Origin of the sequence: Clostridium paraputrificum AGR2156 (assembly GCF_000424025.1) — a bacterium.
Lineage (GTDB): Bacteria > Bacillota > Clostridia > Clostridiales > Clostridiaceae > Clostridium > Clostridium paraputrificum.
In genome coordinates this window covers 57,672-115,342 of record NZ_AUJC01000001.1, presented here as the reverse complement: position 1 = coordinate 115,342, position 57,671 = coordinate 57,672, and the positions used below count along the sequence as shown (strand labels likewise).

The following is a 57,671-nucleotide window of genomic DNA, read 5'->3' as shown; positions in this document are numbered from 1 at the left end:
AAAAGAAAACCTAAAGCAAGGGAAATCATACTTATATCTTCACTATCAGCAATTGGAGTTGCAGGGAGAATGATATTCTTTATGACACCACATTTTAAGCCTGTAATGGCAATAGTAATTATTACTGGAGTTGCTCTAGGACGTGAGGCAGGATTCTTAACAGGTGCAATTACTGCATTTGTATCTAATTTTTTCTTTGGACAAGGACCTTGGACACCATGGCAAATGTTTTCTTTTGGGTTAGTGGGATTTTTGAGTGGAGTGATATTCAGTAAAGAAATAATAAAGCCAAAGAGAATAATATTATGTATTTTTGGTGGATTATCAACTTTTTTTATATATGGTTTTATAATGAATACAAGTTCTGTATTTATGATGAACAGCCATATTTCATTTGCTACATTAACTGCTTTTATACTATCAGGTGTTCCGGTTGATGCAATTCATGCGTTATCAACAGTTATTTTTTTATATCTTATTTCAGAGCCTATGATAGAAAAATTAAGTAGAATAAAGGTTAAACATGGATTACTAGATAATATAGAGAGTAGAGTTATAAGTTAAATAATTTAAACTTATGTAACAGTCTCCTCCTACTTTACATATAATATAAGTGTAAAAGGGGGTGCTACTATATGGATTTATCCCGTTTTAAAAACTATGGATTATGGGTTTCAATATTTGCGTTAATTCCTTTAGTTTTACAAGGTTTTGGGGTTAATATACTACCAGGTAATTACGAAGAAATAGTTGTTGCCTTACTGGGTGTATTGGTTATGGCTGGAATATTAAATAACCCTACTTCTGAAAATACAGGTTATTTAGATGATAAAACAAAAGAAGAAATACCAGAAAAAACAAATGATAAGACAGAAGAATAGCTATTAAAATAAAGCTGATTAAAATTAATAAGGGGAGAGAAATTGCCAAGCAATTTCTCTTTTTTCCTAGAAGTTAAATGGGGAATTAGATTTTTATAATTTCTTTACCTTTAGTACAAAGGAAATAAATATCCACTCTACCTTTTTAAAAATTTTTTGTTATTTAATTGATTCTAGCCATTGCTCATGATATTTATTAAATAATTCATTTATAGCTTCACCAATTTTGCTATATTGTTCATCCTTTAAATTAGCTAAGGATACACGAATTGACCACTTTGGACCATCAAATCCTTCACCATTCAATAGTATAATATGATATTTTTCAGCAAGGTCAAATAGAAATTCTAATGGATTTCTTTCTTCCTTAAGATAATTAGCAAAGTCCATTCCATATCTTAAATTTGCCCACACTAATAAATCATATTCATTATAATAACAAGCACTATGGATATCACTTTTTTTCATTGGTAAATCAATTAAATGATCATAAACTAGTTTTTTACGTTTTGTACAAATATCTATGGTTTGCTTTTTGTAGGTATCATCTTTGTCCAATAAAGCAAATAAACAAAATAGTGCCATTTGAACTTGTTGAGGAGTAGAAAGACCAGCAGTATGATTTAAAGCAACTTGTCTGCTATCAGCAACAATTCTATCAATAAAGGATATTGACTCAGGCTTTGGAGTTAATGAACTATATCTATTTTTTAAATCATCTTTATCTTCCTGAGGTAGTTCATGAATTAGCTTATTAAATACATTTTCTTTTGCAAGAGCAATAACACCCAGTCTCCAACCTGTAACTCCAAAGTATTTAGAGAAGGAGTAAACACCTAAGGTATTATAAGGTAATGTAATCATAAATGATTTAAAATTTTCAACAAAAGTACCATATACGTCATCTGTAACAATCATTAAATTAGAATTCTTTTCTTTTACTATATTTTGAATGTATTTCATAGATTTTTCATCAATTGCTACAGAAGGAGGGTTACTAGGATTAACTACACATAAAAGTTTTATATTAGGATCAGCTAGTTTATCTAATTCTGAAGAAGGGTATTGCCATGTATGACGGCCTTCTTCATTTAACTCACATGCATGAATTTCTGTAACATTAAAGTCATATCTAGAGAGATGAGGGATTTCTAGATATGGAGTGAAAATAGGAACCATTAAAGCAATATTATCATGTTTTTTTAAAAGGTGATTTGCCATAAGTGAATCGAATATATAGCACATAGCAGCAGTGCCACCTTCAACAGCAAAAAGATCATGACTAGCTTTATCAGGAATATTTCCTCCCATTTCTTTAATTAGGTAATTGTGGACTACTTTCTCTACTCTTAAGAGCATTCTATCTGGAACAGGATAGTTATCTCCAATAATTCCATCTACTAATTCAAATACCCAAGAGTCAGAATCAAATCCATATTCTCTTATTCCATAATCCACAGCTTCTTCTAATAGCTCAATACCAGGAGCATTTGTATTAGAGTTACAAAAGGCTTTAAAACGTTTATAAATATTAGGTTTTTCAGGCATTCCTGCTAGGTCCCCATCACACCAGGTTTTTCGTGTTTCTTCAACGCTAAAATATCCTAAGGTAAAAAAAGCATCTCTAGGAGTAGAAGCAGTCCAATTAGGATTTCCTCTACCAGCATTAAGGAAAATTTTAACTCCTTTTTTTTCATTAGAATTAGCAAGGTTTATTAGTTTATTCTTTAATTCAAAAGGACTTAGGTTTTTAACTTCTTCAAGTAATTTTTTATCCAAGGTGTTCACCCCTTATTTAATTTACATAGTATGCATTTAGGTTAAAATAATATTTAGATAATTTCTTTATAGGTTATATAATATATATATTTCTAGTTTATCTATAAATTGAAGGAAATATAAAAGGAAAAAGGAGGGGACTATAAGCTAAATATAAAATAAAAAAACCCTGCTAAAAGCAGAGTCTCTTTATTTTAAGTTATTATAGCTGTCTAAAAATTTTTGCAGTAAATTTTCTTTTATGTTCATAGCTCCTATGTCACCATGTCTTTCATCTCCCTCAACATTACCGTGACAGTCTGAGCCAGCACTAACTAAAAGGTTATGTTTATTTGCAAAATTTAAAAAGTATTTTTCTTCATCAGAGGTGTTTTGAAAGTATATAGCTTCCATCCCGTCAAAACCCATATTTAAAAAATCTTCTAAAGGAGAGTTATGTATTAGTTTTGGATGAGCTAAGAATACTAAAGCATTATACTTTTTTAGAAGTTTAACCCCTTCTTCAGTGGTAAGCTTTGTAGTTGGAACAAATGCAGGACAATCTTTACCTATAAAGTTTTGAAAGATATATTCAAATTCATATGGATAGCCTGCTGCTATAATTTCTTGTGCAATATGAGGTCTTGCAACAACATCTTTTCCACGCTTTAATACATTATCTAAGTTAATTTCTATATTAAAAACTTCTTTTAATTTTTGAACCATTTTTTCAGCTCTTATTTTACGCTTATTTTTTAAAGTCTGTAAGTAATTAATAAATTCATCATTTTTATAACTTTCATCCTTAAAGAATCCTAATATATGTATACTTTCTTTGTTATGAGTGGTAGAAAGTTCAATACCAGGTATAAATGAAAGGTTGATTTCTTTAGCAGTTTTTATTGCACTATCAAGTCCAGATATTGTGTCATGATCTGTTAAAGCTAAGTATTTTACTCCATTTTGATAAGCTCTTTCAACAACTTCTTTTGGTGACATTAAACCATCAGATGAGTTTGAATGTGTATGGAAATCTATCTTTATCATAGCAAAAATCCTTTCTCACTAAAGTTACTAAAATTTTAGCATAGTTTTAGTAGAGGAGCAAATTTTAAGAAAAATAAGTATCACTGTGACAAAGTGTGACAGTTTGAGAGAGAGCATTCTAATAGAATAGTTTTTATATTATACTTAAAGTGTAAATAAAGGATAATTTAGAATTTTATCTTCTATAGATTTGTTTTACAGACATAGAGTAATACTTTTGATTCTCCCAGGTGTAAAAGTTTATTCTCACTGAAATACTTTCGACTTTTTATATAAATATATAGAATATGTTTGAATTATCCTAAATGAGAGTGCTCCATTTAGAGGTGTATACTCTTACAAGTGGAGTTAATATTTATTTTGATGGTATGTAACAGGAAAAACAAATATTAACTCCACTTTCTTATAAGCTTTTTAAAAACTCTGATACTATCTTTTTATTTTTTAAAGTATCTGGTGTTTGTAAATATTTTTGGTTAAGTAAGTATGAAATAGAATTTATGAAATGAACATCGTTACACATTCTAACATTTGATAAATTATTATCAAAGAGAAATAAAAATTCATTTTTTTTACACCAATAACTTGCGTTAAGATTAGGAGAGGTTATTAAATCTGTACTTAAACAAATATTAAAGTTTTTAGTTTTTATAAGATAATCGGCTAATTCACTCATATGCTTTTTGAAAAGGTTTTTTGTGAGTTTTAAAGTTGGAGTGAGTTTAGTTTGATTATACGAATATATTACTTCATCTTGCTTAGAAAGCTTAACTAAGTAATCAATTGAATAAAAATTAATTTTATCTACATGAGTTAGTTCGAATGGTATATTATTTTTAAACTCTTTAAAAATATTCATATATTTCTCTATAACCTCATTAGATTCTAGAGAATTCTTAAGTATTTCATAGTATAAATCATCACTCATAAAATTAATTATAGGATAAGGACTAAAAAAATAACAGGTATTATTTTTTTTGATAACCTCTGGATATTCAGTGTAATTATTTAAATACATATTCTTTATACAAATATCTATCATATCGGTAATATCTATTAAGGAAAGTGTAGGGTAAGATTTTTCTAATATATTATTAGCGATACCTGTATAAAAATTTATAGTTATTGGATCTAAAAACATAGCTCCATATATCTCTGAGTTATTATTGTTTTGGTTGCGCATAGATAAATACATTCTTTTCTTTTCAAATATAAAAATTGAATATATATATGGACTTTCAAAAGTGTCTATAAAAGAAGAAGTAGTAGTATTTTTATGTGAAATTATATCGTAACAGTATAAAAATATTTTAGAACTATTCATATTTGAATGAACAAAATCTAGGGTGCATCCAATGTCTAACAAAGTTAGAATTTTTTCAATAAAAATAGGTCTATAAGTATTTGATTCTATAAGAGGATCAAATGATTTTGAAAGAATAAAAATAAGTTTTTGTTTAACTCCTTCCGCAAGTGCTAAATCTAACATATCTAATAAGGCTAATATTTCATTTTTTTCATCATTATATACGTGCATAGTTGATGTATATGTAGAGTATTCTGGTTTGATTGAGTTGCTAAAGTTTAGACTAGGATTATAATTTTCGTTAGTTAATATGAAGTTATTTATACATTTTCTCAAATAGTCGTCATTATTTGTTTTATTATTTTCATTTGGATATATACTTAAGAATAAATTTTCAAGTATATTAGAATTTAATTCAGCATTTCTTTGGATTAAAAATTCTATTACGTTCTCTATATAGCTGCTATTAGTAGATAAATGTCTGGAACCATTTTTCCATTTACTTACTAAGGTTCTATCAATATTTAAAAAATTTCCCATTTTAGTTGGTGAAACCCCTAATAAGTTTAACAAATAGCTTAATCCATTTTTAGTCATAAAGTCCTCCATTAAAGCGTCAAAATTACTAAAATCATGTGAAAGTTTATTATAATAATAGTAACTTGTCAACATTTATAAATTAAAGAATGTATGATTAATATTTATTACATTTTCACTTGACTTGGAGTTAACTCAAGATATTAAACTGTCTATAGAAGATATATTTGAAATATTGTAAAATAATAGGTGAATATTCAATAATCTTCTATTCGGCGAGAAAGGGATGAAGTTTAGTGAAGATAATCAATCAAGAGTTGCTAATGGGAGAGAGAGCATTATTTAAAAGCAGGGATTTAGAGGTTGTTAACTCTGTTTTTTGTGATGGTGAATCTCCTTTAAAGGAAAGTAGAAATATAAAAATTAGAGATTCTATTTTTAAGTGGAAGTATCCATTATGGTACTGTAAAGATATAAATGTAGATAATAGTACTTTGGTAGAAACTGCAAGGTCAGGAATTTGGTATACTCATAATATTAATATAAATAACAGTACTATTGAGTCACCAAAAACATTTAGGCGCTGTAAGAATATTGATTTAACAAATGTAAATATTCCTATAGCTACAGAAACACTTTGGAATTGTCAAGATATAATCCTTAATAATGTAAATGCAAAGGGCGATTATTTTGGAATGAATAGTGAAAATATAGTTATTAAAAATTTTAACCTTTCAGGAAATTATGCATTTGATGGGGCAAAGAATGTTGAAGTCTATAATTCTAGACTACTTTCTAAGGATGCTTTTTGGAATTGTGAAAATGTAACTGTTAATAATTCAGTAATTATTGGAGAGTATTTAGGGTGGAATTCTAAGAATTTAACTTTTATTGATTGTTTCATAGAAAGTAATCAAGGATTATGCTATGTAGAAAACCTTGTAATAAGGAATTCAAAAGTTATTAATACAGACTTGGCATTTGAGTATTCAACAGTTGATGCTGATATTACTACAAGGGTTGATAGTCTTAAAAATCCTATGGGGGGAAGAATTCATGCAAAGGGTATTGATGATTTAATAATGGATGATAAAGAGATATCTTCAATTAATACAAAAATTTTAGTTGATGAAGGAGGAGAAGAGAATGAAGTATAATTTTTCAAAGTTAACAAATAGATTTAATACTAATTCATTAAAGTGGGATGTTAATGATAATGAACTTCCAATGTGGGTAGCTGATATGGATTTTGAGACAGCACCTGAAATAAGAGAAGCTATTAGGAAAAAAGTTGATTTTGGTATATATGGATATACTATTATTCCAGATGAATACTATTTATCGATAAGTAATTGGTGGGAGAGAAGACACAATTTTAAAATAGAGAAGGAGTGGATTCTTTTTTGTACAGGAGTAGTTGCTGCTATATCCTCTATTGTAAGAAAGATGACTAGAGAAGGGGACAATGTACTTGTACAAGCACCTGTATATAATATTTTTTATAATTCCATTGTGAATAATAATAGAAAAGTGCTTTCAAGTGATTTATGTTTTGATGGAAAAGAGTATTCAATTGATTTTGAGGATTTAGAAAGAAAACTATCAGACCCAGCAACAACTTTAATGATTCTTTGTAACCCTCATAACCCAATTGGAAAGGTATGGTCAAAGGAAACATTGAAAAAGATAGGAGAGCTTTGTATAAAGTATAGTGTAATTGTAGTTTCAGATGAAATTCATTGTGATTTGACTTATGGTAATTCTTATATACCATTTGCATCTATTTCACCTGAAATAGCTCAAAATAGTATAACCTGTATTGCTCCAACTAAGACATTTAATTTAGCAGGAGTACAAGCTTCAAATATTATTGTTCTTAATGATGAAATTAGAAAAATGGTTAACAGGGGAATAAATACAGATGAAGTTGCAGAACCAAATGCTTTTGCAATAGAGGCTACAATTGCTGCATTTACAAAGGGAGAACCATGGTTAAATGAATTAATTGAATATTTAGCTGAAAATAAGAGAGTTGTACAAGAATTTATTTATAATGAGTTACCTAGTCTTAATATTATACATTCAGATGCAACTTATTTATTATGGATTGATTGTAGTAGTATAACAAAAGATAGTCTAGACTTTTGCAAGTTTATAAGAAAAGAAACAGGTCTTTATGTATCTAGTGGACACGTATATGGAAGTAATGGTGGGCATTTTATTAGAATGAATATTGCAAGTCAAAGAGAAAGAGTAGAAGATGGCTTAAGTAGACTTAAAGTTGGGGTTGATAAGTATATTGATAGGAATATAATGGGAAATTTATAGTAGTAAAAATCTATTAATGAGAGGAAGCAAAAGAAAATGAATTTAACTATGATACATCATATAGCTATTATTGTTAGTAATTACGAGAAATCAAAAGATTTCTATGTTAATAAGTTGGGTTTTCAAATATTACGTGAAAATTATAGGGAAGATAGAGGGGATTATAAGTTAGACCTTAAATTAGGAGAATGTGAATTAGAGATTTTTTCGGGAAAGAATAATCCTAAGAGACCATCATATCCAGAAGCTTGTGGATTAAGACATTTAGCCTTTAAGGTAGATGACATAGAAAAAGAAGTGGAAGAGTTGAAGTCTTTAGGTGTTGAAGTTGAACCTATAAGATTAGATGAGATTACTAATAAGAGGATGACATTTTTTCAAGACCCAGATGGGTTGCCACTAGAATTACATGAGTAGTATAAAGAGAAGGTTTCTAGGCAACTAAATAGGAGGGACAATATGTTAAGTTTAAATGTGGATTTATTAAAGGGAAGGATTTTAAGGTCTTTAATTATTTTTGCTATTCCACTTTTAATATCAAGTGTATTCCAGCAATTATATAATACAGTTGATGTTATGATTGTTGGAAATTACTTAGGGGATACATCATTAGCAGCTATAGGGGCTAGTGCAGCTGTATATGAACTTTTAGTAGGATTTTCCCTAGGTGTAGGGAATGGATTAAGTATTGTTACAGCAAGAAGCTTTGGATCAAATAATGAAGAGGAAGTTAAAAAATCAGTAGCGGGTTCATTAGTAATAGGTGTAGGGATAACAGTTTTAATAATGATAATAGCACAATTATTTTTATATCCTTTATTAGAGTTGTTGAATACTCCTTCAAATATTATAGAGGAATCATATTCTTATATTTATACTGTAACCATGTTTGTAGCTGTTATGTTTTTATATAACTTATGTTCAGGATTTTTAAGAGCAATAGGAAATAGCGTTATGCCTTTAGTGTTTCTTATTATTTCTTCTGTGTTAAATATAGGTTTAGATATTTTATTTATTACTCAGTTCAATATGGGGATAAAAGGAGCAGCAGTTGCAACTGTTATTGCACAAGGAATTTCAGGAGTGTTATGTATTATATATATTTTCTTAAAGTGTCCAATCCTTATTCCAAAGAAAGAACATTTTAAGTTTGATAAGGAACTATATAAGGAATTATTGGGACAAGGGTTATCCATGGGAATTATGCTTATGATAGTTTCTGCAGGAACAGTTATATTACAAACTGCTATTAATAATTTAGGATACTTAATAATTGCAGGACATACAGCGGCCCGTAAGTTAAATAGTTTTTGCATGATACCTGTATCATCACTAGCAATGAGTTTATCAACTTTTGTATCCCAAAATAAAGGGGCTAATCAAGGTAAGAGAATAAGAGAAGCTGTAAGATATGCAAATATAATATCAATTGGGTGGGGAATATTTATTACAATAGTTTTATTTTTTATTGCACCAACTTTAATGAGAGTTTTATCAGGCTCAACCGAAGCAGTAGTTATAGATAATGGGGTAAAATACTTATTGTGGAATTCACCATTCTATACCGTTTTAGGTATATTATTAAATCTAAGAAATTCACTACAGGGAATTGGAGAAAAAGTACTTCCACTTGTATCTAGTGTTATAGAGTTTTTAGGTAAGATAGTATTTGTTATTTTATTAATTCCAACCCTAGAGTATTTTGGAGTAATTCTATGTGAGCCGATAATTTGGTGTTGTATGTGTGCACAACTTGTATATTCATTCTATAGGAATCCATATATAAGAGAATTTAAAATAAATTGATTTTAAGTGGAATCCATAATACTCCAATTTTTAATATATATTGACTTAGAGTTAACTCTAAGTGATATAATTCAGTTATTGGGAGGTGGTTGGGGATGACAATTACAGAAGTAAGTAAAAAGTATGATCTTTCACAGGATACGTTACGCTATTATGAACGTATTGGATTGATTCCAACAGTTAATCGTAATAAGAGTGGAATAAGAGATTATACAGATGAGGATTGTAAGTGGGTAGAGTTTATTAAATGTATGAGAGGGGCGGGACTTCCAATTGAAGTATTAATTGAGTATGTGGCATTATTTCAAGAGGGAGAGTCGACTATCCAAGCACGAAAAGAAATATTAATTGACCAAAGAGAAAAGCTTCTTGCAAGAATGGAAGAGATGCAAAAGACTCTTGAACGTCTTAATTTTAAGATATCTAGATATGAAAATTCAGTTGTTAAAAAATAAAAATAAACCTCCAATTGATTAATCATATGGAGGTTTATTCTTTGTTTATAAATTATTATTTTATTTTTCTCTTTTTAGAGCTTAAGACAAGGGAACCACCAGCTAAAGCTAATATTCCAGCTAAAGTAGAAATATTAGAAGGATCTGAAGTTTTTGTTGGATTACTAGTTGATGGTTTGCTTGTATCATTTGGCTTATTTGGCTTAGGAGCATTTGGATTTGTTGGTTCAGGATTTGGAGTAGGTTCTTTAAGTTTTTCAAATTTTGGTATCAATTTTATATTTTCATTTACTATAAATGTGTAAGTTGTTTTATCACTTAAAAGATTACCGTTTTCATCGAACCATCCAACAAATTTATAACCTCCATTAGCAGTAGCAACTAAAGTGGCTTCATCGCCTTTAGTATAAGTACCTGCTCCTGATACAGAACCGCCTTCTACAGTCTCTATAATTACATCATGTTTTGGTAGTACATAGTTTATTGTATATATATTTTCACTACCATCCTCAGCTTTAACTATTATAACTGATTTGTTACCACTAATAGGTAATACAGTAACTGAAGAGTTATCATCAGAATTAGCTATAGCTTCAACCCTTTCAGGTAAAGCTTCTAAATCAATAGTGTATTCATTAGTTTCAGGATTAAATCCTTCTAATTTTTGTCCATCAAGTAAAATTGAAGAAAGTTTATTTCCAGTTTTTAAGATTTCTTGAGGTACATATTCATATACATTTACCTCAGTAAGACCAATGCACTTACCCACTTCAGGTTGTTGCATATAAATACGAATACTATCAGTATTTATTACTTCATCAAGTCTATATGTTGTTTCACCAACAGAATAAGAAACTTCAGTTGTATTAGTATGATTTACAATTTTGTAGTTACCATCTTCATCCCTATAGCTAATTTCAACTTTACTTGGAATTCGTGAAAATGCATTGTCAGTAAATAGCCACATATCTAGACGATCTATTTTGTATTTATTTTTCCAGTCAAATTGTATATATGCACCTTTTGGTTCGCCATTTTCCTCAGTCAAATTACGTTCATTCCAGTTAGTCCAACGTTCAGCTTCAAGAGAACCATTATTAGTAGTTCCATTATTAATAGAATTTAAATTATCAGAAACTGATTTGCAGCTTTGAGAAAGTTTTGGAACATCATTATTTTCTGAGTTATTTATAGCTAAGTTTCGAGCTGCCTTTAAAGCCGGAACTATACGAACACTAGCTGTTACAGGATAAGTTTTACCAAGTAACTCTACAGTACCATTTACTTTTACAATTGTATTTTCTTTAGTAAAATCAACACCATCTAAATCCCAATTTACAGCAAGTTCTTCAGATTTAGAACCATTTGCATAATATCCATAAACTGTTTTTGGAAGTGATGGGGCAGTACCAGCGTATGTGAAGGTAGATAGATTAGCTATAGAAGCTATTTCTCCAATAACATGTACATTAACAACTACTGCAACATCAGTTCCTTCTAAAGTTCCAGTGACTTTAAAAATTTGTGGGGTATTTAATTGGTTCTCATCATAGTTATTCCAAATAATATTGAATGTAGAAGTAGTTCCATCACTAAAACGACCATTTACTGTTTTAGGTAGAGTTGGGGTTTCTCCTACATTTACATAGTAGTTCTTTACTATATCATAAGATTCTAAATATTTATCATCTGAAGCTTGGTTTTCTGTTGTAATACTTATAGATTGTTCTTGTAGCCCTTCACCAGAAACAGTAAGATTCATTGAACCGGTATCTTTTGTAGATTGAACTATAACTAAAGCTTTTCCACTAAATGCTTTTCTTGTAGCTGTTGAATCAGTGGTAGGCTTATAGGAAGTAGTATCAACAGGATTACCATTATCAATACCAACTATTTTACCATTACCTTCAAGTTTGAAGTTTAATGTGTTAGAAGCACCAGAAGCAAAATTACCATTTTCATCAACTAAATCAACAGTGATATAAGATAAATCATATTCATTAGAAGCAATTGTTGTTTTATCTGCGCTTAATTTTGTTGTAGTAGGAGTACTGTAGGTAGTAACTGTATTTCTACCTTTTGTATCAGTAATTAAATTACCTTGCTTATCATATGCCTTTGCAGTTAGAGTACCAGGAGCATAAGCAACGTTAAATGATGGATACAATGAACCATTATCAAATGTTTGATATTTATATCCAGCAGGTGTTACATGTTCAGTTGCAGTGGCCTCTCCAACCTTATTACCATTTAAGTATAATTCAACTTTATAAGCATCAGTAAATACATCAACTTGTACATTTCCATTTTCAATTACGATATCTTCTTTATTCCATGTAGGTAAAACATGAAGAGTATTAACATCCTTATTCCATTGACTTTGATATAAATAGTAGATATCTTTTTCAAAACCAGCAGTGTCAACTATACCAAAGTAACTGGATTTAGGTGCAGGACCTTTACCTCCATTTACTTGTCCAGGATTAACACCATTCCATGGAGTAGGTTCTCCAATATAGTCAAAGCCAGTCCAAACAAATTCACCAGCATTGTAATCATTTTTTATTGTATATTTCCAAGCATTACTTGCGGAATGTCCCCAACCTACTTTTGTACTATCATTATCATATTCTGATATTTGATTATTAGCATGGTCTATTCCTTTAGTTTTGTAGTATCCTCTGCTATGAACGGCACTACTTGTTTCTGAGCCATAAAGAATCCAGTCAGGATGGTTATTTCTTTGAGTGTTAAATTGATTTTCGTTTGCATAGTTAAAGCCAACAATACCATCATTTTTATTTACTACTTCTGAGATAGCGTTAGCATTACTATCACCATTCTTGGTTCTATTATCACCAATTGTAACAGGTCTAGTTGAGTCTTCAGATTTAATCCAAGTGATAATATCTTGTGCAATATCAGTATAATCAGAAGAATTTCCACCTATACCTTCTAAAACTTCATTACCAATTGACCACATGATTACAGATGGACTATTCTTTGAACTTTTAACCATTGTTCTGGCTTCAAATTCTCCCCATGTCATGTTAGAGTTACCATTTATAATTTTATTATCTTCATCAATGCTTTCTCTGAAGTATTTAGAAAAGTCATTTACATTACCATTCTTAGGATTTGTCCAAGTATCAAATGCTTCATTTATAACTAAAAGTCCTAATTTATCACATATTTCAAGTAGCATTTCACTGGCAGGATTATGAGATACACGTATTGCATTTGCACCCATTTCTTTCATAATGCGCATTTGACGTTCAACAGCATAATAGTTTGAGGCTGCTCCAAGAGCACCTTGGTCATGATGCATGCAAACACCTTGAAGTTTCATATTTTCACCATTTAGTGAGAAGCCTGTGTCTCTATCAAATGCATAATATCTAAATCCAAAATCAGTTAATGTAGTGTCTACAACTTTATTTTCAACTATAACTTCAGTTTTTACTTTATACATAGTAGGATTATCTACAGACCATAGAGTAGGCTTGTTCACTATAACAGTTTGTTCAAAATCAACACTTGCATTAACTTGAACAACTTTTTTATCACTTACAGGGATGCTGACTTCTTTTCCATCCTTATTAATAATAGTAGTTTTAAGAGTTACCTCTGAATCAGAAAGAGACTCATTTTCTATAGTTGTTTTAACGTTTACATCAACGCTGCCAGACTTTTGATTTTCAAGCTTTGGAGTTGTAACAGTTGTACCTAAGTACCCAACATGAATTGGATCAGTTACACTTAAAGTTACATCACGATAAATACCGCTACCTGAATACCATCTACTACTAGGAGTAGGGTTTGATACTTTTACAGATATAACGTTTTCGGTGATGCCATCACAAATTAATTCATCAGTTATATCAAAAGCAAAGGCTGTATATCCATAATTATGAGAACCTAGTTTTTTACCATTTACATAAACTTCTGCATTCATGTAAATACCGTCAAAATTTAAGGTAAAGTCTTTTCCGTTAAATTTTTCGGGAACTACGAAATGTTTACGATACCATCCAGTACCTCCAAGTAAGAATCCGCTTTCTGCCTCCCCTTGTACTGTAAATTCATCTTCAATGCTCCAATCATGAGGAAGATTTAAAACTCTCCAAGACGAATCATTAAAATTAGTTTCACTTGCACCTGAGGGGTTACCCTTAAAGAATTTCCAATTTTGATTGAATAGGGTTGAACGTTCTCCATCTTTGATGAAGCCTACAGATACAGTTTCAGCTTCTTGGGTCTGTTTTGTTTGTGCAAATGCAGTTGTGGGAGATAATGAGAAAAGCATTCCTAAAGCAAGCACAAAAGAACATCTTTTTTTTGTACATGGTTTCATTTTAGAACCTCCTTATAGAAAAATAAAATATATAGATATTGCTTTTATTTCTAAGAAATAAGTAGCAATATACAAAACAAAATACAAATTTTATAAGTGGGTTTAGTGTTGTTATAAATGTAGAGATAAGTTTTATCAGTAAGTAGTGCATATGTTTGTGGATATATATTGAATTTATATTTATAAAAATATTTTTAGATTAAAATTAAGATTAAAATTAATAGATGCTTAAATTATAAAATTTAAATTATATAAAGTACATACAAAATTCTTTGATGTTAAAAAAGTAAATCGAAGAATTTTAATAGTTTTACAAAATAGGGGATAAAAACAAAAAGTGTAAAAGGTAAACTAATTTGTCCATTTGAAAGGAAAAGAAGATGTGATATAAATTATATCAAGAGGTATGGAAAAATATCCCTTGAATTTATTTGAAAGACAAGCTATAAGCTTTGTACTTAAAAAGGAGGTATATATGCATAAAATACAACAAATTATAAGTAATTACAAGAATGGAATACATGATGGGATAGTATCTGTATGTTGCTCAAATAAATTTGTAATTGAAGCAGCTATGGATAAGTTAAGAGATAAGGATATAGCACTACTAGTTGAAGCAACTGCAAATCAAGTAGATCAATTTGGTGGATATACAGGAATGAAACCATCAGAATATAGAAGATTTATTTTAGAACTTTGTAAGAAAAATAATTTTCCAGAAGATAGGGTAGTATTAGGGGGAGATCACTTAGGTCCATTAACTTGGAGAGATATAGATCCAGAGCAAGCTATGGAAAATGCTAAGGAGTTAATAAGACAATATGTAATGGCTGGATTTACTAAAATTCATATAGATACAAGTATGAAGATAAAGGGTGATTCAGAAAATAATGATTTTGGTGATGAAATAATAGCTGATAGGGCAGGTATATTATGTAGTGTGGCAGAAAGTGCTTATAAAGAATTGATTAAAGAAAATAAGGATGCCATTCATCCTATTTATGTAATAGGAAGTGAAGTTCCAATACCTGGCGGTGCAGAAGGGGAAGAAGAGGGAATAAGTGTTACAAAGGTTGAAAACTTCAAAACAACTATTGAAACATTTAAGGAAGCTTTTAAGAGGCATAATGTTGAGAGTGCATTTGATTATGTTGTGGCAGTAGTGGTACAACCTGGGGTTGAGTTTAGTTCGGAAACTGTATGTGAATATGATAGGGAAAAAGCAAAAAAGTTATCTGAAGCTATTAAGGAATATGATTCTATATTATTTGAAGCACATTCTACTGATTACCAAACTAAGTATGCTTTAAGAGAAATGGTTGAGGATGGATTTGTAATACTTAAAGTTGGTCCAGAATTAACATTTGGTTTTAGAGAAGGAGCTTTTGCATTAAATTGTATTGAAGAAGAGCTATTACAGTATAATGATAAATTCGAATTATCAAGATTTAGAGAAATACTAGATTTTGAAATGGTTAAAGATTCAAGGCAATGGGAAAAGCATTATGTTGGATCTGGTAGGAAAGTAAAGTTAGAAAGAAAGTATAGTTTGTCGGATAGATGTAGGTATTATATGCCAAATGAAGAAGTTGATTTTGCTTTAAATAAGATGCTTGATAATCTATCAAAAGTGGACATTCCATTACCATTAATAAGTCAGTATCTTCCTAATCAATATAGGTTAATTAGAGAGGGCAAATTGGAGAATACTCCTATAGAGCTATTAAAAAGCAAAATAGGAGAATACATTGATGATTATTTATATGCAATCAGGAAGTAGAAAGAAGACTTTTTGATAGGAGCTTATGTCTAAAACATATATAATACTAATCTTTTAAAGCTAGTATTATATATGTTTAAAATACATGAAATTAAGGGGGGAGGCTTAGGTATTAGAATATAAAATTAAGGAGGAGGTTTATGTGTTAAAAAGAAAAAATAAGTATGACTTTTTAAAGAGACTTGCAGGATTATGTTTACCAATATGTATGGCTGTAACACTTGTTCCACCAAGTATCGTATCTGCTGCTAGTAATAGTGAAACAATTGCGTTATTAGAATCAGAAATATCACGATTGGGGCTAGAGTCTATAGGAAAAGTTACTGAAATTAAAAAGGACAAGGATGTAGTAAACATTAGATTGTCTACAGGAGAGTCTATAAGAATTAACTTCTTAGAGGATAATGTATTTAGATTATACATGGATCCAAAAGGGGAATTCCAAGAGTATCCAACGCCTAATGCAGAAGACCATACTACAAAAATAATTGATAAAGAGTTAGATGAGTATAAGTCTGAATATGGAGTTATTGATGTAAATGTTGATGATTCTGATAGTAAGGTTTATAAAATATCTACAAATTCAATTGAATTAAGAATAGATAAAGAAACATCTATTATGGAACTATATGATAAGGTAAATGATAAAGTTGTTTGGTCAGAAGCAAAACCACTTATGTATTCTGATAAAAAAACAGTACAAACATTAAAAACTAAGAATGAGGAGTATTTCTATGGTGGAGGACAACAAAATGGTTATTTCTCTCATAAGAATACTTCAATAAATATTGCAATTGGAGGAGGATGGGATGCAGGTGCAGCATCAAGTCCATCACCATTTTATATAAGTACTGAAGGGTATGGAGTAATGCGTAATACTTTTAAGCCTGGAAAGTATGATTTTTTTGAAGAAGCAACTTTATCGCATGATGAAGGAAGATTTGATGCATACTATTTTGTAGGGGGGAATGTACCAAATGTAATTGAAAGTTATACAGAGCTTACAGGAAGACCAGCAATGATGCCTGAGTATGGATTTTATTTAGGACATGCAGATTGTTTTAATGGTAAGCATAATGGACTTGGAGATAACAGAGAACTTTTAGGTAAAGGATTAGATACACTTAAGAGTTATGGTACAAACGATATGCCTCTTGGATGGTTCTTACCAAATGATGGCTATGGCTGTGGCTATGGTGGCTTAGATAATTTAGAAAAGTTTGTGAATGCTGCTAAAGAGGAAAACGTTAACGTAGGATTATGGACTCAAAGTAATTTATATCCAGATGAAAGCTTACCAGAAGATAGTCCATTACGTCGTGACTTAGATGGTGAAGTAAAAGCTGGTATTAGAGCAATAAAAACAGATGTTGCATGGGTTGGCCATGGTTATTCAATGGCTTTAAATGCAACAAGGCAAGCAGCTGAAGGTATTGAGAAAGAAGAGAATTCAGGTGGAGCACGTCCATTTGTAATTTCATTAGATGGATGGGCAGGAACTCAAAGATATGCAGGATTATGGTCTGGAGACCAGTATGGAGGAAATTGGGAATACATTAGAATGCACATTCCAACTTATATTGGTGCTGGATTATCAGGAAACCCTAACGTAGGATCAGATATGGATGGAATATTTGGAGGAGCACCAGTAATTCAAACACGTGATTTCCAATGGAAAGCGTTTACGCCTATACAAATTGATATGGATGGATGGGCAGGAACTAGTAACAAGAAGACTCCTTGGAACTATGGAGAACCATATGCATCAATTAATAGAATGTATTTAAAATTAAAGGCAGAAATGATGCCATATATTTATACAAATGCAGCTGAATCATCAAAAACTGGATTACCTATGGTAAGAGCTATGATGTTAGAATATCCAGATGATCCATATACTTACGGTACTCAAACACAATACCAATACATGTGGGGACCCAATTTATTAGTTGCTCCTGTATATAACGAAGAAGATAACAATAATAATGTAAGAAATGGAATATATCTTCCTGATGAAGATCAAATTTGGATTGATTATTTTACTGGAGAACAATACAAAGGTGGACAAGTAATTAATAATTTTGATGCTCCACTATGGAAAGCACCTGTATTTGTTAAGAACGGTGCAATAATTCCTATGGCTCCAGAAAACAATTCAATTAATGAACTTGATGGTTCTGAAAATAGAATATTTGATGTGTATCCATCAGGATCTACAGAATTTACTATGTATGAAGATGATGGAGAAACAATTGATTATAAGGAAGGGAAGAACACAACAACAAAAGTTACCTCAGAAGTTGCAGGAAACTCAGTAAAGGTTATTGTAAATAGAGCAGAGGGCCAAGGATATGAAGGAATGGTTGCTAATAGAGGTACAGAAGTAATAATAAATACTCGTAAGGCACCAGAAAAAGTTACTGTAAAAGTTGGAGGGAAAAATGTAGAATTAACTCCAGTTACATCTGAAGAAGCTTATAATAATGGAGAAAATGTATACTTCTATAATGAAAAACCAAACTTAAATAAATATTCAACAGAAGGTTCAGAATTTGCTAAACAAGAAATTATAACTTCTCCGAAGTTGTATGTTAAAGTTGGTAAAACAGATATAACTAAGAATTCAGTGGAAGTAAATGTAGATGGGTTTGATAATACTCAAATAAAAGAAGAAGTTGATTCAGAAATACCATCAGTACCAACTAATTTAGTGGCTCAAGATGAAAATATTACTGATACTGCTATAACATTAAATTGGAATAAAGTTAATGGAGAAAATGTTTCATATGACTTAATGATAGATGGAACTATTTATAGTAATATTTTTAGCAATACTAATGGCGAAGAACCTTTCTTTACACATAAGGATTTAACTCAAGATACAGCCCATACTTATAGAGTAAGAGCTACAAATACTAAGGGTTCATCTGAGTGGAGTAAAGAATTAACAGTAAAAACAAAGCTAGATAGGTATAGAAATGTTCCTAAAAATATGACTGCAACTGCAGATAGTTATCAGCCAGGAAGTGGTCCTGAAAATGCTGTTGATGGAAAGGATAATACTCAATGGCATACAGAATGGGGAACTGGAAATGTCTTACCTCATACATTTACTATTGATATGAAGTTAGCATATCAATTAGATAAATTTGAGTATACACCAAGACAAGATTCAGGTAATGGAACTATTACAAAGTATGATTTAGATGTAAGTTTAGATGGAAAAACTTATGTAAATATAGTTAAAGATGGCAAGTGGGATAGAAGTGCAGATGTGAAAACAGTTGATTTTGGTAAGAATGTGTATGCTAGATATATAAAACTAACTATAAAAGAAGCTGTAGGTGGTTTTGGTAGTGCTCAAGAATTTAGACCTTACATGGTAGATGGAACAAAAGGTCAAGTTGTTGGCGAAAATATACCAAATGGCGTAATTGATGATGATGACTTAACCTTTTTTGCAAGTTATATGGGTGTTAATAAGGAGGATACAGCATGGGATCAAGTATCTAAGGTTGATATAAACTACAATGGTGTAATAGATGCTTATGACCTAGCTTATGTAGCAGGACAACTTGGAGAGTCTCCATTAGTACCAACAGGTATTGAAATGAAGGGAGTATTAAATATAAAACCAAGTAAAAAGGAATTAAAATCAGGGGAAGAGTTTACTATAGAAGTAATAGGACAAGGATTACAAGATATTAATGCATTTAACTTGGAAATGATTTTAGATCCTCATAAGTATGAAGTTGTAAAAGAATGTAATGCAGACGGAACTTGTGGAACAACTGTTGTTAGTCCAACAGAAGCAACAGATAATATGCTTAATTACTCAATACTTGCAGGAGTAGGAAAGCCACAACAACGTATATTTGCAGCCTTCTCAAATAAAGGAAATGGAAAAACTTTAAATGGAAGTAATGTATTAGCTAAGATTAAGTTAAAAGCTAAACAAGATATTACTTTTGATATGGAAATTTCAGACTCCTTATTGGTAGACACAAGCTTTAATGTTATCACTAAGAAAGGAATTGTATTAGATCCAGATACTGAGATTCCAGAAGAAAAGCCAGAATATATAAAATTGACTAATGAAGATATGACTGTTTCTGGTGATGGAAGTATGATGCAAGGTGGAGATGCTGCATTTGAAAAGCTTATTGATGGAGTAGTTAGTGAAGACTCTTTAGCAGAACTTATATGGAACAATACAGAAGAGAGTGGTAAGAAACTACCTTTATCAGTAGATTTTAAATTTAATAAGCCACAATCAATTAGTAATATTACAGTATTTAATAGACCACAGTATACAAATGGTAAAATTAAAAAGTTATCTATAAAAGGATTTGGTATTGATGGAACTGAATATGATTTAGGAACAAAGACAGTAGAGCCAAATGAAGCTTATGTTAAATTCGATATAGATCCAATAAATGAATTAAGCAAGGTTCAAGTAGTATTTGAAGAATCCCATAGTGGTCCATTAATGCTATCTGTAGCAGAAGTTGAATTTATTGCTAAGACAAATAATGAACCAGAAAAACCAAGTGTTGATAAAACAGCTCTTGAAAATAAGATAAAAGAAGCAGAAGCTATAGACTTAAGTAAATATACAGATGAAACTGTAAATGTATTTAAGGAAAAATTGAATGATGCAAAAGCTGTAAGAGATAATGCTACTGCAACACAAGAAGCTGTAAATAATGCATTAAAAGCATTAAATGATTCAATATCAGGTCTTAAAGAAAGACCAGTAGAACCAAGTGTTGATAAAACAGCTCTTGAAAATAAGATAAAAGAAGCAGAAGCTATAGACTTAAGTAAATATACAGATGAAACTGTAAATGAATTTAGTGAAAAGTTATCAATAGCAAAAGAGGTTTTAGCCAATGTGGCTTCAACTCAAGATGAAGTTAACAAAGCTTTAGAGGATTTAAATAAAGCAATTGATAATTTAGAGGTTAAAGAAGAGTCAGCTAAGCCTTCAAATCCATCAAAACCTTCAAATCCATCAGGGGATAATAGTGATGGTGAAACTGTTAAGACTGGTGATACACAAGGAAGTAAAATACTTTTATTTGGATCATTAGCTGTAATTGCAGGAATAGCTGGTGTATATTTTAGAAAGAAAAAGATAGTGGAATAGGAAAACTTCTTTAAATAAATGATCCTTGAATAAGAAGTTATAGAAAAGAGCTTCCTTATAATAAAAGAATTATAAGGAGGTTCTTTTTATTAAGAGAAGGTATATGATTTTATAGTATTGAATATTTGTCCAAAATAAAAAGTATAAAATTTTAACTTATTTATGCAATGTAAAAAAATCCCATGTATGATATAAATTTTATTATAGGTATTATACAAATAAACTATGCCTAAATACTTAACAAATACTACTTCTTAAAGATAGTATTGTCTAAGAGTAAAATATATAGGAATAAGGAGGTGTTGATTTTAAGAAGAAAAAACAATGTTAAAGTAAGAGTCTTACTCTATGATACAAGTACAATCAGGTATTGAGATTAAAGTAAACCCATAAAAATAAAAAGAAAGGAGAAGAGTGGTATGATAAGAAAATCAAAAAGATATTTATCTGCAATGATTATAGGTGTTATGGTGATATCTAATATGCTAGGTGCAATAAGTGTATCAGCTGAAACTAGTGATATAAAAGTAACAGCTATTGAAAAGGTTAATACTGACTATGAGATATATCCTTCACCACAGAGTGTAGAATATGAAGAAGGAAGTTTTAATTTTGGTAGTGATGTAAACGTTGTTTATGAGAAAGGGATAGATAATTATACTAAGTCTAGACTTGAAGATGAGATACTAAAAGCTCATAGCATTTCTTATGAAGTTTCAGATTCAAACCAAATTATAAATGGAAAAACTAATATTTTAGTAGGGGTTTATGGTTCTGGTGAAGCTGTTGATAGGTATGCAGAGAAATATACTTTATTAACAGAAAATCTTTTTAGTAAAACAGATTCTTATTTTTTAGTATCTGATAATAATGTTATTACTGTTCTTGGAAAAGATACAGATTCTGCATTTTATGGATTAACAACTTTATATCATATATTTAATCAAGTAACTGATAATGAAATAAGAAACTTTAAAATAGAAGATTATGCAAATGTAGTAACTCGTGGGTTTATAGAAGGTTACTATGGAAATCCTTGGTCAGTTCAAGATAGAGCAGATCTTATGACTTATGGTGGATATTATAAGTTAAATGCTTATTTTTATGCGCCAAAGGATGATCCAAAACATAGAGTTCAATGGCGTTCGCTATATACTGAAGATGAGCTTAAGTGGATCAAACAATTAGCAGATGCAGGTAATGCTTCTAAATGTAGATTTGTTTATGGAATTCATCCATTTCCAGGAAATGATGCTTTTGGAATAGGAAAAGATGAAGCTGGATATCAGAAGGATTTAGTGGATTTAAAATCTAAACTTAAGCAAGTTATTGATCAAGGGGTTAGACAAGTTGCCATATTGGCAGATGATTTTGCTAATCCAGGTGGAGAACTAGGTCTTAGATTAGTAAATGATATAACTAATTGGTTAGAAAATGAAGTAAAGCTTGAATATCCTGATATGAAAACTACATTACCATATGTTCCTTATGATTATATGGGGAATGGATCAGGTGCTGAGTTTACATCTTTAAAAGAAGCACCAGAAAATGTACAACTTGTACAAACAGGCGGAAGGATATGGGGAGAAGTAACTCAAAATTTCTCTCAAACATTTAAGAATAACACAGGTAGATCCCCATATTATTGGATTAATTGGCCATGTTCTGATAATTCAAAGAGCCATTTAATAATGGGAGGTAATGATACATTCTTACATCCAGGTGTTGATCCAACACTTATAGAAGGAATAATGTTAAACCCAATGCAGCAATCAGAAGCAAATAAATCAGCTCTATTTGCAGTTGCAGATTATTCATGGAATATATGGAAGACAAAGGAGCAAGCAGATAAGAACTGGAATGATTCTTTTAAATATATGGATCATAATACAGCAATAGAGACAGAAGCTTCAGCTGCTTTGCGTGAAATAAGTAAACACATGATAAATCAAAATATGGACAATCGTGTTACAGCATTACAAGAATCTATTGAATTAGCTCCAAAATTAAAGGCTTTTAAGGAAAAGTGTGATTCTGGAGTTAATGTTAAAGAGGATGCATTATTATTAATAGAGGAATTTACAAAAATTAAAGATGCAGCTAATTATTATAAGAGTAATCCAGGAAATAGAAAAACAAGAGACCAAATTATTTATTGGTTAAATTGTTGGGAAGATACAACAACTGCAGCAATTGAATACTTAAAAGCTATTATTGCAAATGAAGAGGGTAATAGAAGTGAATTATGGTCTCATTATTCAGAAGCTCAATCGTCACTGGAGAAATCAAAAACTTATGGATTTAATTATGTAGACCATACAGAATATGCAGAAGTAGGTGTTCAACATATTGTACCTTTTATAAACAATATGCAATCTTTTTTATCTCCAATAGTTTCTGGTATAGTTGATCCATCTAAGGTTATCACTACAGTTATAACTAATAGAACTGATACTCCAACAGGAGATTTAAATAATATTTTGGATAATAATCCTTCTACAGAAATTGTTTACAAGAATCCGAATACAATATCAGAAGGAACTTACATTGGAGTTAAATATAATAAAGTAATTAATATTAAAGATATAGAATTCTCCTTAGGAGCTATTTCAAATCCAAATGATACAATGCAAGAAGCTAAGATTCAATACACATTAGACGGGAAAAGTTGGTTAGATTTAGAACAAGGCAAACTCTATTCTATGCCACAAAAAATTGTTATAGATGGATTAAACTTAGATGCAATGGGAATTCGTGTTACTGCAACTAAATCTAGAGTCAATACTTGGTTTGGAATTAAAGATATTACAGTTAATAAAGAGAATATTGTAGAGCAACCAGATATTAATCCAACTGTAATAAGAACTTCAACTTGGAAAGGAATTTATTCAGGTAGTGAGTCTAATTTATTTGATGGTGATGATTCTACAGATGTTTGGTATAAAACTAATGATGGAGATATGACTTATGCTGGAGATTTCGTTGGAGTTGATTTGGGAAGAGTAATTCCAATTGGAAAGGTTAGATTTGTACTTGGAAGAAGTGGTTCATCTGATAAATGGAGTAATTATAAACTAGAGTATTCAACAGATAATTTAAATTGGACAAAGTTTAAAGAATATAGTGGTAAAGATTCTGGACAAGATGTTATTGAGGAAAACTTTGATGGAAAAGAAGCTAGATATATTAGATTAACTAATGAAGTAGACCTTCATAAGTGGATAATATTATCAGAAATCAGTGTTGAAAAGCATGGCGCAGATGCATCAACAAAAAATGTTTATACTAATACTAATTTAGAACTTTTATCAACTTTTGAAAATGAGGGATTAACTAAATTAAATCCGAAAGAGAATATAATATTACATGCAAAGGAATATATAGGAGTTAAATTAAATAGGATTAAAGATTTAAGTGAAATTTTAGTAGAGGTATCAAATGAAGATGGCTTAAGTTTACAAACATCTATGAATGGAGTAGAGTGGACCAATATAACAATGAATGATAATAGTAAATTACAGGATGCTAGATATGTAAGATTATTAGCTAGTAAGGATGTAATATTTAATTTAAATAAATTTGAAGTTAAATCTAACGAAATATATGAACCATCTTTAGAATCAACATTTACTAAAATTAATGGTAAAGTTAGAAGTATATTTGATAAAAACTTTAGTACTTCAGTATCATTTGATGCATCCCCAATAAAAGATGGAAGTATAGTATTTGATTTGGGTCAAACAATTGATGTGAAGAACCTTACTTATGCTGTGCTAGATACAGAAAAAGATTATTTAAGAGATGCTAAATTCCAAATATCTAATGATGGTGAAAGTTGGACAGATGTAATTACTATTGGTGATGGAAAAGAGAATGATAATAGTGATATAAACTCTAAACCAGTTGAAGCTGGATATTCTCATGGAGATAGCACAACAATAGTACCAATTTCCCATGCTTTTGTAAGGGGAGAGTTGGATACAAGTAAAGAAGCTAGGTATTTAAGAATATTGTTTACTGCAGATTATAAGTATAGATGGGTTAAAATAAGTGAAATTTTAATAAATGATGGCGAATATATTTCAACTATTAATGACCCAACTTATATATCAAATCCAATAGAGTTAGAAGGATTTTCACCAAGAAATATAAATGATGGAGATTTAACTACAGCATATAAGCCAAATACAAATAGTGATAAAATAAAATCAGGAAGTTTAACTTATCGTTTATCTGAAAAGACTGATGTTAAGAAGATAAATATTGTTCAAGGTGGAAATTCTATATCAAATGCAAAGGTTATGGTTAGAACAGGATATAATGAATATGGAGAAGCTATTTGGAATGAGCTTGGAATTTTAAATAAAAGCTTAACTGAACTTGTAAATACTAAGTATGATAATATTTTTGAAATTAGGATTGATTGGCAAGGTATAGCTCCTACTATATATGAAATAGTAACAATAAATGACTATAATGTTCCTGATATAACTGATTTGGAAGAATTAGTGGCATCTTCTAATAAATATGTAGAAGAAAATTATACAAAATCAAGTTATGGTAAATTTATAGAAGCATTAGAAAAAGCAAAAGATATATTAAACGACTTAGCAAGTGTATCTCAAGATGATATAGATAATGCTAAATTAAATTTAATAAATTCAATTACAGAATTAGTTAATATTAAGGATTTAGTGGATGTAATTAATAGAGCAAATTCTATTATTGAAAGCAATGTAGAATATACAGAAGAAACTATACAAGCACTTAAAGAGGAATTAAATAATGCAAAAACTGTATTAAATAATGAATATGCTGCACAAGAAGAGGTAGATAATGTATTAAAAGCATTAGATGATTCCATAAAAGCTCTTGAGAAAAAAACAGTAGATCCAAGTGTTGACAAAGAAGAACCATCAAAACCTTCAAATCCATCAGGGGATAATAGTGATGGTGAAACTGTTAAGACTGGTGATACACAAGGAAGTAAAATACTTTTATTTGGATCATTAGTTGTAATTGCAGGATTAGCTAGTCTATATTTTAGAAAGAAAAAGACAGTAGAATAAAATTAGAGGAGGATAGCATAGTATCCTCCTTTTATACATAATGGAGGAGTATTTATGAAGAAATTTATTTTTATATCACTATCTATATGTTTAATGTTTGGAGCTATAGCATGTACTAATAATGATATTGAGGATAAAAAAGAAACACAGAATGTAGAAACAGTTGAAGAATTAAATTTTAAGAGTGTATCGGTATTTGAAATATCAAATTTAATAAAAGAAGATAAGGATAAAATAATATATTTTTCAAGAAAAACATGTGATAGATGTCTTCAACTAGATGAAAATCTGAAGGAAGTATTAGATAAGAATTCACAAGAAAAAATATATTTATTTGATACAGATAAAGCTAGAAACGAAAATAATGAATTAATGAAGGAAATATTAAAAGAAGTAAAAGTTGAAAGCGTTCCAACAATAATATACTTTGAAGGAAATATTGAAAAGGATAGATATGATACATTAGGAGGAGTAGATGAGTTAAAAGGGTGGTTTAATGGAAAGCTATAAGTATTTTTAGTATAGTAGTATAATAAGAGATTAAGAGGAAATGAATTAAAATAAGACATAGTATGAGAGTAGGGGAATAGTATTGGCCATTAATAAATTAGAAATATTAGAAAAATACTTTGGATATAAGAGTTTTAGAAGAGGACAGGAAAAAATAATAGATGAGATATTAAAAGGAAATGATGCGCTTGCTATTATGCCAACAGGGGGAGGGAAGTCACTTTGTTACCAAATTCCAGCTTTAATGTTAGATGGGATAACAATAGTAATTTCACCTCTTATATCTCTTATGAAAGACCAAGTGGATACATTAAATTCAGTAGGTCTTAACTCGGCATTTTTAAATAGTTCTTTGTCTACCTATGAGTTTAATGAGGTTATAAATGGAATTGTAAATAATAAATATAAAATTATATATGTTGCGCCTGAAAGACTAAACTCAAATGAATTTATTACAGTTATAGCTCAAATGAAGATAGCTCAAGTAGCCATTGATGAAGCTCACTGTGTGTCTCAATGGGGACATGATTTTAGGGTTAGTTATAAAGGGATTTCAACATTTATTGCTAAGCTTGTAGATAGACCAATAATAACAGCATTTACAGCTACAGCATCTGAAGAAGTAAGAAATGATATTATAAATTTATTAAAACTTAGGGAACCTAAGATATTTGTTACTGGATTTGATAGGGAGAACTTAAGAATAAACATTGTTAAGGGCTCAGATAAAAAGAAGTTTTTAGTTAACTACATTAAAAATAATCCTAAAGATTCAGGGATAATATATGCTGCTACAAGAAAAGAAGTTGAGAGTATATATGACTTATTAAAGAAAAATAAGATTAGCGTTGGAAAATATCACGCTGGTTTATCAAATGATGAAAGAATAAAAAGTCAGGAAGAGTTTATAAATGATGATACCAATATAATAGTTGCAACAAATGCTTTTGGAATGGGTATTGATAAGCCTAACATAAGGTATGTTATTCATTATAATATGCCTAAGAATATTGAGGGGTATTATCAAGAGATAGGAAGAGCTGGTAGAGATGGTGAACCAAGTGAGTGTATTATGCTTTTTTCACCAGCAGATGTTATTACTCAAAAATATTTAATTGAAGTAAGTACAGAAGACCCTTTAAGAAAGAACAAACAATATAAAAAGCTTCAACAAATGATGAGTTTAGTTTATATAAATAGTTGCTATAGAAAATATATTTTGGATTATTTTGGTGATACCTATGAAGGCGAATGTGATAATTGTAGTAACTGTTTAAATAAAGGTGAGGTTAGGGATAAAACTATAGATGCTCAAAAAGTTATATCCTGTATTCATAAAATGAAAAGAAGTTTTGGAGTTGGTATGATAGTAGATGTTCTTAGAGGTTCTAAGAATAAAAAACTTTTAAATCTAGGATTTAATGAATTAAGTACTTATGGAATAATGAAAGAATACTCTAGTGATGGGTTAAAGGAGTTTATTAATATTTTAATTGCTCATGGATATTTAGAAGTAAATGAGGAGTTTTCTACAGTTGCTTTAAATAATTTATCTTATAAGGTTGTAAAAGGAGAAATTAAAGTTCTATTAAAGGATGTTAATATTGAAAGTAATAGAGTAGAAATTAATGATTTGTTTGATAAGTTATCTTTATTAAGACGTGAAATAGCACAAGAGGAAAAGAAGGCTCCATATATGATATTTGGTGATGGAACCTTAAGAGAGATGAGTATTAAGTATCCTATAGATAAAGAGGAAATGCTTAAGATATCTGGTGTTGGAGAAATTAAGTATGAAAGATATGGAGAAAGATTTATAGAAATTATTAAGGAGTATGTTATAGCTAATAATATAAAAAAGGAAGTAGCTATAGATAATAAAGAGACTGAAGAAATAGAAGATGATTATTTTGAAGTTAATAGTGATAAAGAATTATTAGAAAGACTTATTAAATTAAGAGAAGGCTTTGCAAATAAGCTAAACCTTCCTGTATCAATGATTTTAAGTAAAAATACCTTAAAAGAGATAAGTGGACGTTATCCCAATACCCTAGATAAGCTTAAGGATATAGGAGGAATTGGGCCAAAGAAAATAGAGGAATATGGTGATTCAATAATTGAAGAAGTAGATAATTATATTATTGAAAAGGGTCTTAATCCTACTTGGAAAGAGAAGAAGAGAAAGAAGCTTATTATAGATGGAGAAACTAGAAGTGCATCAGAAATAACCTTAGATAGACTTAATATGTGTGAGGAAATAGAAAGTGTATCAGAAGATATGGAAATATCAATTTCAACAATCCTTGGATATGTTACAGATTATATAAAGTCTACTGGTGATAACAGTATAAAAATAGATTTAGATAAATACTACAATAAAGAGGATGAAGAAATAATATTAAATGCTATAAATAAACATGGAATAGATAAAATTCAAGTTATTAAAAAATCTTTACCAGATTATATTAAATATGAGTGTATTAGAGCTGTAATATTAAAAAGAAAAATAATGCAAGAGTAATTATAGGCCAATGATAAAAATATCATTGGCTTTTGTATTGACTTAGAGTTCACTTCAAGTAGTAAAATTATAGGGATGCATATTTAATATTGGGAGGTTACAATGAAGAAAACACTTTATTTAATGAGACATGGACAAACTTTATTTAATTTAAGAAGAAAGGTTCAAGGTGCTTGTGACTCGCCTTTGACGCAAGAGGGAATTAGACAAGCAACCTTAGCCAAGGATTATTTTAAGGAAAATGGCATAGAATTTGATCATGCATATTCATCAACTCAAGAAAGAGCATGTGATACATTAGAGATAATTACAGATATGGAATATGTTAGACTTAAAGGGTTAAAAGAATGGAATTTTGGAACTTTTGAAGGAGAAAGTGAGGATTTGAATCCTAAGAATAGAAAAGGTGGAACCTATGGAGATTTTTTTGTCCAGTATAATGGTGAAGAAGATTTAGAAGTTCAAAAAAGAATGAATAAAACTCTTACAGAAATTATGAATAAGGAAGATCATGAAACTGTACTAGCTGTAAGTCATGGTGGTGCATGTTTTATGTTCTTAAGAAAATGGGAAGATATTTCTAAGAGAGAACCAATAAAATTTACTAATTGTTGTATTTTAAAGTTTGAATTTGAAGATAATGAGTTTAAATTTATAGAAGTTATTGATCCTTTAAAAAATGTAGTATAATAATTCTTAGAAATTAAGAGCCCTATAGCTTGTAATTTCTAAATATTATAAATGAGGGACATGATAATATGACAGTAGAATTAGAGAAATACTATAATAAATTTTGTGAAGATAAAAGATTAACTAGAAAGCATGGACAAGTGGAATATATAACATCTATGAAGTATATTCATGAATATTTAAAGGAAAATCAGAATGCCAAGATTTTAGATGTAGGTGCAGGGACTGGAAGATATTCTGTTCAACTAGCTAATGAAGGATATGATGTTACAGCGGTGGAACTTGTAAAGCATAATTTAGGTGTTTTAAAGTCAAAGGGAAGCACTGTTAAAGCTTATCAAGGAACTGCATTAGACTTATCAAGATTCTCAGAAAATACATTTGATATGACATTAGTGTTTGGACCAATGTATCATTTATATACAATTGAGGATAAAATAAAAGCACTACAAGAAGCTAAGAGAGTAACAAAGGTGGGTGGTGTTATCTTAGTAGCTTATTGTATGAATGAATATAGCATATTAACATATGGATTTAAAGAAAACCATATAAAAGAGTCTATTGCAAAGGGTAAGGTGAGTAAAGATTTTCATGTTATTTCAGAGCCAGAGGATTTATATGATTATGTAAGAATTGAAGATATTGATAAAGTTAATGAAGGTGCAGGAATAAAAAGAATAAAGCTGATATCCGCTGATGGTCCAGCTAACTATATGCGTCCAATTCTAAATTCTATGGATGAAGAAACATATAAACTTTTTATTGAGTACCACCTTTCAACTTGTGAAAGAGCGGATTTACTAGGCGCAAGTGCTCATACATTAGATATTTTAAGAAAAGAATAAGATATTATAAAATGACAGTATAAAAAAGTACTGTCATTTTTTATTATTTTGGATATTATGGTTATTATTAATTGTCAATTGATTTCTAAATACATACATTATTGTAATAAAATAAAAAGAATTAGATTAAATGCTTGATAAGTAAGAGGAATATGTATAAAATATTAATTAATAGAAATTATTAGCTAATAAAAATAGGCTAAATTGATTTTATATAAAGGGGGAGAAGGAAATGAATGTTTTAATAGGAATTTTAATTCCACTATTAGGTACATCATTAGGTGCGGCTGGTGTTTATGCCATGAAGAAAGAAATGAATAAGAAGATTAATAAAATACTTCTTGGATTTGCTTCTGGCGTTATGATGGCAGCGGCAGTATGGTCATTAATTATTCCTGCAATAGATATGTCTAGTGGAATGGGGAAGCTTTCTTTCGTTCCAGCAGCAGTTGGAGTAATGAGTGGAATTATATTTTTATTTTCTTTAGATAAAGTAATCCCACATCTTCATGTAGATAGTGATAAACCAGAAGGTACAAATAAATATAGTTTAAAAAAGACTACAAAGCTTGTATTAGCGGTAGTACTTCATAATATTCCAGAGGGGATGGCTGTGGGAGTTGTATTTGCATCAATCCTAAATGGAGGAGATACAATAACTCTTGCTTCTGCTTTTGCACTTTCTATAGGAATAGCAATACAAAACTTTCCTGAAGGTGCAATAATATCAATGCCTCTTAAAAGTGAAGGGTTAAGTAAAAATAAAGCATTTCTTTATGGTGCTTTATCAGGGATAGTAGAACCTATAGGAGCAGCAATCACAATAGCATTTTCTAGTATTATTACTCCTGTAATGCCGTATCTTCTTTCTTTTGCAGCAGGAGCAATGATATTTGTTGTAGTTGAAGAGTTAATCCCTGAAGCGGCAGAAGGAAATTCATCGGATATTAGTGCAATAGCTTTTTCTATAGGCTTTGTAATTATGATGATTTTAGATGTAGCATTATCATAGATAAGGAGGGTAAGCTATGAGATTGGTTATTATAAGACATGGAGAAAGTGAATGGAATAAATTAAACTTATTTACAGGGTGGAGTGATGTAGATTTATCTCCAGAAGGAAAAAAAGAAGCAATATTAGCTGGAAAAGCTTTAAAGGAAGAAGAAATCGATTTTGATGTTTGTTATACTTCTTATTTAAAGAGAGCTATCCATACTTTAAATTTAGTATTAGAAGAAATGAATAGAGATTGGCTTCCAGTTGTTAAATCATACAAATTAAATGAAAGGCATTATGGTGCATTACAAGGATTAAACAAAGCTGAGACTGCTAAGAAATATGGAGAAAAGCAAGTTAAAATATGGAGAAGATCATTTTCTGTAAGACCTCCAGTTTTAGATGAGACAAGCAATCAGAATCCTAAAAAGCAAGTACAATATAGTGGTATAAATAGACATGAATTACCCCTTTGTGAAAGTTTAGAAGACACAATAAATAGAGTTGTTCCTTATTTTAATAATGTTATAAAAAAGGACATGCTATCAGGCAAAAGAGTATTAATTGTAGCACATGGTAATTCAATAAGGTCACTAGTAAAATATTTTGAAAATCTTTCAGAAGAAGAAATATTAGAAGTAAATATACCTACAGGAATTCCATTAGTATATGAATTTGATGATGATTTTAGGGTTATAGAAAAGCATTATTTAGGTGATGAAGAGGAAATTGCAAAAAAGACTAATAGTGTATTAAATCAGGGGAATATTAAAAATAAGGAAATAGAGACCGTATAATAGTTATAGGAGGATGGGAGCAAATGAAATATTTTATTGTTGAAGGTATGCTTAAAGATTCTAGTCTAATTAATGATGATATTATGAAAAAACACATGGCTTATACCCAAAAAGCAATGGATAAAGGATTAATATTAATGTCTGGGCTAAAAGATGATATGAGTGGTGGAATATTTGTTATGAAAGCAGAATCTATTGAAGAGGTAGAGGGGTATTTGTCTGAAGAACCTTTTAAGGTTTTTGGTCTACAAGATTATAATGTTATAGAATTTTCTGTTCATTATTTCAACCAATTGCCTAATGAATGGTTTAACAAATAATATGTAAAAATATTAGAAAGAATAGATTGTTATTACCTTATAGAAATATCGTATTATTCAAAGATGAACTTCCTTCTGTTAAGTAGAGAAGGTGCAGTTCAAAATAGAAAATACGATATTTTTTTATTATAGTTATGATTATAATTAGAATTGTTTTCCTTGAATAGCCATTAAATATTTTAAATTGAAATAATTAATTTATTTATAGATAGATGCAAAAATAAATATTTATATATTTTTGTAAATATAACAATATAACAATATATAAATATATAGGAAAAAAGCTAGCTGAGTGGAATTTATGATGTAATCATCAGTAAGTAAGTGGTAAATGAGAAATTATGAGAGTCATTATGGTAAATGAAATGATTATTATAAAATTGAGAAGTTAGTGGTTAGTTTATAAAGATATTTAGTAGGACGTGAAAATTATAATTAATGAAGGTTAAATATATTTGAATATAGGAAATTTAGAATTAGTCATAGAGAACCGTGTCATAAGTAAGAGGGGATTTACGGATACACTTTTTGATTGTAAAAAGACAAAAAGGTACCACTAGCCATTGTTATGTGTCTAAAGGAAGACACGAAAGATGACTTTGACAGATTACTTTATGAAAAAGTCCATTTTAGAGGAATTATCTCCAAATACTTATACAAATCATATACTAAGAAAGAAATGATTTTGATTTAAAGTTTTTGGTAGCAATACAACTTAATGGAAAAAGTTAAAAAGAAATAATAGCTATTATAATCGAAAAATATATAACACATAAAGTGTAGTTTCTCTAATGTATAAAAGGTATTATTTACTACTGATACTGCACTATTAATAAGCGAAAATTTTACTAAAATTCTATATTTCATAAGGTAAATCACAAAAGATAAACTCCTACTTGTATTAAGGTTATACAGGTAAGAGTTTTTATTTTCTAGAAGGGAGAAATATATAATGAACTTTTTACACAAGTATTTTAAGAAATATTATAAGATGTTTTTTTTAGCGGTAGGATGTGTAATGCTTGAAGTTTTATGTGACTTACTTCAACCTACATTAACATCTATTATAATTGATGATGGTATTTCTACAAATGATATGAGTATGGTTTTAAAGTACGGATTTATAATGATTGGAGTAAGTATTTTTGGAGCCTTCATAGCTATCAATAGAAATAGAGTTGCAACTACAGTCGCTCAAGATTTTGGAGCAGAGCTTAGATTAGATGTATTTAATAAGATACAAAGTTTTGATTTTGACAATATAGATAAGTTTGAAAGAGGTTCATTAATAACAAGGTTAACAAATGATATAACTAATATACAAAACTTTATATATGGGTTAATGAGGATATTTGTTAGAGCACCTTTGCTAGCTATAGGATGCATAATAATGTCTATAAGGTTGGATTTTAAGATGGCATTAATAGTATTAACTATAGTTCCAATAGTAGGTGGATTAATATATTTAAATTTAAGGTATGGATATCCGTATTTTCTTAAGGTTCAAAGAGCTATAGATAAGGTAAATGGAGTTATTAGAGAGTATTTAAGAGGAGTAAGAGTTGTTAAAGCCTTTAATCGTTTTGATTTTGAGGAAGAGAAATTTGAAAATGTTAATGATGATCTTACTTGTAAGTCTATAGCATCTATGAGATTTATGGCTGTATTTAATCCTATAATTACACTTATAGTAAACATAGCAATAGCTATTATAATTTGGAGTGGAGCTAGAAGAGTAAATTTAGGAACTATACAAGTTGGTAAGATAGTGGCTTTTATTAATTATATGACGCAGCTTTTATTTGCATTAATGTCAACTACAATGATTTTCTCAAGTTTAATACGTGCGAAAACTTCATCAGAAAGAATTAATGAGATATTCTTAGAAGAAAATAATGTTAAAGAGGTAAAGGATAAAACTTATAATTCTTCAGAAAAAGGAAATATAAAATATGAAAATGTTACATTTTCATATAAAGGATTAAAAGGTGATCCTATAATTGATGATATATCATTTACTTTAGAAAAGGGTATGACATTAGGTATTGTAGGGTCCACAGGGAGTGGAAAAACTACATTAGTAAATTTAATTCCTAGATTTTATTATGCTAAATTAGGAAGAATATTAATTGATGGAATAGATATAAGAAAGTATACTTTTGAAGAATTAAGGGCTAAGATTTCAATAGTTCCACAAAAGACAGTGCTTTTTTCAGGAACTATAAAGGAAAATATAAGATGGGGCAAAGAGGATGCCACAGACGATGAAATAGTAGAAGTGTGTAAAATTGCAGATGCTGATTCTTTTATAAGTGGATTTAATAGAGGATATGATTCTATTGTTGGACAAGGTGGTTCAAATCTTTCAGGAGGACAAAAGCAAAGAATATCTATAGCGAGAGCGCTTATAAAAAAACCAGAGATACTAATATTAGATGATTCAACATCAGCATTAGATACTGATACTGAATATAGAATAAGAAAATCATTAAAGAAATATTCAAAGGATATGACAACAATATTAATTGCTCAAAAAATTTCTTCTGTAATAAGTGCAGATAAGATAATTGTATTAGATCATGGGAAGATTGTTGGAGAGGGTACCCATGATGAATTAATGAGTAATTGTGAAACTTATAAAGATATCTATAAATCGCAACAATAAGTGAGGGGAAGAAAATGTCAGGTGATAAGACTTTTACTTCAGGAAAATCTAAAGCAAGTAGGTTTATGAGTAACAATGAAAAGCCTAAAAACTTAAAAAATACATTATCTAGGTTATGGGGATTATTTGGAAGAGAAAAAAGATTTTTTATACTAATATTTTTCTTAATAGCAGCTGATACATTAATATTACTTTTAGTTCCTTATTTAATAGGGAAAGCTGTAGATGTCATATCAGTTGGTGTTAATAATGTAGATTTTACAGTTGTAAAAAGAATAATTTATATATTAATATCTGTTTATGTTATTGATAGTAGTATAAATCTTATTCAGGGACTTTCTATGGCTGGTATCTCTCAAAGAATAGTAAAAAATATAAGAAAGGGCTTTTTTGACAAACTTCAAAAATTGCCTACATCATATTTTGATGGTAATTTAAATGGAGATATTATGAGTAGATTAACTAATGATATAGATAATATTAGTACTACAATATCATCTTCAATATCAACTCTTATGAGTAGTTCAATAAGTATAATAGGTTCATTAATAATGATGATTGTATTAAGTCCTATATTAACTATAGCAGGACTTATTACTGCGCCATTAGTTCTTATATTATCAAAAACCATTGCTAAGAGAACTAAGATATATTTTAAGGAACAACAAGTTGCTTTAGGAAATTTAAACGCACATATTGAGGAAAGTATATCTGGCTTAGAAGTTATTAAGGCTTTTAATCATGAAGAAAAAATAAAATCTGCCTTTGAAGATTTAAATAGAGATTTAAGGGTAAAGGGATATAAGGCACAAATTTGGACTGGATATTTAATGCCACTAATAAATGTAATAAATAATTTTGGATTTGCAGTAGTAGCTTTATTGGGAGGGATTTTAGCTGTTAGTAATATGATAACAATAGGTATAATTGCTTCATTTATAAGTTATAGCAAACAGTTTGTAAGGCCTTTAAATGATATTGCAAATATATTTAATACCCTACAATCAGCATTAGCAGGGGCAGAAAGAGTATTTGAAGTATTGGACCAAAAGGAAGAAGTAGAAGACAAGAAAGCATGTAAAAAATTAAAAAATGTAAGAGGAAACGTAGAGTTTAAAGATGTAAGTTTTGGTTATAATGAGGATAATATAGTATTACATGATATAAGCTTTAAGGTTGAGGAAGGTAAATCTTTAGCAATAGTTGGTGCTACAGGATCAGGGAAAACTACAATAGTAAATTTATTAACTAGATTTTATGAAATAACTGAAGGATCAATAACTATTGATGGGGTTGATATAAGAGATTATTCAAGAGATAGCTTGAGAAGCAACTTTGGGATAGTACTTCAAGATACCTATTTATTTTCTGGAACAATAAAGGAAAATATTATGTATGGAAAAGAGGCTGCAACAGATTTAGAAATAATATCTGCAGCAAAAATAGCCAATGCTCATAAGTTCATATCAAGGCTACCAGAGGGGTATGACACAGTCCTTTCAGAAGGTGGTAGCAATTTAAGTGCAGGAGAAAAGCAATTATTAGCTATAGCTAGAGCTGTATTATCAAATCCTTCAATATTAATATTAGATGAAGCTACTAGTAACGTAGATACTAGGACAGAGCTTAGAATTCAGCAAGCTATGTTGAATTTAATGAAGGGGAGAACAAGCTTTATAATAGCTCATAGATTAAGTACCATAAGAGATGCAGATAGTATTATGGTTATAGAAGATGGAAGGATAATTGAACTTGGAAGTCATGAGGAACTTATTGCTAAGGGTGGAAAGTATTATAATTTATATACTCTTAATAAGATAGGATAAATATGTTTATGTAGATATCACAGAGTGTAAATAGAATTATTTATAAAACAAAAAGTAGGAGTAGTGAATTTGCTGCTCCTACTTTTTGTTTTCATTTATGTTATAATGAGAAATGATTTTAGTCACAGTTTAAGGGGGTAAATATGTTACTAATGATAGATAACTATGACTCTTTTGTGTATAACTTAGTAAGATATTTTGAAGAGCTAGAAGAAGAGTTAGAAGTGGTTAGAAATGATAAGATAAATATAAATAATATAGATTTAAATAAATATAGTGGAATAGTTATATCTCCAGGACCTAAAAATCCTAAAGAAGCAGGTTTATCTTTAGATATAATAGATAAATTTAAAGGAAAGATTCCCATATTAGGTGTATGTTTAGGGCATCAATGCATTGGACACTATTTTGGTGGGGAAATACTTAAAGGCAAGGAGCCTGTCCATGGAAAGCTTAGCTATATAACTCATAATAATGAAGGAATATTTGAAGGTATTAAAAATCCTCTAAGGGTTACAAGATACCATTCCTTAGTGATATCAAAGGATAATCTCCCTTGTGAAATAAAGGTTACAGCAGAAACAGAAGATGGGGTTATAATGGGAATAGAGCATAAAAGCTATCCAATTTTTGGAGTGCAATTTCATCCTGAGGCAGAGCTAACAGAGGATGGTCACAAGATGCTACATAACTTTATAAAGGAGTGTAAGAGGTTTAAGAATGGTAAACTTTAAGATAGAAGAATTAGAAAAATATTATGATCCGTTTCATACATATAGGCTTTTTAAGGATTTTAAGGAAAGTATATTTTTAGATAGCTCTAAGGAGGACATGGAATTATCTAAATTCTCGTTTATAGGTATAAACCCAATTTTGAATTTTAGGTCACAAGGAAATTCAGTTTACATAAATAATGAAAAGATAGAGTCAAATGATCCCTTTTCATGCTTAGAGGAGATAATGGAAAGATTCAGTTTTAAGGGAGAAAGTCATCTTCCTTTTATAGGTGGGGCGATAGGGTATTTTTCTTATGATATAGGTAGGATTTTAGAGGATTTGCCTAATACATCTAAGGAAGATTTTTTAATACCTGATAGCATTTTTAACATATATGAAAACTTAATTATATTTGATTTATATAATAAGAAAACATATATTACTGAGCTTGGATACATAGAAAATAGTACTAGATTGATTTTAGAGAAACTAAAGGAATATAGGGAGTTTGAAGAGGTAAGATTTGAGGAGAGTAACAATACCTTTTACTCAAATTTTGAAAAAGAAGAATATGAAGACGCTATAAGAAAGCTTAAAGATTACATCAGAAGTGGTGATGTTTATATAGCTAATATGACAAGAAGAATATGGTGTGAAAACACTTCTCCTTCTTTTAAAATATACGAAAAATTAAGAAGTATTAATAAAGCTCCTTTTTCAGCATATATGAACTTTGAAGATTTTCAAGTGATAAGTTCATCACCAGAAAGGTTCTTATCTGTAGTTGATGGAAAAGTTCATACAAGACCAATAAAAGGAACAAGACCAAGGGGGAAAAATCCTAAAGAAGATAAAGAGAATAAAGAGGCTCTTATAAATTCAAAGAAGGATAAATCAGAGCTTTTGATGATAGTAGATTTAGAAAGAAACGATTTAAGTAAGGTGTGTACTCCTCATTCTGTTAAAGTAACAGAGCTATTTAAAATTGAAGAATATGCAACTGTATTTCATTTGGTTTCTACAGTAGAAGGAAGATTAAAAGATGGGGCATCTTCTATTAAGTGCATAAAGGAGTGTTTTCCAGGGGGGTCAATTACTGGAGCACCTAAAATAAGAGCTATGGAAATTATAGAGGAGCTTGAAGGTCTTAAGAGAAATCTTTATACAGGTTCTATTGGGTACTTTGATATCCGAGGAAACTGTGATTTTAATATAGTAATAAGAACAATAATTAAAAAGGATAATAGGGCTTACTTTGGTGTTGGAGGGGGAATCACTTGGGACTCAAATCCTGAGGATGAATGGTTTGAAACAATTGACAAAGCAAAAGCCTTAATGAAGGTGTTATAATGAGAGAAATAGTTTATAATAGTGACAAAATTCTATTGGATGAAGGTACTTTCTTTGGACAAGGACTTTTTGAGACTATTCTTTGTTTAGATAAGCCTTTGTTTTTAAAAGAACATCTAAATAGGCTTGAAGAAAGTATGAAGAGTTTAGAGTTAGAAACTTTAGAGAAGAAAGAGCTTCTTGATTTTTTAGAAAATATAAATATAAAAAATAAGGTGTTAAAGATTTTAGTTACTCCTAAAAATATTATTATTACTGAAAGGGATAATCTTTATACAAGTGAGGATTATAATAGGGGGATGACCTTAAGGGTTTCAGAGGTTAGAAGAAATTCCACATCAAAAATGACCAAGATAAAGTGGAATGGATATATAGAGAACATCATTGAGAAGAAGGAAGCTATAAAAAATGGATATAATGATGCTTTATTTCTTAATGAAAAAGGTTTTGTTACAGAAACAAGCTGTGCTAATATATTTCTAATAAAGAATGGTGTTCTTTTAACACCTAAAATTGAAGATGGACTTCTAGGTGGTATAATTAGAGAGTGGATTGTAAGTAATTTTAATGTAATAGAAAAGAGTATTACTTTAGATGAACTTTACCATAGCGATGAAGTTTTTATTACCAACAGTTTAATGGGAGTAATAAAGGTAACAGGAATTAATGATAGAGTTTTTGAACAAGGGGATTTAACAAATATGATAAGCAGTAAACTAGGAGGGTTAATAAATAATGGTAGATAAGGAAAAAATAAAAGAAGGTGTAAAACTTATATTGGAAGCTATTGGAGAAGATACTAACAGAGAAGGTCTTATAGAAACTCCAGATAGAATAGCTAGGATGTATGAAGAAATATTTTCAGGAATAAATGCCACAGCAGAGGAACACTTAAAGAAGACTTTTGAAGTTGATAGAGATGACCTGGTTTTAGAGAAAGACATAACATTTTATTCAATGTGTGAGCATCATTTAGTTCCTTTCTATGGTAAGGCTCATATTGCATATATACCAAAGGGCAGAGTGGCCGGGCTTTCAAAGCTTGCAAGAACAGTAGAAACTTATGCTAAAAAACCTCAGCTTCAAGAAAAGTTAACTTCAGAAGTAGCTGATGCTTTAATGAAGTACTTAAATGCAGAAGGGGTTATGGTAGTTATTGAGGCAGAGCATATGTGTATGACTATGAGAGGGGTTAAGAAGCCAGGTACTAGAACTCTTACAACTACTTATAGAGGATGCTTTGAGGAAAACTATAATCTTAGAAGAGAAGTTTTAGATTTAATTCAAAGATAGGAGATTTAAAGACTTTGGATAAGGTTAATGAGATATTAAATAATAAAGATTACAAGGTTTATTTAGAGGAACTTAGTGAGCTAGAAAAGGAAAGAGTATTTTGTAATCATACCATAGAGCATTTTTTGGATGTTTCAAGAATTGCGTACATAAGAGTTTTAGAAGAGGGGCTTAAGTATTCTAAAGAGGTTATTTATGCAATTGGGTTATTACATGATATTGGAAGAGTTTTAGAGTATAAAGAAGAAATTCCACACCATGAAGGTAGTGTTATAATAGCTAAAGATATTTTAAAGGAAACTAGCTTTACAAAAGAGGAGAAGAATGAAATTTTAAAAGGAATAGAGAATCATAGAAAAGATAGTGTTGATGAGTTATCTAGAATTATATATGAAAGCGACAAGCTGTCTAGAAATTGTTTTTCGTGTAAATCTGAAAAAGATTGTTATTGGAGTAAAGAGAAAAAGAACTTTAAAATAAAGTATTAGAGAAAGGTATGAGGAAAAATGAAAATAGGAAATAAGGAATTTAACTTAGGTGAAAGAACTTATGTAATGGGAATTTTAAATGTTACACCTGATTCATTTTCAGATGGAGGGAAATTTAATGAGGTTGAACTTGCAGTAAAGCATGCAGAAGAACTTATTAGAGATGGAGCTGACATAATAGATATAGGTGGAGAATCTACAAGACCTAACTTTGCACCAGTAGGGGTTGAAGAAGAAATAAATAGAGTTGTGCCAATAATTAAAGCTATTAAGGAAAAGTTTGATATTATAATTTCTATAGATACATATAAGGCTAGAACTGCTGAAGAAGCAATAAAGGCAGGGGCAGACATTATTAATGATGTATGGGGATTTAAAAAAGATAAGGAAATGGCAAAGGTTGCTGCAAAGTACAATGTTCCATGTATCTTAATGCATAATAGGGAAGATAAACCTTATACTAATTTAATGAATGACATAATTATGGATTTAGCTGAAAGTATAGATATTGCACTTGAAGCAGGTGTAAAGAGAGAGAACATAATATTAGATCCAGGAATAGGCTTTGCTAAGACTTATGAAGAAAATCTAATTGTTATGAATAACTTAGAAAAGATAAAGAATTTAGGGCTACCAGTATTACTTGGAACATCAAGAAAGTCTATGATAGGATTAACTTTAAATTTACCTGTTACAGAAAGAGTTGAGGGAACAGTTGCAACTACTGTAATTGGAATAATGAAAGGTTGTGAATTTGTAAGAGTTCATGATGTTTTAGAGAATAAAAGGGCTTGTGTTATGACTGATGCAATACTTAAAGCGAAATAAGGTGTATAGAATGGATAAGATATATTTAAAAAACGTTGAGATATTTGCTAATCATGGGGTTTTTAAAGAAGAAAAAACTTTAGGGCAAAAGTTTATTTTAGATTTAGAATTAACTTTGAGTTTAGAAGAAGCAGGAAGAACTGGGGATTTAACTAGGTCAGTTCACTATGGTGAGCTTTGCCATGGTATAGAAAAAGAATTTGTGAAGGAATCGTATGATCTTATAGAAACAGCGGCGCAAAAGGTAGCAGAGTTTACTTTGTATAATTATCCCTTAGTTAAAGAGGTTAAGGTAACTTTAAAAAAACCTTGGGCACCAATAGGAAGACATTTAGATTATGCAGCAGTACAGATTGAAATAGGATGGCATGAAGCATATCTTTCAATAGGAAGCAATATTGGAAATAAGGAAGAAAACTTACATAGAGCAATAGAGTTAATAAATTCTTATAAGGAAATAGAGGTTGAAAAGGTATCTTCTTTCTTAGTAACAGAGCCTTGGGGCTACTTAGATCAAGAGAAATTTGTAAATGCTGCTTTAAAACTTAAGACAATTCTTTCACCACAGGAACTTATGAAGGTTCTATTAGATATAGAACAGGAAATGAAGAGAGAAAGAATAATTAAGTGGGGCCCAAGAATCATAGATTTAGATATTATTTTCTATGATAATTTAGTGTTAGAAGATGAGTTGGTTACAGTTCCACATCCAAGAATGGAAGAAAGAGAATTTGTATTAAAACCTCTTAGTGAAATATGTGGTAATAAAGTACATCCACTTCTTAAAAAGAGAGTATTTAGATTATTAGAGGATATAGAAAAAGAAAACTGCTAGAATAGGCAGTTTTCTTTTTTGATGTAGATATAACTATAATTTTTTATGTTGTAGCTTGTTTATAAGCATCTTTTACTATTTCACATATATAGTAAAGTTCATTTGTTGGGATTGTTATATTCAAGTTATCAGTTAATTCTTCTAGCGCCCTGTTTGTTACGTTTACATACTTTTCATTATTTATAATATAGCTAGACATTTCTTCTTGAGGGGTTAAAATAAAGTCTTTAAGAAAAATTCTTTCTATAGCACAGGATAAATGAATAAAGATTTTTGTTATGCTAGAGTTTGTTAATACAATTTCTAAATTCTTTTCGATAGCATTTATAAAGTTAAAGACAAGTGGTTTTATCTTGTATGCTGAGAATATAGTTAAATACTTGTCTACAGCATCACAAGTAATATTTATTGCTATATCTTTTGTTAAGGTTGTAACTATTTTATTTTCAGTATTTTTATTTTGTACTCCTATTAAAGAAAGAAGTTTATTAACACCATTATGCAATACGATATCCTCCAAAGATATAAATGGAATATCGTTTGTATCTGGGTTTATACTACCTACAATAGCTATTGTTTTCTTATCAATAGATGTTCGATGTATTATGTCTCTAAGTTGAGTCTTACTTTCTAAATTTAAAGGAATTATTTCTATATCATAAATATTATTATCTTTTAATATATTCTTTAAGTTGTAATGAAGGTAGTTTGCCACGCCTTCACCTGAATTACAAACAGTATATATTAACCTCTTTTTATTTATTGAAAGGTGGTTCTCTATTTTTTTATTAAAGCTATAAGAAAGTTTGTTATTCATTCCTATTAAATCATGAAGAATATCATCCATATCACTCTTTAAAAATATGGACTTCCGAATAGCTTCGATAACTAATAATATATTAGTTGAATTAACAGTTACAATATTTATTCCAGTTTTCTCTTTTATGACTTCATCAAGAGTAGTTAGTGACCCCATATCAGCAAATAAAATTAATCCTCTTTTAAAGGTTCCTGGTTTTAATTTTTCTAAGAATAGAGGTAATATCTTACTTGCATCCTCAGTAAGAGGCATATCAATAGCTAAAGCAAAATTAATGCTAAGTAAGTCGTTAGCAACATCTGCTATATTACTAGCTAAAGAGTCTCCATGGGCGGCTATCATAATACCTACAGAATCAAAATTTTCTTTAGATTTTAAGGAATCTATTATAATCATTAGATTGTTAAGTTCTTCAGTTGGACAGTATATATTAAATTTAACTTCAAGAGTTTTAACAATCTTTTTGCAAACTGATTGAATTTCTAAAGGTATATCCAATAAGTCTGTAGTTTTAGAAATTTGTTTAGTATCACTATTGTAGTCTTTTAAATTTTTAAGATATAAAGCAAGTGCTGCATATGAACTTCTATCAATTACAAGATTTAAATCATCATATAAAATATCAGATAGAGTGGATATTATTTCTGATGTTTCATCATCTAAAAAATCTGGATACATTTTTTGTAATGTAAGATTTTTTGCAATTAGTTGGGTATAATCAGAAAAAGTTTTCTTAATATCTACATTATCCTTTCCTAAGATGTTTAATTGATTATTATAGAATTTTACAAAGTCATATGTTGGTGTGGGAGCCGTTTTAAAGATTTGGCTTCCAGGTGAAAATTTATATTCATTTTTATCTAAAAGAAGTTCAACTTTTTGTCTAGTTGAGATTTCTATGTTAGATAGAGTGTTGTTAGTATAAAGTGGCAATGAATCTTTGGTTATATGAACTTTATCTAAGTTGTTGAGTCTACTATCTAAATATGATCTAGCAACGGATAGTTGAATGTCACTTGCTAGTTGACCGATATTTCCATGAGGATTATATAGCATTAAGTCTGATAAACAGTTTTTATCAACATGTATAGGCATATTTATTTTTTTAGACTCAGCACTATATAAATTGTTAACTAGCATTAGTTTTTCACTTAAGGTTCTCTCTTTAAGACTAGGAATTCTTATTGATGATGGTATTCTCCTTAGGAATGTAGTAAGCAACATAGAGTTAGGATTTTCTGTCGTAGCTGCTATTATTAGAACCTTAGCAGTTCTCTCAGAGGAAGTTTCTCCAAGTCTTCTAAATTTTTGTTTATCAATATATAAGAAGAGCATTTCTTGCCCCTCTGGAGGAAGTCTATGGATTTCATCTAAAAATAAAACCCCACCATCAGCTTCTTCTATTAACCCTTTTTTGTCAGTATCTGCGCCAGTATATGCTCCTTTAACAGTACCAAATAATTGAGCAACTAATAGATTTGGATTATTAGCATAGTCGGCACAGTTAAATACCACAAAAGAGGAGTTTTTGCTAAACACATTATTTTGTACACCATACTCATACATGATTTCGGCAAATAGACTTTTACCAACACCAGACTCTCCAAGAAGTATAGTATGAAGTCCATTAGGATAAAGTATTGATGATTTACCTAACTTTACTATACCTGCTAAACTATGATTTGAACCTATTAATTTGTTAAAAGGATCTAAGTTATTAGTATTACTAACTTCTTTCTCATTTGAATAATCTAAAATTGGAACTAAATCTGCTAAAGAAGAGCATTCTAGACATTGGTCTTCTAAAAGGATTTGAAATATATTCTCAAAGCGCTCTCTGTCAAAATACTTAGTTGGTTTTCCTTTGATTTTTATAAGTAAACCATCTTTATAAAGTTTATTCAAATCTGAAGAGGCATTATTTCTAAGTATACTAAGTTTTTCAACTATATCTAAAGAGGAAATTCCTAAAGTTGGATTTTCTTTTATATCATTAATAGTAACGTTTTCACAAAAAGCCTCAATATGATTTTTTATGACATCAATTCTTAACACCCTAATCTACCTCCTAAAAGAAGAATTCTTAATTATAAGTGATAGATGTCTAAATTTATCTAAGGAATATGAATAGAAGTTATAGTAAGCTTCACAGAAATAATTAAGATTATCATTTTGGTTCTCTCTGTGACGTCTACAACCACCTCGACAAATTAACATATATTTGCAGGATTTGCATTTAGTACTTATTTCGGTGGATTCCTTTAAAAAGTTAATGGTTCCTTCATTTTTATGAATGTCGTCAAAGGAGTCTTTAAGTATGTTTCCAATATTGTAATTCTCGTAGGTATAAAAGTCACATGGATATACTGAACCATCACTTTCAATAATATGTTGACATGAGCATACTCCTCTCATATCACAAGCTTCGTAATCTTTATTTAAGAATAGTCCTAATATATTATCAAATAATCTTATGCTTACATAATTATTGTTTAATGCATCCTTATACCATAGATCAAATGTTTTAATGAGAAATTCTTCATACTCTTTAGGTGTAAGTGAATATTCTTCTAAAGTCATAGAAGTATTTTCTAAGGGTTCTAAACAAGGATTAAATTGAATGTATTTAAAGTTATTTTTTTTGTAGAAGTTATAAATGCCTTCAACTTTTTTACACAAAGCTGAGGTTATAACAGTAAGAATATTAAAGTCAACATCGTATTTTTTTAGTATAGTAATACCTTTATTGACGCTATTAAAACTACCATTATTTTTATAATCAAGTCTGTTTAAATTATGAATATCCTTATTTCCATCTAGAGAAATACCAACAAGAAATTTATTTTCTTTTAAGAATTCCCCCCATTCATCATTCAGTAGTGTACCGTTTGTTTGAATTGAGAATGAGAAGCTTGTACTATTGGTTATTTCTTTAGTGTATTTGATAAGCTCTTTATAAAATTCTAGGCCCACAAGAGTAGATTCTCCTCCTTGAAAACCTATAGAACAATGACCACCATTACAATAGTCAGTAGCTTTTAAAACGATTTCTTTAAGAGTAGAAAGTGGCATAAAGCCATAGTCTTTTATATCTCTTGCATCAGCAATAGAGTGATAGAAACAGTATTTACACTTTAAGTTACATTTACTAGATGACGGTTTTATCATTAAGCTTAAATTTCTTTTCATTTTTTAACCTCCCATATTAAATAAATACTGAAAGAATATTATAGAAATTTAATATAATTAATGCTATTAATACTACGTTAAATACTTTTAGAATGGTTTCGCTTGAATATAGCTTATTAAGCCTAGAACCTATTATTCCTCCTAGGATTCCACCCACAACCATAAATGGTAGCATACTTAAGTCAAATCCACTGAAACCAGAAGAAGTTGCAACGGTTACTAGCTTTGAAGCCTGAGAAAATAATATAGTTATTATTGAATTAACAGCTGCCTCCTTTGTATTCATTGAGAAGAATATTGTAAGAACACAAACATTTATTGGTCCTCCTCCTATGCTTAAGAAAGATGCTATTGCTCCTAAAAGCAACCCTATTGCTATACATGCTAAAGAATTTTCTATATGGTAGCTTTTAAATTTGTCTTTATTATTCATGTATATGTATACAAGAATTAGTAGTGTAGCTAGTACAAAGTTTTGTATTATTGTAACTGTTATTGGTTGCATTAAGGTTAAAATGAACTTTACTAGTTTTTCTCCTATAAGACCTCCAAAGATTGAACCTATACCAATAAGCACAGTTTTTCTTACTTCAATTTTGAATTTATAACGTATTTGCTTGATTATGGAAACTATAGCCATAGAAAAAACAGTGAATGACGATAATACACTTATTGTTGATAAGTTATAGTCGCCTAAGAAATCTAGAATGGGTTTTATTATTACCCCGCCACCAAGACCTGCCATTGAACCTAGGGTCGTAGCCCCTAAAGCAATAAATAAGTAAAGTAAATTCATTTGTTTTTCCTCCAATTCTAACTTTTGTAAAAAGCCTATACTATCTATATTAATTTCAATTTCTATAATTTTCAAGCAGATTTCAAACTTATTAGAAAATAAAAAAAATACTATTTTATATGAAGAGTATTGGATTGATACTAATAAACAGTATTGTTTTTTTAAAAAGAGTATTAATGAGTATTATACTTGTTTGAAAACGTTATATACACTTGCAATACTGATTTTGGCACGGTACTTGCTTTAAATAAAGGCATAAGGAGGGAGTACATAAATGAAAGAAATAGGAATCATATTAATAAGTCATGGGCATTTTGCAGAGTATGCAATGAAGAGTGCTGAAATGATAGTTGGGAAGCAAGAGAAGTATAAAATAGTTTCAGTTACTGATGATAAGGATTTAGAAAATGTTTTAGAGGAGCTTAGAGAAGCTTATAAAGAATTAAAAGATGAAAGAGAAATAATTATTCTAGCAGATATATTTGGAGGGACTCCATGTAACGCTAGTTCAAGAATGATATTAGATGGATGCGATGTAGTAGTGTATACAGGATTTAATTTACCTGTTCTATTAGAACTATTATTAAACAGAGAGTTACCAACTGAAGCAATTAAAGAAAAGTTAGAAGAGGTTTATAAAGAAACATTTATAGATATAAACAAGAAGTTATCAGTAAAAGAAGAAGAGGAAGAAATAGCTTTATAGAGAGTTTAAGGAGGAAATAAAAATGGGTGTTAAATTAGTAAGAATTGATGACAGATTAATACATGGACAAGTTTGTTCAACTTGGATTGGAGACTATGGCATAGAACAAGTCCTAATAATTAATGATAAGGTAAGCAAGGATCCAGTACAAAAATCAGTAGTAGGACTTGCAGCTCCAGCAGGAGTAAGAGTTTTAGTATTTGGTGTAGATCAATTTATAGAAGTATTAAAGAAGAATCCAATAAAGAAGGATACTTTGCTGTTATTTACAACATCAACAGATGTATTAAAAGTAGTAAATGGGGGATTAGAAATTCAAAAGGTAAATGCTGGAGGAATGAGATACAACGAAACTAGAAAGAGACTTACAAAGTCAATTTCAGTAACCCCTGAAGAAGAAAGTGCATTTAAAGAACTTATGGATAAAGGCATTGAAGTATTTGTACAAATGGTACCTAAAGATGACGTAGTATACATGAAGGATCTAATTTAAAATTTATAAATAAATTAATAAAGGAGAGGTTATTATGTTAATCAAAGCATTATTAGTGGCTGTTTGGGCAGGTATATGTGCATGGGACCAATATGGACCACATTTAGGTTTCAGAAAACCATTACTTGCAGGTGCAGTAACAGGACTTATTTTAGGTGATTTAACTCAAGGTCTTATAATTGGAGCAACATTAGAATTAATGTGGTTAGGAGTAAACAACGTAGGTTCTTATGTTCCACCAGATGTTATTTCAGGTTCAGTAGTTGGTGTAGCAATTGGTATTTTATCAGGCGGTGGAGAAGCAACTGGTGTAGCTGTTGCAATTCCAGTTTCATTATTAGTTCAACAACTTGATATGTTATGTAAAACTATCAGTATTTCTTTAGTACACAAAGCAGATAAAATTGCTGAAACAGGTGATTTTGATAAGATTGACAAGCTTCAATATATGGGTGGTGGCTTAATTTTCTTAAGTAGAGCAGTACCAACATTTATAGCTGTATTTTTAGGAGCAAGTGCAATTGACTCTATTATGGCAGCAATACCAGCAAGCGTAATGACCGGTTTAACAGTTGCATCAAAAGCAATTCCAGCAGTAGGTATAGCAATGTTATTGACTATGATGCTTAAAAAGAATATGTGGATGTTCTTAATACTAGGATTCACATTAACTGCATACTTAAATTTACCTACATTAGCATTAGCATTAATAGGTGCATGTTTCGCAGGTGTTTATGACTTAATAATGAACAATAAACAAAAAGAATCATCTGTTAATAAAGCAGCGACAGTATCTGTTGAAGTAGAAGAAGGTGTAGAAGGAGGCTGGGATCTATAATGGCTAACTTAATTGATAAAAAGGATTTAAAGAAAGTATTTTGGAGATCACAAATATGTCAATTCTCTCATAACTATGAAAGAATGCAAAGTTTAAGTACAGTTTATATATTAAAGCCAATATTTAAGAAGCTTTATAAAGATAAATCAAAAGAAGAAAGAGCTAATGCTATGAAGAGACACTTAGAGTATTTCAATACTCATCCAATAGCAATGCCTTTTATCTTAGGTATCGTAGCAGCAATGGAAGAGACAACAGATGAAGATCAAAAAGAATCAGTAATCTCAATGAAGACAAGTTTAATGGGTCCTTTAGCTGGTATTGGAGACAGTATGCTTAACTTCACATGGATGCCTATAGCAGGATCAATTGGTGCGGCATTCGCTTTAGATGGAAACATATTAGGTGCAATATTAATGTTCTTAATGATTAACTGTTTATACTTCCCGTTAAAGTATTATGGTGTAACTAAAGGTTATTCTAAAGGGATGGAAGTTTTAGGTGGAGAAGATAACGGAAAAGGTATATTTGACAGATTAGCAAATATGGCTAACGTTCTTGGAGTTATTGTTGTTGGTGGATTAATTGCAACAACTGTAAAAGTAACACTTGGTGTTCAGATTGCAGCAGGAGAAAATCCTTTAATGTTACAAGAAATGCTTGATAAAGTAATGCCGAACTTACTTCCATTAGCATTAACATTCCTTTGTTACTATCTATTAAAGAAATCTAACGGTAAGAATGCTGTTTGGGTAATATTCGGAGTATTAATAATAGCAGTATTATTGTCAATGGCTGGAGTTATAGTATAGAAGTAAAAGAATATGTGAACTTAAAAATTTAAGGTCACACCTAAAAATTATTGTAGACAAGCTGATAAGTATATTATTGCTTGTCTACAGTAATATGAATTAAAACTTAGTAAATTTGGAGGGGATTTTATATGAGAACAGTCGTAGTTTTAATGGATACATTAAAGAGAAATATGATGGAAGTCTACAATAATGAAACTTGGGTAAAGACTCCTAATATAACTAAATTCTCTAAGGAAGCAGTTACATTTGATAATCATTGGGTTGGATCTGCTCCATGTATGCCTGCAAGAAGAGATATACTTACTGGACGTTTGAACTTTTTAGAAAGATCTTGGGGACCAATAGAACCATTTGATATAACGCTTCCTAAAGTATTATCAGAAAAGAATGTATTTAGTCATATAGTAACAGACCATCCTCACTATTTTAGATTAGGTGGAGAGGATTATGTTCAACAATTCTCTACTTGGGACTTCTATAGAGGACAAGAAGGAGATCCATGGATATCAAAAATTGATGATCCATCATTTATGCCAGATGATTATTATGGAAAATTAAGAAGACAATATCAATGGAACAGAACAAAGTGGGAAAGACAAGAAGATGAATATCCAACTCCTAAGACATTTAATGCAGCCTGTGAATGGCTTGAAGATAATAAGGAACATGATGATTTCTTCTTGATGGTAGAAACTTTTGATCCACATGAACCATTTGATGTTCCAGAAGAGTATATGAAGATGTATGGTTGTGAATATGAAGGACCATATTTTGAAACACCAAATTATAAAGAAGTTGATGTGCCAGATGATGCCTTAGACTATATAAATAAGAGGTATGCCGCATTACTTACAATGACAGATAAACATTTTGGAAAATTAATAGATAAATTAAAGGCTCTTAATATATATGAAGATACTTTAGTTATAGTAACTACAGACCATGGATATTTCTTAGGTGAAAGGAATTACTTTGGTAAGAATTATATGCATATGTATAATGAGTTAGCTCACATTCCTTTATTAGTACATTTCCCAGAAGGAAAGATGGCAGGAGAAAGAGTGAATGTATTAACTCAAAATATTGATATTATGCCAACAGTTCTAGATTATTCAGGAGTAGAAATTCCAGAAGATGTTCAAGGAGCTTCGTGGAAACCAATTCCTGAAGGTAGAGAATATAACAGGGAGTATGCTTTATATGGTTACCATGGAATAGCAATGAATGTTACAGATGGTGAACATACATATTTTAGAGCACCTAATAAAGAAAATAAGCCATGCTTTGAATATACATGCATACCAACAACAATTAGAAAGTATTTAGGAAAAGGAAGAGAGAAGGAAATAGAAATGGGTAGGTTCTTAAAGAGAACAGATTATCCTGTTTATAAAATTCCAATAGAAAATCCTTCAATACTAGATAATGTTGATGATGCTTTGAAATATACTTCTGAAAGTAAGTTGTTTAATATAGTTGAAGACTATCCTCAAGTAAATCCAATAAAGGATGAAACTTTAGAAAACAAATATATTGACCTTTTAAAAAGAGGATTAGAAGAAATGGATGCTCCAAAAGAGCAATTTGAAAGACTAAATCTAAAATAGTAGGAGGAAAATTCGATGAAAGTAATAATTGCATCAGATAGCAAAAGTGTAGAATTTAAAAATGGTATAAAGGAAGACTTACTTAACAAAGGTTATGAAGTCATAGATAAAACAGAAGGAAAAGAAGTTGATTTTTATGATGCCTCAAATTTAGTATGTGAAGCAATTCTTAATAAAGAAGGGGTAAGAGGTATCGTAGTAGATGAATATGGTACAGGTTCCTTTAATGTGTGTGCAAAACATAAGTATATAGTATGTGCACAAGTAGCTGATGAACATTCAGCTAAGATGACTAGAGACCATAATAATACTTCAATAATAACAATGGGTTCTAAGGTTACAAGTTTAGAAATTGGAAAAAGAATTTCAGAAAAATTCGTTTCATCTGAATACTCAGGTGGAAGACATCAAATAAGAGTAGATATGTTAAATAAAATGGCATAGGAGGAAAAAGAAATGATTATATCAGTTGGATGCGACCATATAGTTACACATGTTAAAAATAGCGTAGTTGAGTATTTAAAATCAAAGGGGCATGAAGTTATAGATAATGGTACTTATGACCATGTAAGAACTCATTATCCAATATACGGAAAGGCTACTGCTGAAAAAGTAGTAAATGGAGAAGCAGATTTAGGAATAGTAATCTGTGGTACAGGAGTTGGTATAACTAATTCAGCAGCTAAGATTAAGGGAGCTAGAGTTGCTCTAGTAAGAGATGTTGAAACAGCAAGATATTCTAAAGAAGAATTAAACATAAATATTCTTGGTTTTGGTGGAAGAATTACTGGGATTGGATTAATGGAAAACATTATTGATGTATTCTTAGAAACTGAATACAAGCCAACAGAAGAAAACAAGAAGTTAATTGAAAAGATAGATAACATGATAGAAAAAGATTATGCAAATGGTGATGAACATTATTTTGATGAGTTCAATGAGAAGTGGGAAAGAGGAGAATATCACGATTAATATTTAGGGGGATAAAAATGAGTATACTATCAACAAGACAAATGCTTTTAAATGCACAAAGAGATGGATATGCTGTTCCAGCATTCAATATACACAATCTGGAGACATTACAAGTAGTTGTAGATACAGCTGTTGAAATGAGATCACCAGTAATAATTGCGGGGACACCTTCAACAATTGAATATGCAGGTGCTGAATATATAAATGCAATGGCAGAAGTAGCAGCCCATAAATATGATATTCCAATAGCAATTCATTTAGATCATTTTGAAGATGTAGAGGCTATAAAGAGTAATATAGATATTGGATTTAAATCATGTATGATAGATGCATCAAAGCTAGAGTTTGAAAAGAACATTGCTAAGGTTAAGGAAGTAGTAGATTATGCTCATAAATTTGATGCTACAGTAGAAGCAGAACTTGGAAAATTAGGTGGACAAGAAGATGACTTAATTGTAGATGAAAAAGATACAATGTATACAAACCCTAATGATGCAGCAGAGTTTGTAAAGAGAACAGGAATTGATTCTTTAGCAGTAGCTATAGGGACAGCTCATGGATTATATAAGGGTGAACCTAAACTTGATTTTGAAAGATTAAAGGAAATAAGATCAAAAGTAGAGGTTCCACTAGTTTTACATGGAGCCTCAGATGTTCCAGATGAATTGGTAATGAAGGCTATTTCACTTGGAATATGTAAGGTTAATGTTGCAACAGATTTAAAGATTCCATTCTCAGGTGCATTAAAGGAATACTTCAGCCAGCATCCAGAAGCTAATGATCCAAGAAAGTATATGACTCCTGGTAAAGAAGCAATGAAGAAAATAGTAGAACATAAGATACAAATTTGCGGTAGTGCAAATAGATATTAATAGAATAGGAAGTTAGATATGATATTAGTAGTAAATTTAAATGCATCTGTTGATAAAAGATATGAAATGAAGGAGCTTGAAAAAGGAACTGTAATGAGGGCTTTTAAGGTTGAAAACACACCTGGAGGTAAGGGAATACACGTTGCCAATGTAGCTACTATCTTAGGCGAAGAATGTATTGCAACAGGATTCTTAGGTGGAAAAACTGGTGAATTTATTGAAGAAAAGTTATCTGATTATAATATAAAGAGTGATTTTATAAAAATAAATGGTGAAACCAGAGAATGTTTAGCTATAATTACAGAGGATTTAGATCAAACTGAAATATTAGAACCAGGACCGGAAGTTTCTATGGAAGAACAAAATAAGTTCTTATTAAAATATAAAGAGTTAATAAAGAGCAGCAATATTATTGTTGCTTCTGGTAGTGTACCAAGAAATATTCCTAAAAGTTTCTATGGTGAATTAATTAGTATTGCTAATAAAAACAACAAGAAGTTTTTATTAGATACAAGTGGAGAACTTTTAGTAGAAGGTATAAAATCTAAGCCTTTCTTTATTAAACCTAATAGAGATGAAATAGAGGCATTAACAGGTAAAAGAATAGAAACTGATGAAGATGCTATTGAAGAAATTATAAAGTTCCAAGAACAAGGAATAGAATTTGTAGTTATTTCTCTTGGAAGTAAGGGCTCAATAGCAGGTTATAAAGGAAAGTTTTATAAAGTAATTGTTCCTAAAGTAAAAGCTGTAAATCCTGTTGGGTCTGGCGATTCTTATGTTGGTGGCGTAGCTGTTGCCTTAGAAAGAGGCTATGATATAGAAGATATATTAAGATATGCTTCAGCTTGTGGTACAGCAAATTCTATGGAAGAAGAAACAGGATTCGTTAGAAAAGAGGTAGTGGAAGATTTATTTAAAAAAATAACTGTAACTTTGAATAAATAATATTAAATAAAAGTGATTGCTTAAATGTTCAGTATTTATTGATTAAATTTAGATTCATCTTTAGTATTAGCGTAAAAACATGTATTAAAGATGAATCTTTTTTTGATAATTAAGAGTGTAATTATAGGATTGGTTGTAAGTCTATAATTATATAACAAAAAATAAGGAGATGAAGAGGTTTGAGAAAGAAGAGAATATTAAATTTATTGTTATCGTTTACTTTGATTGTATCATGTGTTTCTCCCATATCAGTGGTTAGCGCTAAGAATATTAAGGAAGATGTAAACATTGAAAAAAACTTAATAGGATATTGGGATTTTAATGAAGGAACACTAACTAACAAAGCAAATAGTGATAAGAATGGAGAGCTCATAGGTAAAGGAATATCTATTAAAGACTCAGATATGGGAAAATCCCTTTACTTTGGTAGTGATTCTGATAGTTATATGAAGGTTCCTGAATTTATAAATACTGGTGCGAAACCATATACCATATCAATGTGGTACAAGTATGATGAGAATGTAACAACTCATAATAATACTGTATTAGCTCAACAAGATGGTAATGGTAGATCGTTACTATTATTAACTTCTACTAATAAATATAGAAGTTTTGTTAATGCACAAAATGTAGATAGTAATACAGATGTAGATATAAGTATTTGGCAACATGTATCAATGACAATAGATCCAGAATCTAATAAAATAAAGTACTATATAAATGGTAAATTTGACTCGGAAAAAGATGCAGGAAATAATAAAGTAGATGCATTAACAAGTTTATTAATAGGAAGGCATAAAAATGGTGGAAAAGATCCAGACTCAATGAAAGGGGAAATAGATGAGGTCCGTGTATATGATAGAATCATAAATGATAGTGAAGCAAAGGCTATATATGAATCAGTAAAATCACCTAATAAAACAATTGAAGATAATCTAATAGGACATTGGAACTTTGATGATGGAAATGTAGACAACTTAGTTGGAGATAAAGATGGAAAATTAATAGGTAATAATGTAGCTATAGGAAAATCAAGTAACGAAGAGTTGGGGAATTCATTAATCTTTAATAAAGGTAATGATAGTAGTCTAAAGATTGATAATTTCATTAATACAGGTAAAAATCAATATTCCTTCTCTTTGTGGTATAAAACCGGAGAAGTTAGTAAAGATAACCATACAGCGTTACTACAACAAGGGGATGCTGGAAGATCTTTATTAACACTTCGCCTAGATAATAAGTATGGTTCATATGTTAATGGTGCAGATGTTTTATCCACTAATACAGTAACTAAGGGAACTTGGCAAAATGTTATTATAACTACTGATCCTAAGTCAAATAAAGTTAAGTATTACATTAATGGAGAACTTGATGGGGAATATGATGCTGGAGATAACTCAGTTGATGAGATGACTAGCTTAATAATAGGAAATCATAAAAATCCTAATGCAGAAAATCCACAACAATTTGTAGGAGAAATAGATGAAATTAGGGTATATGACTATGCAATTGGTAAGGATATAGCAAAAGAAATATATGAAGATAAAGTAGATAAAAACGTAAAATTAAAATTAAATCCAAATGAAGTTGAACGTTCAATTGATCGTGCTACTTTTGGAATTAATCATAGATATTCATTTAATGGATATGGAAGCTTTGACTCTGAAACAGGAAAGATGAGGGAAGACTTTACAGAACTTTATAAAAATGCAAATTTTGGTTCTCTAAGATATCCAGGTGGTACTATCTCAAATTTATTTAGATGGAAAGACTCTATAGGAGATTCATCTAATAGAAAAAATCAAATTCATGGATTCTATAGTGCAGCTAAAGGAATAGAGCCTAACTTTGGATTAGGAGAAGTAGCTACATTTGCTGATGAAAACAATTCTGAAATAGTTTATGTATATGGATTAGGTAGAGGTTCAGCACAAGATGCTGCAGACTTAGTTGAATATCTTAATGCTGAAGTAGGTACAAATCCAAATGGGGGAATCGAATGGGCAAAGGTTCGTGAGAAAAATGGACATCATAATCCTTATAATGTAAGATTCTTTGAAATTGGTAATGAAATGAACCAAGGTGGAGTTGATGGATCAACTTCACAAATGTATTGGACTGCTTATGATGGAAAAGCTCTAGATCATTATATTAATGGTGGAACTATAAATATAACAAAACAAGAAGTTGTAGAACCAGAAGAATGGAATGCATCAACAGCTAAGAGTAATGGTGAACCTAACCAAGTTAAGTATATGAGATATGCTAATACAATACCGGGTAGAGGAAGTGATACTCAAGAGGATTATAAAAAAGATGAATTTACGGCAGTAAAAAAAGACTCAGTGCATGTATATGTTAATGATGTTGAATGGACTGTAGTAGAAAATATTAAAAATACTGGTGCTGAAAATGTAGTGGAAGTTAATTACTTTAATGGGGAACTATTATTTGGTGATGGAGT

General features: G+C 30.0%; 43 protein-coding genes (2 of these 43 cut by a window edge). 36 read left to right on the top strand and 7 right to left on the bottom strand.

The features are described from left to right. A protein-coding gene (locus G594_RS0100520) for an ECF transporter S component (RefSeq protein WP_027096759.1) crosses the window boundary here: on the top strand, positions 1-564 show its 3' portion. 174 nt of this gene lie to the left of the window's left edge; 564 of the gene's 738 nt are visible here — the last part of the coding sequence; its start codon lies off the left edge, out of view; it ends in the stop codon at positions 562-564. A gap of 71 nt (positions 565-635) precedes the next feature. After that, a complete protein-coding gene (locus G594_RS0100515) occupies positions 636-881 on the top strand; it encodes a holin (RefSeq protein WP_027096758.1) in 246 nt (81 codons plus the stop codon). 159 nt (positions 882-1,040) lie between these two features. On the opposite strand, the gene aspD is transcribed toward G594_RS0100515, so the two are convergent. From aspD to G594_RS0100500, 3 genes are all read right to left on the bottom strand, one after another. Next, the gene (aspD, locus tag G594_RS0100510; protein ID WP_027096757.1) at positions 1,041-2,669 is read right to left on the bottom strand and encodes an aspartate 4-decarboxylase; all 1,629 of its coding nucleotides are present in this window, start codon (positions 2,667-2,669) and stop codon (positions 1,041-1,043) included. A 180-nt stretch (positions 2,670-2,849) separates the two neighbouring features. Next, positions 2,850-3,686, bottom strand: a complete 837-nt coding sequence (locus G594_RS0100505; RefSeq protein WP_027096756.1) for a PHP domain-containing protein — start codon at positions 3,684-3,686, stop codon at positions 2,850-2,852. A 403-nt stretch (positions 3,687-4,089) separates the two neighbouring features. Then, complete coding sequence (locus G594_RS0100500; protein WP_027096755.1) at positions 4,090-5,589, bottom strand: hypothetical protein; 1,500 nt, start codon at positions 5,587-5,589, stop codon at positions 4,090-4,092. A gap of 236 nt (positions 5,590-5,825) precedes the next feature. Here G594_RS0100500 and G594_RS0100495 point away from each other — a divergent pair, with 236 nt between their 5' ends. The 5 genes from G594_RS0100495 to G594_RS0100475 all read left to right on the top strand — a co-directional run bounded on the left by G594_RS0100495 (position 5,826) and on the right by G594_RS0100475 (position 10,118). After that, complete coding sequence (locus G594_RS0100495; RefSeq protein WP_027096754.1) at positions 5,826-6,686, top strand: DUF3737 family protein; 861 nt, start codon at positions 5,826-5,828, stop codon at positions 6,684-6,686. Then, positions 6,676-7,857 (top strand): MalY/PatB family protein, encoded by a 1,182-nt coding sequence (locus G594_RS0100490; RefSeq protein ID WP_027096753.1) that lies wholly within the window; start codon positions 6,676-6,678, stop codon positions 7,855-7,857. The genes G594_RS0100495 and G594_RS0100490 overlap by 11 nt, the downstream gene beginning before the upstream one ends. 36 nt (positions 7,858-7,893) lie before the next feature. After that, the gene (gene gloA2, locus G594_RS0100485; RefSeq protein WP_027096752.1) at positions 7,894-8,274 is read left to right on the top strand and encodes an SMU1112c/YaeR family gloxylase I-like metalloprotein; all 381 of its coding nucleotides are present in this window, start codon (positions 7,894-7,896) and stop codon (positions 8,272-8,274) included. 42 nt (positions 8,275-8,316) lie between these two features. After that, positions 8,317-9,663, top strand: a complete 1,347-nt coding sequence (locus G594_RS0100480; RefSeq protein WP_027096751.1) for an MATE family efflux transporter — start codon at positions 8,317-8,319, stop codon at positions 9,661-9,663. A gap of 95 nt (positions 9,664-9,758) precedes the next feature. Then, positions 9,759-10,118, top strand: coding sequence for a MerR family transcriptional regulator (locus G594_RS0100475; protein WP_027096750.1), 360 nt, complete (start codon positions 9,759-9,761; stop codon positions 10,116-10,118). Positions 10,119-10,173: 55 nt separating this feature from the next. On the opposite strand, the gene G594_RS0100470 is transcribed toward G594_RS0100475, so the two are convergent. Continuing rightward, a complete protein-coding gene (locus G594_RS0100470; protein ID WP_027096749.1) occupies positions 10,174-14,472 on the bottom strand; it encodes a glycoside hydrolase family 2 TIM barrel-domain containing protein in 4,299 nt (1,432 codons plus the stop codon). Positions 14,473-14,947: 475 nt separating this feature from the next. Here G594_RS0100470 and G594_RS0100465 point away from each other — a divergent pair, with 475 nt between their 5' ends. The 19 genes from G594_RS0100465 to folK all read left to right on the top strand — a co-directional run bounded on the left by G594_RS0100465 (position 14,948) and on the right by folK (position 43,151). Then, positions 14,948-16,252, top strand: a complete 1,305-nt coding sequence (locus tag G594_RS0100465) for a class II D-tagatose-bisphosphate aldolase, non-catalytic subunit (protein ID WP_027096748.1) — start codon at positions 14,948-14,950, stop codon at positions 16,250-16,252. Positions 16,253-16,394: 142 nt separating this feature from the next. After that, positions 16,395-21,401 (top strand): discoidin domain-containing protein, encoded by a 5,007-nt coding sequence (locus G594_RS18065; protein WP_081663475.1) that lies wholly within the window; start codon positions 16,395-16,397, stop codon positions 21,399-21,401. A gap of 419 nt (positions 21,402-21,820) precedes the next feature. Continuing rightward, positions 21,821-26,470 (top strand): glycoside hydrolase family 84 protein, encoded by a 4,650-nt coding sequence (locus tag G594_RS18060; protein ID WP_081663471.1) that lies wholly within the window; start codon positions 21,821-21,823, stop codon positions 26,468-26,470. A gap of 54 nt (positions 26,471-26,524) precedes the next feature. Further along, on the top strand, positions 26,525-26,980 hold the full coding sequence (locus G594_RS0100450; RefSeq protein WP_027096747.1) for a thioredoxin family protein: 456 nt from the start codon (positions 26,525-26,527) through the stop codon (positions 26,978-26,980). A gap of 82 nt (positions 26,981-27,062) precedes the next feature. Then, positions 27,063-29,501, top strand: coding sequence for a DNA helicase RecQ (gene recQ, locus G594_RS0100445; RefSeq protein ID WP_034865783.1), 2,439 nt, complete (start codon positions 27,063-27,065; stop codon positions 29,499-29,501). A gap of 102 nt (positions 29,502-29,603) precedes the next feature. Beyond that, positions 29,604-30,191: a histidine phosphatase family protein gene (locus G594_RS0100440; protein ID WP_027096745.1), complete on the top strand. Its 588-nt coding sequence runs from the start codon at positions 29,604-29,606 to the stop codon at positions 30,189-30,191. Positions 30,192-30,259: 68 nt separating this feature from the next. Further along, the gene (locus G594_RS0100435) at positions 30,260-31,036 is read left to right on the top strand and encodes a class I SAM-dependent methyltransferase (RefSeq protein ID WP_027096744.1); all 777 of its coding nucleotides are present in this window, start codon (positions 30,260-30,262) and stop codon (positions 31,034-31,036) included. A gap of 232 nt (positions 31,037-31,268) precedes the next feature. Beyond that, positions 31,269-32,048: a ZIP family metal transporter gene (locus G594_RS0100430; protein ID WP_027096743.1), complete on the top strand. Its 780-nt coding sequence runs from the start codon at positions 31,269-31,271 to the stop codon at positions 32,046-32,048. Between the two features lie 16 nt (positions 32,049-32,064). Further along, positions 32,065-32,829 (top strand): 2,3-diphosphoglycerate-dependent phosphoglycerate mutase, encoded by a 765-nt coding sequence (gene gpmA / locus G594_RS0100425; protein ID WP_027096742.1) that lies wholly within the window; start codon positions 32,065-32,067, stop codon positions 32,827-32,829. A gap of 23 nt (positions 32,830-32,852) precedes the next feature. Then, on the top strand, positions 32,853-33,149 hold the full coding sequence (locus G594_RS0100420; protein WP_027096741.1) for a YciI family protein: 297 nt from the start codon (positions 32,853-32,855) through the stop codon (positions 33,147-33,149). 952 nt (positions 33,150-34,101) lie between these two features. After that, positions 34,102-35,814, top strand: a complete 1,713-nt coding sequence (locus tag G594_RS0100415; protein WP_027096740.1) for an ABC transporter ATP-binding protein — start codon at positions 34,102-34,104, stop codon at positions 35,812-35,814. A 14-nt stretch (positions 35,815-35,828) separates the two neighbouring features. Beyond that, positions 35,829-37,640 (top strand): ABC transporter ATP-binding protein, encoded by a 1,812-nt coding sequence (locus tag G594_RS0100410; protein WP_034865781.1) that lies wholly within the window; start codon positions 35,829-35,831, stop codon positions 37,638-37,640. Positions 37,641-37,783: 143 nt separating this feature from the next. Next, the gene (locus tag G594_RS0100405) at positions 37,784-38,374 is read left to right on the top strand and encodes an anthranilate synthase component II (protein ID WP_027096738.1); all 591 of its coding nucleotides are present in this window, start codon (positions 37,784-37,786) and stop codon (positions 38,372-38,374) included. After that, on the top strand, positions 38,361-39,707 hold the full coding sequence (gene pabB, locus G594_RS0100400; protein ID WP_027096737.1) for an aminodeoxychorismate synthase component I: 1,347 nt from the start codon (positions 38,361-38,363) through the stop codon (positions 39,705-39,707). Before G594_RS0100405 ends, pabB begins: the two co-directional genes overlap by 14 nt. Then, positions 39,707-40,453 (top strand): aminotransferase class IV, encoded by a 747-nt coding sequence (locus G594_RS0100395; protein ID WP_027096736.1) that lies wholly within the window; start codon positions 39,707-39,709, stop codon positions 40,451-40,453. The genes pabB and G594_RS0100395 overlap by 1 nt, the downstream gene beginning before the upstream one ends. Further along, entirely contained in the window at positions 40,443-41,000 is a 558-nt protein-coding gene (gene folE, locus G594_RS0100390; protein WP_027096735.1) for a GTP cyclohydrolase I FolE, read from the top strand. The genes G594_RS0100395 and folE overlap by 11 nt, the downstream gene beginning before the upstream one ends. A 14-nt stretch (positions 41,001-41,014) precedes the next feature. Further along, positions 41,015-41,488 carry an HD domain-containing protein gene (locus tag G594_RS0100385; RefSeq protein ID WP_027096734.1) on the top strand — a complete coding sequence of 158 codons (474 nt, stop codon included), beginning with the start codon at positions 41,015-41,017 and terminating at the stop codon, positions 41,486-41,488. A gap of 18 nt (positions 41,489-41,506) precedes the next feature. Continuing rightward, positions 41,507-42,316 (top strand): dihydropteroate synthase, encoded by an 810-nt coding sequence (folP, locus tag G594_RS0100380; protein WP_027096733.1) that lies wholly within the window; start codon positions 41,507-41,509, stop codon positions 42,314-42,316. A gap of 10 nt (positions 42,317-42,326) precedes the next feature. Further along, positions 42,327-43,151: a 2-amino-4-hydroxy-6-hydroxymethyldihydropteridine diphosphokinase gene (folK, locus tag G594_RS0100375; RefSeq protein ID WP_027096732.1), complete on the top strand. Its 825-nt coding sequence runs from the start codon at positions 42,327-42,329 to the stop codon at positions 43,149-43,151. 43 nt (positions 43,152-43,194) lie between these two features. Here the strand turns inward: folK and G594_RS0100370 are convergent, their stop codons facing one another. Genes G594_RS0100370 through G594_RS0100360 form a run of 3 tightly spaced genes read right to left on the bottom strand, consistent with a single transcriptional unit; the run spans position 43,195 to position 47,956 of the window. Beyond that, a complete protein-coding gene (locus G594_RS0100370) occupies positions 43,195-46,026 on the bottom strand; it encodes a sigma 54-interacting transcriptional regulator (protein ID WP_027096731.1) in 2,832 nt (943 codons plus the stop codon). 6 nt (positions 46,027-46,032) lie between these two features. After that, complete coding sequence (locus G594_RS0100365) at positions 46,033-47,160, bottom strand: anaerobic sulfatase maturase (RefSeq protein ID WP_027096730.1); 1,128 nt, start codon at positions 47,158-47,160, stop codon at positions 46,033-46,035. 16 nt (positions 47,161-47,176) lie between these two features. Further along, complete coding sequence (locus G594_RS0100360) at positions 47,177-47,956, bottom strand: sulfite exporter TauE/SafE family protein (protein ID WP_027096729.1); 780 nt, start codon at positions 47,954-47,956, stop codon at positions 47,177-47,179. A gap of 274 nt (positions 47,957-48,230) precedes the next feature. On the opposite strand from G594_RS0100360, the gene G594_RS0100355 reads away from it, so the two are divergent. From G594_RS0100355 to G594_RS19425, 10 genes are all read left to right on the top strand, one after another. Continuing rightward, positions 48,231-48,662: a PTS sugar transporter subunit IIA gene (locus G594_RS0100355; protein ID WP_027096728.1), complete on the top strand. Its 432-nt coding sequence runs from the start codon at positions 48,231-48,233 to the stop codon at positions 48,660-48,662. A gap of 22 nt (positions 48,663-48,684) precedes the next feature. After that, entirely contained in the window at positions 48,685-49,155 is a 471-nt protein-coding gene (locus G594_RS0100350) for a PTS sugar transporter subunit IIB (protein WP_027096727.1), read from the top strand. A 34-nt stretch (positions 49,156-49,189) separates the two neighbouring features. Then, the gene (locus G594_RS0100345; protein ID WP_027096726.1) at positions 49,190-49,993 is read left to right on the top strand and encodes a PTS mannose/fructose/sorbose/N-acetylgalactosamine transporter subunit IIC; all 804 of its coding nucleotides are present in this window, start codon (positions 49,190-49,192) and stop codon (positions 49,991-49,993) included. Beyond that, a complete protein-coding gene (locus G594_RS0100340; RefSeq protein ID WP_027096725.1) occupies positions 49,993-50,805 on the top strand; it encodes a PTS system mannose/fructose/sorbose family transporter subunit IID in 813 nt (270 codons plus the stop codon). Before G594_RS0100345 ends, G594_RS0100340 begins: the two co-directional genes overlap by 1 nt. Before the next feature lie 131 nt (positions 50,806-50,936). Next, complete coding sequence (locus G594_RS0100335; protein ID WP_027096724.1) at positions 50,937-52,415, top strand: sulfatase; 1,479 nt, start codon at positions 50,937-50,939, stop codon at positions 52,413-52,415. Between the two features lie 15 nt (positions 52,416-52,430). Next, positions 52,431-52,859, top strand: a complete 429-nt coding sequence (gene lacA, locus G594_RS0100330) for a galactose-6-phosphate isomerase subunit LacA (RefSeq protein WP_027096723.1) — start codon at positions 52,431-52,433, stop codon at positions 52,857-52,859. 12 nt (positions 52,860-52,871) lie between these two features. Next, positions 52,872-53,387, top strand: coding sequence for a galactose-6-phosphate isomerase subunit LacB (gene lacB / locus G594_RS0100325; RefSeq protein ID WP_027096722.1), 516 nt, complete (start codon positions 52,872-52,874; stop codon positions 53,385-53,387). Positions 53,388-53,404: 17 nt separating this feature from the next. Next, positions 53,405-54,259, top strand: coding sequence for a tagatose bisphosphate family class II aldolase (locus G594_RS0100320; RefSeq protein ID WP_027096721.1), 855 nt, complete (start codon positions 53,405-53,407; stop codon positions 54,257-54,259). A gap of 18 nt (positions 54,260-54,277) precedes the next feature. After that, entirely contained in the window at positions 54,278-55,207 is a 930-nt protein-coding gene (gene pfkB, locus G594_RS0100315) for a 1-phosphofructokinase (protein WP_027096720.1), read from the top strand. Between the two features lie 179 nt (positions 55,208-55,386). Then, on the top strand, positions 55,387-57,671 hold the 5' portion of the coding sequence (locus G594_RS19425; protein WP_051195860.1) for a LamG-like jellyroll fold domain-containing protein. Its footprint extends 1,381 nt past the window's final position; the window shows 2,285 of its 3,666 coding nt (coding positions 1-2,285); the start codon lies at positions 55,387-55,389; its stop codon lies beyond the right edge, outside the window.

Coding starts and splice junctions, on each gene's coding strand:
- G594_RS0100515 (WP_027096758.1), top strand. CDS start 636: ATGGATTTATCCCGTTTTAAAAACTATGGATTATGGGTTTCAATATTT.
- G594_RS0100505 (WP_027096756.1), bottom strand. CDS start 3,686: ATGATAAAGATAGATTTCCATACACATTCAAACTCATCTGATGGTTTA.
- G594_RS0100500 (WP_027096755.1), bottom strand. CDS start 5,589: ATGACTAAAAATGGATTAAGCTATTTGTTAAACTTATTAGGGGTTTCA.
- G594_RS0100490 (WP_027096753.1), top strand. CDS start 6,676: ATGAAGTATAATTTTTCAAAGTTAACAAATAGATTTAATACTAATTCA.
- gloA2 (WP_027096752.1), top strand. CDS start 7,894: ATGAATTTAACTATGATACATCATATAGCTATTATTGTTAGTAATTAC.
- G594_RS0100480 (WP_027096751.1), top strand. CDS start 8,317: ATGTTAAGTTTAAATGTGGATTTATTAAAGGGAAGGATTTTAAGGTCT.
- G594_RS0100475 (WP_027096750.1), top strand. CDS start 9,759: ATGACAATTACAGAAGTAAGTAAAAAGTATGATCTTTCACAGGATACG.
- G594_RS0100470 (WP_027096749.1), bottom strand. CDS start 14,472: ATGAAACCATGTACAAAAAAAAGATGTTCTTTTGTGCTTGCTTTAGGA.
- G594_RS0100465 (WP_027096748.1), top strand. CDS start 14,948: ATGCATAAAATACAACAAATTATAAGTAATTACAAGAATGGAATACAT.
- G594_RS18060 (WP_081663471.1), top strand. CDS start 21,821: ATGATAAGAAAATCAAAAAGATATTTATCTGCAATGATTATAGGTGTT.
- G594_RS0100450 (WP_027096747.1), top strand. CDS start 26,525: ATGAAGAAATTTATTTTTATATCACTATCTATATGTTTAATGTTTGGA.
- G594_RS0100440 (WP_027096745.1), top strand. CDS start 29,604: ATGAAGAAAACACTTTATTTAATGAGACATGGACAAACTTTATTTAAT.
- G594_RS0100435 (WP_027096744.1), top strand. CDS start 30,260: ATGACAGTAGAATTAGAGAAATACTATAATAAATTTTGTGAAGATAAA.
- G594_RS0100430 (WP_027096743.1), top strand. CDS start 31,269: ATGAATGTTTTAATAGGAATTTTAATTCCACTATTAGGTACATCATTA.
- gpmA (WP_027096742.1), top strand. CDS start 32,065: ATGAGATTGGTTATTATAAGACATGGAGAAAGTGAATGGAATAAATTA.
- G594_RS0100420 (WP_027096741.1), top strand. CDS start 32,853: ATGAAATATTTTATTGTTGAAGGTATGCTTAAAGATTCTAGTCTAATT.
- G594_RS0100415 (WP_027096740.1), top strand. CDS start 34,102: ATGAACTTTTTACACAAGTATTTTAAGAAATATTATAAGATGTTTTTT.
- G594_RS0100410 (WP_034865781.1), top strand. CDS start 35,829: ATGTCAGGTGATAAGACTTTTACTTCAGGAAAATCTAAAGCAAGTAGG.
- G594_RS0100405 (WP_027096738.1), top strand. CDS start 37,784: ATGTTACTAATGATAGATAACTATGACTCTTTTGTGTATAACTTAGTA.
- pabB (WP_027096737.1), top strand. CDS start 38,361: ATGGTAAACTTTAAGATAGAAGAATTAGAAAAATATTATGATCCGTTT.
- G594_RS0100395 (WP_027096736.1), top strand. CDS start 39,707: ATGAGAGAAATAGTTTATAATAGTGACAAAATTCTATTGGATGAAGGT.
- folE (WP_027096735.1), top strand. CDS start 40,443: ATGGTAGATAAGGAAAAAATAAAAGAAGGTGTAAAACTTATATTGGAA.
- folP (WP_027096733.1), top strand. CDS start 41,507: ATGAAAATAGGAAATAAGGAATTTAACTTAGGTGAAAGAACTTATGTA.
- folK (WP_027096732.1), top strand. CDS start 42,327: ATGGATAAGATATATTTAAAAAACGTTGAGATATTTGCTAATCATGGG.
- G594_RS0100365 (WP_027096730.1), bottom strand. CDS start 47,160: ATGAAAAGAAATTTAAGCTTAATGATAAAACCGTCATCTAGTAAATGT.
- G594_RS0100360 (WP_027096729.1), bottom strand. CDS start 47,956: ATGAATTTACTTTACTTATTTATTGCTTTAGGGGCTACGACCCTAGGT.
- G594_RS0100355 (WP_027096728.1), top strand. CDS start 48,231: ATGAAAGAAATAGGAATCATATTAATAAGTCATGGGCATTTTGCAGAG.
- G594_RS0100350 (WP_027096727.1), top strand. CDS start 48,685: ATGGGTGTTAAATTAGTAAGAATTGATGACAGATTAATACATGGACAA.
- G594_RS0100345 (WP_027096726.1), top strand. CDS start 49,190: ATGTTAATCAAAGCATTATTAGTGGCTGTTTGGGCAGGTATATGTGCA.
- G594_RS0100340 (WP_027096725.1), top strand. CDS start 49,993: ATGGCTAACTTAATTGATAAAAAGGATTTAAAGAAAGTATTTTGGAGA.
- G594_RS0100335 (WP_027096724.1), top strand. CDS start 50,937: ATGAGAACAGTCGTAGTTTTAATGGATACATTAAAGAGAAATATGATG.
- lacA (WP_027096723.1), top strand. CDS start 52,431: ATGAAAGTAATAATTGCATCAGATAGCAAAAGTGTAGAATTTAAAAAT.
- lacB (WP_027096722.1), top strand. CDS start 52,872: ATGATTATATCAGTTGGATGCGACCATATAGTTACACATGTTAAAAAT.
- G594_RS0100320 (WP_027096721.1), top strand. CDS start 53,405: ATGAGTATACTATCAACAAGACAAATGCTTTTAAATGCACAAAGAGAT.
- pfkB (WP_027096720.1), top strand. CDS start 54,278: ATGATATTAGTAGTAAATTTAAATGCATCTGTTGATAAAAGATATGAA.